Here is a 51,650-nt window from a genome sequence, read left to right on the forward strand (position 1 = left end):
TAGGTGGTGAAGTGCTTAAACGGGCTGGAGGGACACCGGTCAATCTACCTGGTGGTGAGCTTTTTACCTCCCTGCAATCTGGTGCAATCGACGCCACCGAGTGGGTCAATCCATACAATGACCTGGCCTTCGGTCTCTTCAAAGCTGCAAAATATTACTATTTTCCAGGCTTCCATGAACCGGGTACCACCCTTGAAGCGATCATCAATGAGAAGGCGTTTAATGGCTTACCGAAAGATCTTCAAGCGATTGTTTTAAATGCCTGTAAAGTTGCCAATCAGGAGATGCTCGCGGAGTATACAGCGCGTAATCCAGCTGCACTGAAGACACTGGTTGAAAAACACAAGGTGGATATCCGTGCCTATCCTGATGACGTAATGGCTACCCTGCGTAAGTTCTCCAGTGAGGTGGTTGAGGAGCTGGCTGGAAAAGATGCTTTCGCCAAGAAGGTGTATGACTCCTATATGAACTTTCTAAAAGGCTCGCGGGAATGGGGCTCAATCTCAGATTTTGCCTACTTGAAGGCAAGAGACAAAGGTTGATCTCATATCGTAGGAAGGTGTGGCTTGTAATGGGCCATAGAGTCAATTGCATACCACACCTTTGTAATACCGCTTCAAAGTGAATTTGCCACCACTATCGCTCTATATCCACATTCCCTGGTGTGTGCGTAAATGCCCCTATTGTGATTTCAACTCTCATGCCGTGAAGAGTGACCTGCCAGAGCAGGCCTATGTGGCTGCTTTGTTGAGTGATTTGAAGGCTGATTCGAGCTACATTTCAGCGCGAAAACTGAACTCAATCTTTATCGGAGGGGGGACCCCCAGTCTCTTTTCCGCTGATGCGGTAGCAACCCTGTTACAGGGTATAGCGCAGCAGATAGAGCTTACTGAATCGATAGAGATTACCCTTGAAGCAAATCCTGGAGCAGTTGATTCCAGGGCATTTGCAGGATACCGGGAAGCGGGGGTCAATCGCTTGTCGTTGGGTATTCAAAGCCTGCAGGCGAGTGCCCTATCGGCATTGGGAAGAATTCACAGCCCTGAGGAAGCTATCGATGGGGTTTCCCTGGCTCGAAAGGCTGGGTTTGACAACATTAATATCGACATGATGTTTGGCTTGCCTCAACAGACGCCGGAAATGGCCCGTCAGGATCTACTTGCTGCAATAGACCTGAACAGTGAACATCTCTCCTACTATCAATTGACACTGGAGCCAAACACCTCGTTTTATCACAACCCACCCCCGCTACCAGAAGAGGATCATCTGTGGCAGATCCAGCAACAGGGGGAGGAGATCCTGGCCGAAGCCGGTTTTGAGCACTATGAAGTCTCCGCTTTTGCTCGGCCGGATGCTCAATGTTGTCATAACAATAATTATTGGCGCTTTGGAGACTACTTGGGAATCGGTGCAGGCGCCCACGCTAAATTGACCCTGCCAGGAGGGCAAGTTAAGCGGTTTTGGAAGCATCGCCATCCCGAAGCCTATCTGGCAGCAGCGGAAGCAGAGGATTTTACCCAGGGGCAGAGGTACCTCGATCAGGATGATCTGATACTGGAGTTCATGATGAATGCGTTGCGACTCTATCAAGGCGTGGAAGTGGATCTGTTTGAGGCCCATTCAGGTATCGGACTGGCAGAGATTGAAGGTCTGCTTAGCCACGCAGTTGATAAGGGTTTACTACTGCCGGTAGAACAGAGACTCTGTGCCACTGATCTGGGGCGACGGTTTTTAAATGACTTGATAACTCATTTCTCAAATTAAACCTAAAAAACGGTTGAATGCTCCATCCGGTGACTAAATAGAACGCTTGTGGCGGCGCGTGGAGCTCCAGCACGCCCTTGTCATGCGTACGCTCTACACTCTGCAACTGATCTTTTTAGGTTAAAGTGACTTCTTGATATTAATTTGACGTAATTGATCTAAGGTATTAAATTTATAGGCACTATCCTGCGTTTAATTAGGATAGAAGATTTCACCAGGAGTTAGAAAAACCTCTCGTCTGATCTGGATACGCGAGCTGTTAAGCAGGGAGCGAACGGAATCCATCACATTGGGCTTCCATTATAAAGGTCATTAAGTTTTGCACCCGCAAGCCTGTTGACCGGATTCCAGTTACTGTTCTGTGGGGGGGGGCCTCGGCGTGACATGCGCAGTGGCTGAGCAATGCAACTGATCTCAAAATTTGTTGCGGCGATGGCCGTGCTGTTTGCTTGCTTGTTCATTCTGGACAGCTATCTGGATTACCGCCTGATCCATACTGAATCCCAACAAAGCGCTCACTCTTCATCTACATCTCAGGGTCTAGCTGACCTGAAAGACCAAGGGGCAAAATTCGAAGTGCAAACAGTGGATGCTGTTAAGCAAAACGCTTTGGTCTATGGCCTGGCTTTGATTTTTAGCTTTCTACTCCTCTACTGGCTGATCAACCGTGTATTACGCTCACCGCTATCTGAATATAGGAAAATTGCTGATGAGTTGTCGCAGGGTAACTATCTGGCAGCCCATCGGCTACCTGTAGCAGGGGCCTTGGCGCCGCTCTCTGATGTCATTAAGCAGATGGCAAGGGAGAACTTCAAACATCAACAGGTTATAGCGCAACAGAAAAAGGTTTATACCGCGCTATCAGAAATCAGCAAGATGGTATTGCTAAACCCACCACCCAATGTGCTTTTTGAGAAGGCATGCGATATCGCTGTGAACTTCGGTGGTTTTGTAGCAGCTTGGGTTGGTGAGGTAGAGATTGAGGGGAAACTACTCCACCCAATTGCTTGCGCCGGAATCAAAAAAGAGCACCTCAAAGTGTGCAAATTTGACCTCGACCTGACTGACCCTCAGGGGGACAGTCCATTAGCGGCAGCAATCTACGGGAAGTGTTCATCGGTAATTACCAGGATTGACCAGGAAGAGGGTAAAACCACTTGGCATCGGATAGCTCAGATGAGTGGTGGTCAATCTGTTGCAGTGTTTCCAATCCTGGTAAAACAGGAAGTGGTTGCAGCATTTACCGTCTATGCACTTGAACCGAACACTATTTCACAATCGATCCATGATCTTTTGGATGCGATGGTCAGTAGTCTTGCCTTCGCCATAGAGAACTATGAGCGTGACCAGGCTCATAGGATTGCACGGGAGTCATCGGAAGAGTCATCGAGGCAGCTTACTGAGGCGAACAGGCAGCTCTCCCTGCTGCTTGAGTCGACTGGAGAGGGTATATTCGGCGTCGACGAAAAAGATTGCTGCACTTTTATCAACAAGGCTGGGGCAGAGATGTTGGGATACGCCCAGAAAGAGCTACTTGGAAAGCCCATACATACAAAGGTAAGAATGTTTGATGAGGCGGGTCTCTCATTCAACAATACCGTTGTGGTGCAGGGGAATCCTGCCAGGGTGAAGGATGAGTCTTTTTTACGGTTGAATGAAACCCTGTTTCCAGTTGAATATTCCACCTATCCGATAGAGGAAAACAGAGTATTCAAAGGTTCGGTTACTGTCTTTCGTGATGTCACCTCTAGTCGTTCAATGATGCGAGAGATGCGATTTTTAGCCACCCATGATTCTCTCACCCATCTGCTGAACCGGCACGCTTTTGACCAGCGACTTCGTCAGGCTTTTGCTGACTCCCAGGAGCACAGTGCTGAACATGTGCTGCTCTACATGGATCTTGATCAATTCAAGTTGGTGAATGATACCTGTGGCCATGTGGCCGGGGATATGATGCTGAGACAACTCTCCCACCGTCTGCAAAGCACAATCGGCGTAAATGATGTCTTGGCTCGCTTGGGTGGGGATGAGTTCGGCTTGTTGATGGAAAACTGTAAGCTGGATCAGGCCCGGCAAAAGGCAAATGAGATCAGTGCAACAGTAAAAGCATTTCGATTCAGTTGGGAGGGGCGTAGTTTCACTACCGGTGTCAGTATTGGTATTGTGGCGATAGGGCCAAAAACTGAGAGTCCTCACAGCGCTTTGAGTTCAGCGGATGCCGCCTGTTACGTTGCGAAAGATATGGGGCGTAACCGAATTCATATCTATCAAACCTATGACGAAGAGATCAACCGTCAACAGGGGGAGATGCGTCTGGTAACCAAAATAGAGAGCGCTATCGATCAGCAACGCTTTTCATTGCTGCAACAATCGATTATGTCCCTTAAGAGCAATGCCATCGGGGATGAGCATATTGAACTGTTAGTACGCATGGAGGATGAAGATGGTGAGCAGATCATGCCCGGCTCCTTTATTCCAGCAGCGGAACGTTACAATATCATGCACAGCGTTGACCGATGGGTGATTGGTGAGGCATTCCGGTGGCTTTCGGAAAATCCTGAGCGTCTTGAAGAGTTAGGCTTGTGCGCGATCAATCTATCGGGCCAGTCTTTGGGCGAAACAAATTTACATGAATATATTCTTGAGAAACTGCGCCTCTATAATCTGCCTGCCGAAAAGATCTCTTTTGAAATTACAGAAACTGCGGTAGTCAGTCGACTTGATCAGGCTGCACGTTTTATGAGTCTGCTGAAAAGGCGGGGTTTTCGTTTTGCATTGGATGATTTCGGAACTGGAATGTCCTCATTCGCCTACCTCAAACATCTGCCAGTCGACTATCTGAAAATTGATGGTAGTTTCGTACGCAATATGCTGAATGATCCTGTGGACAGAGCGATGGTTGAGTCGATCAACCATATTGGCCACTTGATGGGGTTGCAGACCATCGCGGAATATGTAGAAAACGATCAGATACTAGAACAGCTGATAGATATTGGCGTTGATTATGCCCAAGGCTACGGGATAGTTCAGCCTTCCCCATTGCATGGCATCGGTAGAGAACAGATCTCCTCTCCCGGCCTTCTCCACTAAATCTGCTTTGAGCAGCTAGCTCTGGGATCAATCCTAGTTGATGCGACACTGACTCAGGAAAGCTTCCAGGCCAATCTCTTCTGCGTAAGCCTTTAAAATCTTGGGACGGGGCCCCTTCTCTTTGACATCAAATACCTGCTCTGGTTGAGCGGGCAGTTTGCCATATTGTCCGGCAGGAATTTTTACAGTTATTTTGGCTTTGCTTTTTACGGCCTGGCGTTTTTTGCTGGTGGTGCGTGACTTTACTGGTTTTTTGACAGGTGTGCTGGCTTTAGTGGCTTGTTTTTCCAGAAGTTTATCTACAATCCGGCTGACTTTTTTAAGTTGGTAACCAATATAGGCTTCAAAACTGACATCGTTCTCCTTGAGGATGGCCGTGATCTGTTCACTGGCATTCCGCAGGGCCCTCTTCTCCTGATCAGCCTTCTGTTGTTCCTTTTCCAGGCGGGTAATTTCAGCCTTCAGGGCCTCGATCTGCTTCTCAATATTTGGCATAGTCCTCTGCTCATTATGATTTTAATTCTGGAGAATTGTAAAATCCTTTGAGGCATGATAGCAAATCACACTAGAGTATGATTAATGAATGATAACCCCTACCGCCCTATCGACTGTGGTCTGCATGAATCCTATCAGTATGCGGTTTTAGCCTGTTCTGAGCTGGTTCTACACTGGCGGGATGGGTCAGGTATGCCCCATCAAGCTCAGGTAATGCCACTGGACGTGGTAACCCGGGATAGAGCTGAATATCTGGTTTTCAGAGAGAAAAGTGGACAGACCCTGGAGATACGTCTTGATTGGATTGAACAGGCAGTGGAGGCATCAACTGGCAAAGTCCTCGTATATTAGGTGATTAAAATTCGTCACTAGAGTGTTAATGGAGTTAACTTATTGAAATATAATTAATATCGTAGTTTATGGTGCTGGTTAAGTATCGTACTTTAGGAATTACCATCTGAGACAGTGTTCAGAGAGTATGGTAGCTTTATAAGTGACGACGCCAGAGAATAGCGCCATGAACAAAGATGATCCTAGAGATCTGGATTTCGACCATTTGCTCCAATTGGCCGAGAGGGACCCGGTAAAATTCGAGGATCTGCGTCAGAATGCGATCGACAACTACATTACTACACTGCCCAATGAGCGCCAGGTACTGCTGCGCAGACTTCAATGGCGTATTGACCAGGAGCGGCGGAATCGATCTCCACTAAGTGCTTGTATGCATATATCAGGCTTGATGTGGGAGAATATGGTCGGCCCAAAAGGGATGCTTGGATATTTACAGGGTGTAAATTCCACTGCAACTGGCATGCACGCGGATGGAAACTGCTGCCAGATTCTCGATTTTCCTTTGCGCCCCAGCTGATAATTTCGATTTTCCTGGGTCTGGTACTTGCCTTATGAGCCATCTTGGCCTATTATTTCGCGCCTTGCCTGCCGATGTGGCAGGATCATTACTAATTTCTCACGAGTGAGTCAGTCATGAAAGCGGACATTCATCCTCAATACGAGGACATCAAAGTCGTATGCAGTTGCGGCAACGAAATTGTCACCCGATCCACATTGGGTCAGGAAGAGATGCATGTTGAAGTATGCTCTTCTTGTCATCCTTTCTATACCGGTAAGCAGAAAATGGTTGATACTGCTGGCCGTGTAGACAAGTTCCGCAAAAAATACAGCCGTTAAGCTATCGGCTTATTCATGCGTCGTCATGACGCTTGGTCGATGGTCACGAAAGTGTTTAAAAAGGCTCCGCAACGCGGAGCCTTTTTGCTTTTCGCTCTCCCCTTCCTGATATTCTCCTCTCTCTCTCTTGAAGCCTCTGTTTGTAAGCCCTGCAGTGGTGTTCCCCATAAAGTGGACCGGGTAGTCGATGGGGATACCCTGAGGCTGAAAAGTGGTGAAAAAATTCGTCTGATTGGGATCAATACACCTGAACTTGGGCATTGGGGGAAACCGGAGCAACCTGGCGGCCTCGCAGCGAAGGAGTATCTGCAGAAGCTGATCTCTCAGAACCTAGGACGGGTCGCTGTCTGTCCTGGCGCTGAGAAACAAGATCGCTACGGTCGTCAACTTGCCCATCTCTCCGGTCAGGATGGGCAGAATATAGCTGCACAATTATTGCGTGAAGGGATGGGCTGGGCGATCGCCGTACCACCCAACCTGAGTCGTACGAATTGCTATTTTGCCGCAGAATCTGAAGCCAGGGATAAGCGGTTTGGAATATGGAAAGAGGCTCCGAATCGAGCTACCTCGCTACAGGGGAATGAGACTGGGTTTCACCATCTTGAAGGTCGTATTGTACGGGTTGGTGAGAGCCGCAGTGCCTTGTGGCTAAACCTGGAAGGCCCCCTAGCGTTACGCATTACCTGGAAAGATTGGAAGGCCTTCGGTATTGATGATCCCGAGCAGCTGGTTGGTCACTCCCTAGAGGCCAGAGGATGGCTATACCAGCGTAAAGGTCAGCAACGCCTGAGGATTCGCCATCCCAGTTCGATACGCTGGTTGGACTGACTGATAGGATTTGATCTACGGGTTAATAAAACGCAAGGCCTTCCACAATCCTCCTGACAATGTACACTACGCAAAACTGACCCTCAGCAGTGCAGGAGTTTTCATGACCAAGCATATCGGAATTCTGACCTCCGGTGGTGACAGCCCCGGCTTGAACGCGGCCATCCGTGGTGTCGGCAAAGCAGCATTGGGCCAATATGATATGCAGGTCATAGGGATTCGGGATGGTTTTCGTGGCCTGGTTGAAAATCGTACCATGCAGTTGGACAGGGCAGGACTATCCGGCATCCTCACTCGCGGCGGCACTATTCTGGGAACCAGTCGCGAGAAACCTCATCGGATGTACTTCAATGGAAAACGCCAGGACATGACTGACGTTATCGCACAGAATTATCAGGCACACCATCTCGACGCTCTGGTCTGTATTGGGGGTGGGGGAACACAAAAGAACGCCTTGCAGTTGATGGAAAAGGGGTTGAATGTGATTACCCTGCCGAAAACCATCGACAATGATGTAGCTCATACAGACACCACCTTTGGCTTCGATACCGCATTGGGTATTGCGACAGACGCCATTGATCGATTGCACAGCACCGCGCACAGCCATCACCGCATCATTGTGGTGGAGATCATGGGGCATCGGGCTGGTTGGCTGGCTCTGGGATCGGGATTAGCAGGAGGCGCTGATGTGATTCTGTTACCAGAGATCCCCTATGAGATCGAAAGCGTAGCAGAAGCCATTCGAGCCCGCGCTGCTGGTGGCAAGCCGTTCAGTATCGTTGCCGTGGCAGAAGGTGCGCTGCCCAAAGGGGTGGCGGAAGAGGTGCAGGAGCTACGTGACAAAAAACAGAAAGAGACAGAAAAGAAGGTGCGCAAACAGATTAAAGCTGATCTGGCAGCGATTGAATCTGAGTATGCGAACCACACCGTCACCCTATCCAGACAGCTTGAAGAGCTGACAGGGCTGGAGTCCCGGGTGACAATTCTCGGATATCTGCAAAGGGGTGGAATACCTTCTGCTGCAGACCGGTTACTGGCAACCCGCCTGGGAACCGCATGCACCGATCTGATTTCAGAAGGTGAGTTCGGTGTGATGGTGGCATCCAGGGGTGACCAGGCGGTGCCTGTGCCGTTGGTTGATGTGGCAGGCTACAAAAAACTGGTACCTCCGGATCACCCCTGGGTAATCAGTGCGAAGCGGGTGGGAACCAGTTTTGGGGATGAATAGCAGCTTAGCCAAGCAAGCCTTTTCACCTGGAAGTGCTGTTGATAGTTGATTTTATCCCAGGGGTCGACCCCTTCAGGGTACGATTATCAAAGCGTCACTGGCTGGTTATGTTTATAATCCAGCATCGTATAAGGAAATAGGAGATGCACCCGTGTTAAGGAGATCCAGGATTGCCCTGACCATGCTGATAGCTGGCATCACAACTGTTGGAAATGCCGCTTTCGTCAATAGTGATGGTTTTGGCCAGATCGCGCTGCTGCCTTACTATAATGTAAACAACAACATCATCACCAGCATCAACATCATCAATACCACGGGTCTGTTCAAAGCGGTAAAGGTGCGTTTTCGTGATTCCCTTATCTCTGCAGATGTGTTCGACGTCAACCTCTATCTGTCACCTTATGACGTCTGGAACGGTACTATTCGCCTGAACCCAGCGACAGGTCTCCCCAATTTCATCACAGAGGATGAATCTTGCACCTTTCCTGACAAAGCACTTCTTCAGGCTGGCGTTGACTTCAATAACAACTACGATGCCATCAGTGACGACGATCTGACAGAAGGTTATGTTGAGATTATAGAGATGGGTGTTATCGCTGATGGCCCCGGTAGCTCTAGTGCCACTGATGATAATAAATACGCTGAGATCGACGCCACTGGCATTGCTGACGGAGTGATTACTGATGGTGACCGCTCTATCGCTGCTGGTCTTCTACATGATGCTAACGGGATTCCCGCTGATTGCTCAGTTGTCGAGGATGCATGGAGTGCTGGTCAGGTCGATGCCAACATCAATGGTTTTGAGCCAGGCGGATTGACTGCTGAGGGTATAGCCGCCAGTAGTGCCACCAATGACCCCTACGACAGTACACTCAATGCCGGACTGGTCTATGAGGCGACGGATCGTGGTGGCATCACTGCCTACGCGATAATGATCAACGCTGCCAGCGGCGCCGCTTTCGTTGAGCCTGGTACTCATATTGATGATTACGCCACACTGCCACAGCACTATCGCAGCAACGATTCATCCTACTACCTGCTACCTTCACTGGCTTCTGGTGATGTCACTCAGGCGCACATGTTGAACAACAGTAGAGGTGTTAAATCTACCGGCCCTTTGAGTCTTACTGAGTGGGATACCGGTGCGGTCAACGATATCGCGCCAAATCCTTCGGTCCCGATGGGCTCTAACCCTTTCCCGATTGCTGTGGCTCTGAGTGCTGATGTCATCGCAGCGCCATATTTCACTGAAGCCGGAATCAACGGTGGCACCGAAATCGTGGCCACCTTCCCAATGAGAAAGCACGGTATCTACAATGGCACTGTCTTGACGGACCAGATTGATCGTGAAGTTGTTGCTTGTGACGGAGACATCGATGATGGGATTGACGATGGTGCCGCTGTTACTATTCCCAACACTGGTATCACTGCTCAGGATTACCCAGTTATTGCTGGTGTTTACTGTGAAAATGGTGGTTTAGTAGAAAGTGCACCCGATGTTGAGGTCAGTCTCTATTACTATGACTACGACGAGCGCGCTGCTTCTCTGACCCTAGAAGAAACCTGGGACTGGATACTTCCACCAGTCGATTATCTTGATGTGTACACTTTGGAGCGCGCGGTCAACGTGGTCAAGACTCATCGTAGTGACGGTACAAGTGCCTCAGTGCTGGGAACACCAGTGGCGAATATTTTTTACTGGCAACTTGATGAGGGTTTTGAGGCGGGTTGGGTTCAGATCGATATGTCTCGATACGACTACAACAATGACGTAAGAATCATTAATCTGACTGAAGCAGTTGGCGGAATCAATGGTGATGGTTTCGGGTATTGGACTGGGGTTCCTGTCATCGGCTTCGCTGTTATGGCAGCTGATGTTGGCCCGGCACAGATTGGAGAAACTGTCGACTTGATCCGTTTCGTCAATCGGAAATCTCCGACTCTTTAAGGTAATGAAGTTACTGATCTCTGGGGGCGGAGTCGAATCTAGAACGGACTGAATTGCTAGAGAAATGCAGTTCTGTTTTTTTCGAGGTGATATACAATAAGGAGCACTCGACTCCGACCCCTTCAGTGCCTTAAGAGCTATATTAAACCAGCTTGGTGTAGAAGGTACGTGTAAAACCAGGAAGGTAATCTGCTATCTCAGCATAGATTTTGAAACCGTGCTTTTCATAAAATGATTTCGACCTGGGATTCATGCCTATCCAAGCGAATTTCACTACAACCCTGTTCGATTGCCTGGCTGACTATGCATTCCAGGATACGTCCACCATTCCCCTGGTTTCGTAGTGATGATTCGACCCAAAGCTGATTGAGATGAAAATGACCCAGAATGGTTTGTCCGGTAGCGCCTCCAATTACCACTCCAGAAGCATCATGAAGTAAAGCAGCTATAGATCGGGGGTGCTCTCCCCCGATAGCTTGAATGCCAAACTCGGTGAGTCCATCGAGAATGGGTTTGATCTCATCTCTGCTCGGCTCCAGTATTACTGTGAGTAGATGATCCTTCATCCTGGCTCCTATTATTAGCAATCCATCGTAGATAGTGTATTAGAAGGGCATGAAGGTACGCATACCGTTCATCACTGGGCTGACAGTGTGGGACATATCACCAACATCCCGGGTCATTACTCCAACGTTACGGTTTAGATGCCCCATATTACCATTCATGCCTTTCACTTCACTGGTCATAGACTTCATATTGCCATTCAGGTCAGTTATGTTTTCATTCATGTCTGTCACGCCAACAGACATAGTGGAGGTGTCTTGGCCGATGGCGGCGATAGAGCCTTGGATCTTATGCATATCTGCTGACATACTGGTCATGGAACTCTCCATAACATGCACCACATAGAACAGATAGATCAGTGCTGCTATCGCAATGAGTGTGCCGGGCAGGGAGAAGAGCTTGATTCTCTGGATCTTATAGGTCTGTTCCTTCTCGATCGCCTCAAGTCTCTCCTGCAGCAGTTTCTCCCGCTCTTCTGCCTCTTCATGGGTTTGCTTGAAGGCGTGGGTGAGACGATCACTGAACTCCTCAATGATCTTCTCATGGTGATCTTCACGAATCTGGTTATCTTTGTGGATTTTGTCAAAGACTGACTGTAAGCCCTGCATCAGGCCTGGAAGAATTTTGTTGTCTGAGGAGGGTTTCTTGGCTTGGCTTTTCTGTGCAGTTGATTTTTTCGGGGTGCTCTTCTTGCGGGTATTAGTGCTGCTTGAGGCGGCGTTGGACTTTGCCGGCGCCGCTGTTTTCTTTGTGGTTTTTGTAGCCATGATCAAACTGCTCACTTGAAATGGAGTAAGGTTTTATTAGTTTATTATAAAACACTTATTCAGCGATATGATTTTGATCACATTATGAACGCTGTAGAGTTCCCTCAACCCTGGTGTGCTATCTGCTGCTGGGTTTTGCTGTAGGAGCCTGTTCTGTAAGCAGATTGTTCAAGGTGTTGACCACTTCGGCACTATCCCAACTGATCGCCCGGTTAGCGGAGTAACGAATCTGACCTTGCCGGTCGATGATGAAAGAGCTGGGAAAACTGAAGACCTGCCAGTCCATTGAAACCAACCCGTCCCTGTCCATCAGTACTGGAAAATCGACAGGGATTTGCTTAAGAAAAGTGGACATCTCCTCAGGGGTTTCACGAAAATCGATTGAAACAATACGCAGCTCATTATCCTTGAAGAGCTGATTCAAGCGATTCAGAGAGGGGATCTCCTCGACACAGGGTGGACACCAGGTCGCCCAGAAATTGAGTAAAACCACCTTGCCATCCAGGATGTGACTATCGAACCTCTGGTCATGAATGTCAGATAGAGTGAAACTGCTGCCTGGTTTTGGCTGTTTGAGCTGTTCCAGTGATCGGATTACTCTGGGGGTGTCGTGATGAGCATCCATTGGAAGGGCGGTGCTGGGTTTGGGGTGGCTCTCGAACAATTTGGCGAACTGTTTAATCTGTTCTGGTATCAGATCTGTTGCGTGCTGCTCCTCTTCGGTGGGAGGGTCGTCACCCTCACCCATAAAGAACCAGTCTCTAACCCCAGGTACCAGATAGAGATAGCTTGCAGAGCCAGTTTGCCAGAGGGCTGAAAGAATCTCATCCATTCGCCATCGGTGGCTGCCCAGGGCTGGCTGAAAGATGGCCAGGGGGATATTAGTCGCATAGAGAATGGGATCGGCTACAGGGGCTTCCCCGGCAATGGGGGGTGGGCCAAAGAGGTTGGGATAGAACAGCAGGGCGCCACTCAGACGCGAGTCGGAAGTCTGCGCCTGCCACTGGCGCACGCCGCGAAGCAGAGGTAGTGGCATACGATCATAGGAGGCAAGCAGGATGCGTTTATTACTGTGCTTATGGGCCGCAGTCAGTACTGCTTCGACGCCGTTGCCATCAAGGGTCCGAATGTTCTCGCTCGACCTGGGCATGAAATAGGCTTGCAGCAGATCCACACGCCAGACTTCAATACCGGCTTTTACGATATTTTGCAGCAGGGTATCAAACAGGGGGCGCTGTTGATCGTGATCAAGCAACCAAATCATCAGCAGGTCACCCTCTGCCGGGCTGACCTGGATGGCAATATCATTCTCCTCAGAGTCTATCAGGTTGATTTCATCAGCAGTGGCGGTAAAACTGCATAGGGTGAGGAGTATTGAAAAAAAGTGTCGCATGGGCGGAATGGTACAACTTTTGCCACTCTGCTTTCACGATAAATTAAAATTAAACCTGAACCCACGGATTCAGGTTAAATCTAAGAGGATGGAGTCATGAAAAGAAGCTTGATTGGAACTCTTTTATACTGTTTTTCCATAGCGGTCTCCGCTGCAGTTGTGGGCGAACCTGTTGAATATCGTGACGGCGATACCCTGATGAAGGGTTTTTTAGCCTATGACGATGCGATTCAGGGTAAACGCCCTGGCATACTGGTGGTTCATGAATGGTGGGGACACAATGAGTACGCCCGTAACCGGGCCAAGCAGTTAGCTGGTATGGGATATACTGCGCTCGCCGTTGATATGTATGGTGAAGGCAAACAGGCCAGCCATCCAAAGGATGCAGGTAAATTTGCTGGTGAAGTCAAAAAGAATATGTCGGTTGCTACGGCTCGCTTCAAGGCGGCGCTGGCAAGTCTGCAAGGTCATGAGACAGTCGAAAAAGAGGATATCTCTGCCATCGGCTACTGCTTTGGTGGTGGGATTGTGCTGGAGATGGCCCGTAGAGGTTTAGACCTAGATCTGGTGGGTAGTTTTCACGGTAGTCTGCCCGCCACGAAGCCAGCGGAAAAAGGGGGCGTACAGGCCGAAGTACTGGTGTATAACGGGGCTGATGATCCTTTCGTTAAACAGGAGCATATCGATGCATTCATGGCAGAGATGGCCCATGCGAACGTGAAACACACTTTCACCAATTATCCTGGTGCAAAACACTCATTTACCAATCCTGACGCTGATAAATTCGGTAAGCAGTTTGAGCTGCCATTGGCCTATCAGAAAGAGGCAGATGAAAAATCGTGGGCGTCACTATCAAAGGCGCTTAAGGCTACCTATAAGCAATAGTTTTAGAGTAATCACTCATCATCCCGTTTAACGCTCAGTTTGATTTCGGGACCACAGTTGATTTGAACCTAAAAAAATCAGTTGACCGCTCCATTCTAATAGCAGGTTACTGATTTTGTTGAAAATAGCTTCGATGCAGATGGTCACCTGTTGGGTGAATCACGCTACAGCATGAATTGCACGCTTGTGGCGGCGCATAGCGGCGTTGCAACTCCTTGGAATAGCGGGCTATTCCGCGTCGTTGCGCCTTGCCCTGCACCACCACAAACGCACACTTCACGCTGCCCAACTGATCTTTTTAGGTTGAAGCGCCATAGGACGACAACAGACAGAGCAATCCTCAATGTAGGATTGCTCTGTCTCGCTGCGGTCAACCAAAATCTCATTCATCTCACCGCAATAGGGACAGTAGAGGGTTGTGGCTTCAAGCAGATTCATTTAAGGGTCAATAGCTTGTGACGCCAATGCATGTCACTCTTTGGAGCAGTGAATACGGCGGCAAACACTTTCAGTGCGATTCTGTGCATGTCGCTCTATGTAGTTCTCGTAGTGAATATTCGAGGCGTCGAATGGGGTGCCTTGCTCCAGACTGTTGATGACCTCATCGGGTAGGTTATCTAGCCAGTTTGTTATAAATCTCTCCCTTCCACCTTGAATATCACAGCGCTCAGCGTGGGCTACCTGATGTAACAGGCTGGATGCAATCTGCCCCCTGTTTGGCTTGATCCAATTTTCGACCGGTTCCTTGAGCGAGCAGTAGATCCTCTGACAGTCGTTGAAGCAGCCTGTCTCTATCGCCTTGCTCTGGTGGATAGTGATCCTATCGAGACTGATCTGAGAGAAATAGGTGGTCAGTATTTTTTGGGTCGATTTAGGCAGGTGGTAAGTCTTCCCAACCTGACTATTTTGGGCCAGGCGTACCAGTCGGTTGAACTGCTGCGACAATAGGCGTTTGCTGCTGCTGACAGTTGTAGCTCTGTTAACGGTGGCTGGACGTTCATGTCTTAAGTCTCGGCAGGCAACAAATTCTGTACCAGGCCCACTGTCAAAGCGCTCTAATACCTCAAAGCCGTTAGGGCATCGGTTGCGGGAAACAAAGCAGGGTAATCGATTATTAACCCGATAGTCGTTGCAGGTGGTAGCCGCATTCTGGCGGTTGCTTCGGGTTTCGGAGAATCGATCGGCGCTAACTGGGAGAGATATGATCAGGCCGATGGTGGTGAGTAGGGGAATCCAACGGGTCATGGTTTTTCCAGATGGCTGTCAGTTTATCGACATTGGTTTAAAAAAATCTCTTCCTTGCATCTTGCTTCATCAATTACCGTCCTCTTCGTGAGGCTGCTGAAGAGGAGAGTGGGCAACCACCCTATTATGCGCCCACACTGGTAGATCCGCTATAGTGGCGCCTGATCAGCGCCTGATAACTTGATTGGGTTGCCTTATGAGTCTTCCTGGCTGAGCAGTTGGCGCATCTCTTCGAATCGCCCCGACTCCTGTTGATCTACTTCAGGGTATTGAGGGGCCATAGACTCCAGGGTTTTGCGGATAATTCGTGCTACCTGCCAGCGCATATAGGGTTTGTTATCAGCCGGGATGGCATACCAGGGCGCTCCGGGTTTTGATGTGGCAGTCAGGGTCTCATGATATGCCTTCATATAGGTTTTCCAGTGTTGCCGCTCTTCAACGTCCTTGACTGAAAATTTCCAATGTTTGTGTGGTTCGTTAAGACGTGAGAGAAAGCGCCTGCGCTGTTCGTCTTTACTGACATTGAGCCAGAATTTGATGACCACGGTGCCATTCAGGGCTAAATGTTTTTCAAATTGGCGAATCGAGTCAAAACGCTGTTGCCAAAGATCATCCAGATTTGACGGAATTGGTATGCGCTGGGAGTCTAAATAGTCAGGATGAACCCGCACTACCAGGGTCTCTTCATAATAGCTTCTGTTGAAAATGCCAATACGACCACGCTCTGGCAGGCAGCGTGTGGTGCGCCATAAAAAATCATGATCCAACTCGAGTTTGGAGGGCTGCTTGAATGAAAATACCTGACAGCCGCTGGGATCGATGCCTGTCATCACTGCCCGGATTGTGCTGTCTTTTCCTGCGGCATCCATCGCCTGGAATAGAATCAGCAGCGAACGCCGATCCTCGGCATAGAGTTGTCGCTGCAGTTCATTGAGTGCCTCGACCTCATTCGCTAGATTTTTTTTACAGTCCTTTTTTCCTGGGGCGTCATCGGGAGGTTGGGTGGAGAGATCTTTTAACTTTAAAGACCCGTCGAGGGGTATCAGATAAGGGCTCTTGATTGGTTTGGTCAGATTGGCTTTTTTCATCATGGATCCTGTAACGTTCAATCGAGCAGTTCCGCCATGCGCCTACCCATCTCGGCGGGGGAGCGAACCACATGTGCCCCTGCAGATTCCAGAGCCTGAAACTTGGCCTCAGCTGTACCCTTTCCGCCGCTGATGATTGCGCCAGCGTGTCCCATGCGTTTACCCGGAGGTGCCGTGACTCCAGCGATATAGGCGACTACCGGCTTTTTCACATGCTGTTTGATGTACTCGGCTGCCTCCTCTTCGGCAGAGCCGCCGATCTCGCCAACCATAATAATGCCATCAGTCTGCTCATCATCTTCAAAGAGTTTGAGGCAATCGATGAAACTGGTGCCATTGATCGGATCGCCTCCGAGTCCGACGCAGGTGCTTTGACCCAGTCCGGCCTGGGTGGTCTGATGAACCGCTTCATAGGTCAAGGTGCCGGAGCGTGACATAACCCCGACTCTGCCTGGTAGATGAATCGAGCCAGGCATAATGCCGATTTTGCATGCGCCTGGTGTAATGATGCCGGGACAGTTGGGTCCTATGAGTCGGGATGGGTAGGTTTTCAACGCCTCTTTGACCTTCAGCATATCAAGGATGGGTATGCCTTCAGTGATGCAGGCGATAACCTTGATACCTGCGTCCGCTGCTTCGATGATTGCGTCGGCAGCAAATGGCGGAGGAACATAGATCATGCTGGCATCAGCCCCCGTATTTGCCACAGCATCATGGACTGTATCGAAAACAGGGCGGTCGAGATGGGACTGCCCTCCTTTTCCCGGGGTGACACCACCAGTCAGATTGGTGCCGTAGGCGATTGCCTGTTCAGAGTGGAAGGTACCCTGCTTGCCGGTAAAGCCTTGGCAGATGACGCGGGTGTTATTGTCTACGAGAATGCTCATGTCTCTTTTTTCCTGTCAGCTGGTGGTTTCAAGCGGCGGCCGAGACGGCCTTTTTAGCGGCCTCGGTGAAGTCATTGGCGGTAATGAAGTCCAGACCGCTCGAAGAGAGCATTTCGAGGCCCTCTGTTGCATTGGTTCCCTCAAGCCTGACAACCACTGGAACCGGTACGCCGATGCTACGTGCTGCGGTGATAATGCCTTCAGCGATGAGGTCGCAACGAACAATGCCACCAAAGATGTTCACCAATACTGTTTTGACTTTGTCGTCAGAGAGAATGAGTTTAAATGCTTCAGTGACTCTTTCGGCCGTAGTGCCACCACCCACATCGAGGAAGTTTGCCGGTTCCCCACCGTGAAGCTTAACCATATCCATAGTAGCCATTGCCAGGCCGGCTCCATTGACCATACAGCCGATACTGCCGTCCAGGGTTATATAGTTGAGGTCATGCTTCGCGGCTGCGGCCTCTTTTTCGTCCTCCTGAGATATATCTCGCAGGGCAACCAGATCCTGGTGACGATAGAGGGCGTTACTGTCCAGATTGATTTTTGCATCCAAAGCAATGAGTTTTCCGTCAGTGGTGATTATCAGTGGGTTGATTTCGATCAGGCTGATATCTTTGTCGATATAGAGTCGATAAAGCGCCATCATAATTTTCGAAAACTGTTTAATCTGATCCCCGGTAAGGCCTAAGCCAAAAGCCAGTTTGCGGCATTGATAGGGGAGCATGCCGGTGGCTGGGTTAATCACTGTGGTGAGGATCTTCTCCGGGGTATTGGCGGCGACTTCTTCAATGTTCATGCCGCCGGCGGCAGAGGCCATGAATGCGATACGGGAACGTGACCGGTCAAGCAGAGCGCCGAGATAGAGCTCTCTGTCGATGTTACTCCCCTCCTCCACCAGAACACTGTTGACTGGCAATCCCTCTGGACCGGTCTGATTGGTGACCAGTGTCATGCCGAGAATCTCTCCAGCCATCTGCTCTACTTCATCAAGGGTGCGGGCCAGTTGTACGCCGCCTGCCTTACCACGTCCGCCGGTATGGGCCTGGGCTTTGATTACCCAAAGGTCGCCTCCAAGTTCCTGTGCGGCGGCACGGGCTTCACTCGGGCTTGAAACCGCCTGCCCCTGAGGAACGGGTATGCCGTAGTTGGCAAATAGTGATTTAGCTTGGTATTCGTGTAGGTTCATATCGTTGCCTTGGTGGATGGTCTGTCGGCTATCTGTTTTTAATTATGAGTCCATAAGCTGAATTATGGATGGTAGCGAAAAAAATTTATAGTGCTTTGCACAATAAGTGTCCATATTCGTTATTTGGTGTCTAAACAGGTTGCTGGCAATTATTTGTCTAACATAGCAGTCAAGACAATATATATAGTTTTTAATGCTTATGTAATCAAGTATTGTTTAACGTAATGTATATCTATGTTTTATGATATAGAGGCTAATTGCTTTAAAATGACGCTAATTTCGGTGAGATGGGTTTTTTTATGCCGGAGGCTGTGCGCTACTGTTTTGCTCCGATGACTATTGTTTGTTAGGGTATGCGCCCTCCTTCCTACATGAAAGGGATTTGCTGAGGGGTGGAAAATTTCTTCGATTTAGGGACATAGCTACTGTTTCACCGAAAACATTTCTCAAGGTGAATGCAGCTCAAAACAGTAGTGTTAATCATAAAAAAGAGCCTGTTAATCGCTAACTTTATCTTTCGCTGAGACTTTAGGCGATGAATTTGTCATCTGCCACAGCTACTTAACTTGATCTATCGGGTGCAACTCAGCTGGCTGTTAAGTCATCTGAGACCTTTGCGTAGGTTAGGCGGAAGACCTGGAGCCGAATATGTCACAACAATCGTCAATGACTCGAACTTTGCTACACAAAGTTGAGTTTGAAGACGCACCACAGCAATTCAAGGTATTTACTGCTCGAGATTTCGATAAAATCGAACAATTGAAGCAGCTTCCAAGTGAGTTGCTTTTTGAGATGAAGGTCGTCTCGTCGGTATTACCCTTCAGGATTAATGCCTATGTGATCGAAGAGCTTATAGACTGGAGCTGTGTGCCTGAGGATCCAATTTTTCAGCTCATATTTCCGCAGAAAGGTATGCTTTCAGAGGCACACTTCAATCGCATGGCTTTGGCAATACGCTCTGGCGTGGATAAGAAGGCCCTGCGAGTATTAGCTGATTCGATTCGAGCAGAACTTAATCCTCATCCTGCGGGTCAGCTGGGTGAGAACATACCCCGCGATGAGTCAGGTGAACCTGTTCCGGGCTTGCAGCACAAGTATCGCGAGACTGTGCTGTTTTTCCCCAGCCAGGGTCAAACTTGCCACAGTTACTGCAGCTTCTGTTTTCGTTGGGCTCAGTTTGTCGGTGATAAATCTTTGCGGATGGCCACCACTGAGTCTGAGCGTCTATACAGCTATCTTCGGGAACACACCGAAGTAACCGATTTGCTGGTGACTGGTGGCGATCCAATGGTGATGAAGAGTCGTCAGTTGAAGAGCTATCTTGAGCCCTTACTGCACCCACAGTTCAGTCATATTCAATCGCTGAGGATTGGTACCAAGGCGCTTAGCTTCTGGCCTCAACGCTTTATTACCGATAGTGATGCAGATGAGTTGATCGAGCTGATACATCATCTGGTTCTGGCGGGGAAACATGTCGCCATCATGGCGCACTATAACCACTGGCGTGAGTTGGATACGGACATCGCAAGAGCCGCGATTCGTCGCTTGAGGGCGACGGGTGCTGAAATAAGGAGTCAGGGTCCCCTGCTGGCGCATATCAATGATCAGGCTGATGACTGGGTGAGAATGTGGAATGAACAGGTTAAGCTGGGGGTTATTCCCTACTACCAGTTCGTTGAGCGAGATACTGGCGCAAGACGCTATTTTGAAGTGCCGCTGTATAAGGCCTGGGAAATCTACAGAGAAGCGATGCAGAAGGTCTCAGGTCTTGGTCGCACCGCTCGTGGTCCCAGTATGAGTGCAGCCCCAGGCAAGGTTGAGATTCAGGGTGTTGCTGAGGTCGATGGCGAAAAGGTATTCGTGCTGCGATTCATTCAGGCGAGAGACCCCTCTTGGGTTCAGCAGCCTTTTTTCGCAAAATATGATGAAAGGGCGACTTGGTTCGATCAATTGAGGCCTGCCAATGAAGCTTCGGCCCGCTTTTTTAGTGATCCGGTCACTTTGTAGGTGCCAGGGCGAGAGCGATTCTGGATTAACAGCTTGCCACAAAGATAGAACCTTTTTGGGCCGGATCGGAGATGTTCTGCTGTTTTCTGGTGACTATTCAGGGGTGATGGTGTTGCCTGCAGACTATTTGCTGTAAAACCCAATAGTTATCATTTACATAAACTTGTTGATGTTTCAGCATGGCTTTAAGTTATAATTTGGGGCCTTATAAAAATATTATATGAGGAGTATGGAGATTATACCTGTAGCGGTTTTCTGCTCGCATTAAGGTGATTTTACTAAGTGACAGGAGCCCCCGCGTCACTTGCAAAGCTTGAATCTCTGAATGTGTTCAGTCAACATTATAGCTCCTACCCCTACCATGGGCAGTAAAAATAAATAATCAATTCACAGGGTTATGCCTGTTTTCACTGTGACTGGCCTTTTTAGCTAAATCGGCATATCGTGTCGTGCAGCGGGTTGGTTTGCGGTAATTTACGGAGTTCACCATGGCGGATAATCAAAAAACTTATACCTTGACCAATGATGAGACCGGTGTGTCAATCAAGCTACCGGTTCGGGAGTCGGTACAGGGTCCACCGGCAATTGACGTCTCTTCGCTCTATAGTGATGCAGGTGTTTTTACCTACGATCCGGGCTTTATGTCCACGGCAAGCTGTAACAGTAAAATCACTTTTATCCAGGGTGAGGTGGGTATCCTTGAATATCGAGGTTATCCCATTGAGCAGCTCGCTGATGGCGGAGATTTCCTGGAGACAGCATATCTGCTCTTGAATGGTGAGCTTCCCACGAAAAGCGAATTGGTTGATTTCAACAGTTTGATCAGTCGTCATACAATGCTGAACGAGACTTTGAAGCACTTTTTTGGCGGTTTCCACTATGACGCTCACCCTATGGCGATCATGGTTGGGGTTGTTGGCTCCTTGTCTGCTTTCTACCACGATTCACTGGATATCAATGATCCTGAGCAGAGACAAGTGGCTGCCCATCGTCTGATCGCAAAGATGCCCACCATTGCTGCCGCCAGCTTCAAACACAATATTGGCGAGCCGATCATGTATCCACGCAATGACCTCTCCTATTGTGCGAACTTGCTGCACATGATGTATGCCACCCCTTGTGAACCGTATGAATTGGATCCAGTTGCTGAGAAGGCGCTCAATCTGCTTTTCATTCTGCATGCGGACCATGAGCAGAATGCCAGTACTTCAACAGTCAGGCTTGCTGGTAGCTCGCTGGCTAACCCCTTTGCCTGTATTGCTGCAGGTATTGCCTCTTTGTGGGGGCCTGCCCATGGTGGTGCCAACGAAGCGGTTCTGGATATGTTGAATGAGATTGGCGATGTATCACAAATCGATAAATATCTGGCCAAAGCGAAAGACAAGGATGATGGTTTCCGCTTGATGGGATTCGGTCATCGCGTCTATAAAAAATATGATCCACGTGCCGGCATCATAAGAGAAGTCTGTCATCAGGTACTTGAGCGTCTTGCTGACGACAGCAATCCGATGTTCGAGTTAGCCCAGCGTCTGGAGGAGATCGCGCTTAATGATGAGTATTTCATCGAACGCAAACTCTATCCGAATGTGGATTTCTACTCCGGCATCATCTACCGGGCACTCGGTATACCTAACAATATGTTCACAGTTATGTTCGCAATTGCCAGAACGGTTGGCTGGGTTGCGCACTGGTTGGAGATGATGGATGACCCAAGGCAGAAGATCGGCCGTCCCCGTCAAATCTACAAAGGCTATCCGCGGCGAGACTATGTGCCGATGGATAAGCGATAGGCAACTATGGCTCAGATCAAGGCACGGTTCTCAGGCAATGGCTCATCCATTGCCTGTTCCTTCGCCAGCAAATCTCTCAGCTGCTTAAGGTTAATCCCCTCGTAGGGGCGGTTGTCAAAAGAGTCCAATGGGCGTTTATGACGGCTGTCGTTAGGAAATACAACCAATAAAAACTGTATCTCGTCGGCTGAGAAGGTAAAGCAGGGTATTGTCTCATGGCTGCCATCGCTGAAATGCAGGTTTCGCTGTTTCTCTTGCCATGGAATATGCAGGTCGCTAAGGGTGAAGAGTACCTCTTCTGGCGTCTCGGCATGGAGATGTAATTCTATCCGGCTGTTACTGTCTGCAGTGCCGCGAAGTACCGGTCCAACCAAATGTGGATGAAAGGTCTTCAACGCCTGCATCGCCTCAAGTGCGTTTTCACGCAACAGCTGTAAAGCATCAGGTTGCTGATGACCCAGAATCAGACGTTGCTGTTCCTGAAGGGCAAATTCCACCTCCTCCCTGTTCGGCATCATCTGCTGCCGGGTAACGCCAAGTTTAGCTGCAGCTTTTCGACATGCGTAGGCAATATTATCGGAACGTAATTCAGTCAGTATGCGTGCGGCCTCGTAGGCAATGCGTTTTTGTAGAAGTCGTTTGCCGTTGGTCATAGGAGTATTTACCGAAGTGTGTTGTCTGCCGGACTGGATAGCCTATTTACATCGATTAATTTTTTGGATTTGAGATATCCTCACTCGCCGACTATTCGTAGCATGTTTCTATAGCATTGGCCATTTCTTTGATTGAAAGTTCATCGCGATTCGCCCGAGGTCATCGATATCAGAACGGATCCTCAATGGCTTTTACGCTTCCTCTCCTCTGCTCCTGTTGCGTATTGCTGTTGGAGTTTTGCTTCGTTTGAGCAGGTGCTTTGCCAACTTCGAAAACTTCAAACATTGCTCTGGGGTGACCAACTCCGACTGGTTGGCCGGTTTCAGAATCGATGCGCATGGTGATCATATCTGAAGGCATGTCAGGGATACGCTCCTCTATGCCATTGAGTGCTACCTTCATATAGTCGATCCAGGCGGGTAGTGCGGCACGACCACCCACTTCACCTCTGCCAAGTGGGGAAACATCGTCAAACCCAATCCAGGCAGTGGTCACCAGATAGTGATTAAAGCCGTTGAACCAGGCATCTTTCTGGTCATTGGTGGTGCCTGTTTTACCTGCGATATCTTTTCTTCCAAGTGCACGGGCCTTCCGGGCTGTGCCAAGTTGAATCACATCACGCAGCATGGAGTGCATCAGATAATGGTTCTGTTGGGATATGGCTTGCGCGGCGCAGCGGGGAGTTATCGGCTCGGCTTGCTCTGTGATTTCCGACTCTGGATCGTTTATTGATATCTGATCAGCCGCTTCAGCTGCGGCCTGTTCCATAGCTTCGTCGCATATCTGCAGAGGGTTGGCTTGATATAGGAGCTCACTCTGATCATCTCGTATAGATTCTATAATATGCGATGAGACATAAAAGCCGCCATTTGCAAGCACGCTATACCCTTCGCTCATAGCCAGAGGGGTGACTGCACCACTCCCCAATGCAAGAGATAGATCATGCGGTAACTGTTTTTTATCGAATCCGAAGCGGCTTGCGTAGTTGATAGCCTGCTTGATACCTATCTTTCTCAGTAGTCGTATAGAGACCAGGTTTCGCGAATGAGTCAAGGCGTATCTGAGACGTGTCGGGCCAAAGAATTTTCCGCTGTAGTTCTCAGGTCGCCATGCAGCCTCCAGGCCTTCGTCGTCAAAGACCACAGGGGCATCGTTAATAATACTGGCAGGGTTGAAGCCAGCTTCCAGTGCAGATGAGTAGATAAAGGGTTTGAAACCAGAGCCTGGCTGGCGTTTTGCCTGCGTGACCCTGTTGAATTTGCTGAGGTAGAAGTCATAGCCGCCAACTAAGGCCTTAACTGCACCGTTATTTGGAAATAGTGAAACCATGGCGCCAGATACTTTAGGTATCTGGGCAAGCCGCCAGTAGGGTAATCCATCCTCATTCAGTTCGCTATAGAGATAGACCATGTCACCAGGCTTAACTATCTCAGCTGCCTGTTTGGGTTCTGTCTGTTTACGCTCAGTGTCGATATAGGCACTAGCCCATGATAAACCGGCCCAATCTATGGTGAGGTGCTCTCCCTGCGCTGACAGAACTGTGATCTCCTTCTCAGTTACAGCGATCACTATGCCCTTTTTTAAGTCGGCTGCATCGGCCAGATCAGCGAGTTTTTCGATCAATGTCGCCTCTTCGGTCTCCTCGCTGATTTCGTAATATCCAGCACTACCCCGGTAACCATGGCGCTTATCATAGCTTTGAATTGCATCACGCAATGCCCTGTTAGCAGCCTCCTGAAGATGGCTTTCGATAGTGGTTGTGATGGTGTAGCCTCTGGTATAGGCTTCTTGTCCAAAGCGCGTAACTGCTTCTGCCCGCGCCATTTCTGCCACATAAGGTGCCTCAATTTCACTTGGTGCATTATGTGGTTCAGCGCTGATTGGACTTGTCTTTGCAGCTTCGTATTCAGCTTGACTGATGTAGTCCAGATCCAGCATCCGGCGTAGAACATAATTACGGCGAATCAATGCGCGTTGAGGATTTGAAAGGGGGTTAAGTCGCGATGGTGCTTTAGGCAGGCCGGCAATCATAGCGATTTCAGAAAGCTCAAGTTTTTCAACCGGCCGGCCGTAATAGACTAAAGCAGCGGCACCCACGCCATATGAACGGTGACCGAGATAGATTTTGTTGAGATAGAGTTCGAGTATCTCCTCTTTGGAGAGCAAACGCTCTATCTTGAAGGAGAGAAATATCTCATTCAATTTACGAGTGTAGGTCTTCTCACTGCTAAGGAAGAAATTCCTTGCGACCTGCATCGTAATGGTGCTGCCACCTTGCCGGCGTTCACCGGTTAGGAGAAGTTGAACGGCTGCTCGTATTATGCCGTGATAGTCCACGCCAGGGTGCTGGAAAAAGCGGTCATCTTCAGCAGCCAGGAAGGCTTGGATCATGAGTGGGGGAACTTCGTCAAAGTCGAGAGGCTCGCGACGTTTTTCTCCAAACTCTGCGATCAACAGGTGGTCGCTGCTGTAGATACGAAGGGGGACCTGTAGATGCACATCTTTGAGTGTTTCGATGGATGGCAACTTGGGTTCAAGGTAGAGGTAGGTACCATATAGACCGATGGCACCTATCGCCGAAAGGCCGAATAAGAAGTAAACGAGGTATCTTGAGAGTTTGTAGAACGACTTCATGCGCTGGTTCACAGAATTGGTTGATCCGGAGGGAACAGAATGGTTTCCATGCAAAGTCAGATAGTCTAGCAAATAAAATGCGAGCTTTTTCAGCTCATTTGTGAAAAAATGTCTTCACAAAAAAATCATTTGCTGCTATATAGTTACTTACTCTAGTTAAAGAGAATCCTAGTTAAGTTCTGCGGCATAAGGATCGTTTGGGTAAACCGCATGTCACTATTCGGAAGAAAAAAGCCGCCTTTAATAGGCATCGACATCAGTTCTACGGCAGTTAAGCTGCTGGAGTTGTCGCAAGCTACTGGGCGCACCGGTTCGACCTATCGTGTCGAAGCTTATGGCGTGGAGCCACTCCCTGGCAATGCTGTCGTTGAAAAGAACATCGCTGAAGTTGATGCTGTTGGCGAAGCGATACGTGCTGCGGTCCGGCGTTCCGGCTCGAAGGCAAAGCATGCTGCTGTAGCCGTTTCAGGGTCGGCAGTCATTACGAAAGTAATTTCCATGCCTGCCTCCCTGTCTGATCAAGAGCTGGAGAGCCAAATCCAGTTAGAAGCGGATCAGTACATCCCCTACCCATTGGAAGAGGTCAATCTCGATTTCGAGGTGATCGGGCCTTCGGAGAAAAATCCGGAGTTGGTGGATGTGTTACTGGCTGCTTCCCGTAGCGAAAACGTGGATGATCGGGTTGAAGCTTTGGATATCGCAGGTCTTACTGGCAATATTGTGGATGTTGAAGCTTACGCGATGGAGAATGCCTGCTCCCAGTTACTGGATCAGCTTCCCGAGCATGGTGAGGATCAGACCATCGCCATTGCTGACATCGGTGCTACGACAACGACACTGAATGTACTCCACAACAATAAGATCATCTACACACGTGAACAGAATTTTGGTGGCCGTCAGCTGACTGAAGAGATTCAGAGACGCTACGGACTCTCAATTGAAGAGGCTGGTATGGCTAAACGTCAGGGTGGTCTTCCTGATAACTACATCCCTGAAGTGTTGGAGCCTTTCAAAGAGGCGATGGCACAGCAGGTTAGCCGATCACTTCAGTTTTTCTTCTCCTCCAGTGCCTACAACAGCGTGGATCATATTATCCTGGCTGGCGGCAGTTCATCCATACCGGGTATTGATGATTTAGTGGAAGAGAAGTTGGGAACCCCGGCATCGGTGGCGAATCCGTTCGCTAACATGTCGGTTTCATCCAGGGTAAAACCACAGGCGTTGAGTGCTGATGCTCCCGCATTAATGATTGCCTGTGGTCTCGCACTGAGGAGTTTCGACTGATGGCGCGCATTAACTTACTCCCATGGCGGGAAGCTGAACGTAAAGAGCGCCAGAAAGAGTTTGGGATGATGGTCCTGGCAGGGGCGCTCCTATCCGCTTTTGCTGTATATGGTGTTCACAGCATCATCCAGTCTCAAATAGAGGCGCAAGATCAGCGAAACAACTACCTGAAGCAAGAGATCAAGGCGGTTGAAAAGCAGATTAGCGAAATTCGTGATCTGGATAAGACCAAACAAAATCTACTGGCCAGAATGAACATCATTCAAGAGTTGCAGAGTAGTCGGCCACAGATCGTACATCTGTTTGATGAGGTTGTGTCAACTCTGCCCGATGGGGTCTATCTCGATGAGATTGAGCAGTCAGGTAATAAAGTTGCTTTTAAAGGGCAGGCTCAATCCAATGCCCGGGTCTCTTCCTTGATGCGAAATATCGATAGCTCTGAGTGGCTGGATAATCCAACACTGGATTTTATCGAGAGCAAAGAGAAGACCGGAACGGGTTACAGCCACTTCAAGCTCACGGTTAAGCAAGCCTCCCAGAATGTGGAGGTGGAAGAATGAATTTTGAAGATCTCAATGAACTAGACCTGAATAACATAGGTATTTGGCCAACACCGGTTAAGGCTGTTGTTGTGGTGCTTGTTGCAGTGATTGTGATTGCAGCAGGTTACTACCTGATTATCGAAGATCAGCTCATTGGTCTCGAAGCTGTACAGAGTAAAGAGCAGACCTTACGCAAGGAGTTTGAGACCAAACAGGCGAAAGCTTCAAATCTGGATGCCTACCGCCAGCAGCTGGAAGAGATGAAGCAGTCTTTTGGTACCATGTTGAGGCAGCTGCCGGATAAGACAGAAGTCGCCGAATTATTGGTGGATGTGTCACAGACCGGTTTGGCATCGGGACTTGAGTTTGAACTCTTCAAGCCGCTAGAAGAAGTACCAAAAGAGTTTTACGCTGAGTTGCCGATACAGATCATTGTAAATGGTAAATACCACGAGTTCGGTAATTTTATCAGTGGACTGGCCGCGCTGCCGCGCATCGTCACCATTCATGACATCAAGATTAAGCGGGGCGATCCAAAATCGGCTAGTTCCGAACTGATGCTGGAAGCAACGGCCAAGACCTACCGCTATCTTGATGAAGAGGAGGGAGAGTGAGCATGAGTATTATGCTGCAAAAATGCAGATTGCTGATCCCTTTGTTGCCCATGCTAATGATCTTTGGCTGCGCAAACCCTAATCTGGATGAGTTGAGAAATTATGTAGCTGATCAGAAATCGGCGCCTCCTGCACGGATTGAACCCCTGCCTGAGATCAGGCAGATTGAAACCTTTCTCTACACTGAAGCGGGTCGCCGCAACCCATTCGTTGATATGTCGGGTGAACAGGCGGAGGCAACCAGTGTTACTGGTAACGGACTGCGGCCCGATATCAATCGTCGCAAGGAAGAGTTGGAAGGTTTTCCGCTAGATTCGATCCGTATGGTTGGAACCTTGGAGCAGACCGGAGTTGCTTGGGGTCTTGTGAAGACCAAAGAGGGTACGGTGCATAAGGTAAAGAATGGCAACTATATGGGCCAGAACCATGGCCGTATCATGCTGATTACTGAAGACAGAATCGAATTGAACGAAATCGTCCAGGATGGTTCTGGTGGTTACATTGAGCGTCAGGCTTCGCTAGCGTTGGCGGAATAGTCAAGAGGATTTCGAGATGAGGGGTTTGCCAATGGCACTCAGACACTGTGGGATGGAACAATCTGGACTGGTTCGTGGCTTAACGCACCGAGTTAACGGGTTGATGTTTCTGTTGATTTTGTGGGGCTTGCCCCTCGCGGCAATGGCCGGGCCTTCCCTGCAGGCGATAGATTTTTCCGCGCTACCTGGAGACAGGGTTCAGATTACTTTGGGGATGTCAGGGGCTGTCGATGAGCCGGCGAGTTTCGTCACTGAAAACCCTGCTCGAATATCTTTCGACTTTTCCGATGTTAGTAGCTCCCTGGGTTACAAAACCAAGCTGATTGGTGTTGGCCCGGCACACAGCATCACTGCACTGGAGGCTGGTAACAGAACTCGAATAGTGATCAACCTTTCTGCGATGGTGGGTTATAAAACAGAAGTCATTGATTCCAATGTATTGATCACCCTTGATGTGAGCAATCAGGGTATTGGTTCAAGTGCCAGTTTAATGGAGGAGCCAGTTCAGGCGGCCTCCAGTATGACTTCTTATGATGAGACACAAGACTCAGCGACTTCTGCGCAGTCATTCGATATCGCTAATGTCGATTTTCGTCGTGGTGAGGCAGGTGAGGGACGTGTTCTGGTAACTTTGGGCAATCCATCAATTCCGATTGATGTGCGCGAAGTTGGCGGAAAAATCATCATGGAGGTTTTCAAAGCTTCTATAGATAGTTCCCTTTTACAATCTTTAGATGTGATGGATTTTGCTACTTCGGTAAGCAAGATCGAAACCAAACCTGTTGGTGAAAATGTTGTCATCGAAATTACCCCTACCGGTGAATATGACTATCTTGCCTATCAGGCAAACGAAGTCTTTGCAGTAGAGGTTCGTTCACTCTCCAAGCAGGAGAAAGATGACCTACTTAAAGAGAGACTGGTTTTTACCGGAGACAGGTTGTCACTGAACTTTCAGGATATCGAGGTACGTGCTGTGCTTCAATTGCTGGCAGATTTTACCGGCTTGAACCTGGTGACCAGTGACACTGTGGATGGCCGGATCACACTGAGGCTGAAAAATGTACCCTGGGACCAGGCCCTCGATATCATCCTCAAATCAAAGGGCTTGACCAAACGTCAGATCGATAATGTGATTATGGTGGCGCCGACTGAAGAGGTGGCGGCACGGGAACAGCTCGAGCTGGAGTCTCAACAGAAAATTGAAGAGCTGGCGCCGCTTCGCTCCGATTTCATTCAGGTTAACTACGCCAAGGCTGAGGATTTAGCTGAATTGCTGAAATCGGAAGAGAACAGACTTCTCTCTGAAAGGGGCAATGTAACCGTTGATGTTCGAACTAATACACTCTTGATTCAGGATACAGCTGCGAAACTGGAAGATATCCGCCGCCTGCTGCAGAAGCTGGATATCCCTGTCAGGCAGGTGCTCATTGAGTCACGAATTGTGATTGCCAACAACGATTTTGCCAAGGACTTAGGTGTACGTTTCGGTGCAAATTTCGATGGCTCTTTCGACGATAATTTCACTCTGACCGCAGGCGCTTTGCCAGGCCATCTGGATAACTCAGCCGGTATTGCCCCTGGTATCGAGAATAATGGTGAAGACACTAATGATCACGACCGGGAAGCCCTGATGGTGAATTTACCGGTCAACTCAGCTTCCGGCGGATTGAACTTTTTGGTGGGCAAGGTTGGGAGCTATCTGCTGCAGTTGGAGCTGACGGCAATGCAGACAGAAGGTCGGGGCGAATTGATTTCAAGCCCTCGAGTGATTACCTCTGATCAGACCCAAGCCTCTATTAAGCAGGGTGTTGAAATACCATACCAGCAAGCAACCTCAAGTGGAGCGACGATAATTGCCTTTAAAGAGGCGCTGTTGAAGCTTGATGTGACGCCTCATATCACCCCTGACGACAGAATCAGAATGGACCTTGTCATCAACAAGGACAATCCTGATTACACACGTTCAATTTTAGGCGTTCCTCCTATCGATACACGTAAGATCGAGACTACAGTACTTGTGGATAACGGGGAGACTGTTGTATTGGGTGGTGTTTTTGAGAGAAACAAAACCAAGAGCACGGAGAAAGTACCTTTCTTCGGCGACATCCCATACGCAGGTGTGCTGTTCAGACGTAACGAGCAGGTTGACGACAATAACGAACTGCTGATTTTCGTAACACCGAAAATCCTCAAGGAGACCCTTACAGTTCGTTAGCTCGTTCTCAGATATCATGAGTAAGGCGCGCCTGAAAGGCGCGCCTTTTTTTTTGTAGAATATACCTGTTCAGCACTGATTCTTTGCCAGCTTGTCTCAGGAATCTTGCTAACTAAGCGAATAATCCTTTTCTGTGCGGCCTAATGTGCTGTATAAGTTGATCATTACTCTTCTGTCACTTCGGTTTATCAATGATTGTATGCATGTTCAAAACCTATTTCTAATCGGCCCCATGGGAGCTGGAAAGACCACTGTCGGACGACAGCTGGCCGAATATTTCCGAAAGGAGTTTATCGACTCCGATCAGGAAATACAGCGCCGAACGGGTGTTGATATTCCAACCATATTTGAGTTTGAAGGAGAAAAGGGCTTTCGCTTACGTGAACAAGAGGTGATCAACGAATTAACGGCAAGAGACGGGATTGTTCTGGCGACTGGTGGTGGGGCAGTGACCAACGAGGAGAATCGTAAAGTCTTGTCATCAAGGGGTTTAGTGATCTATCTGCACTGTACTGTAGAGCAGCAGTATGAGAGAACCCACAGAGATAAGAATCGTCCGCTGCTTCAGACTGATGACCCCAAGTCGAAATTGAAATCACTGATGGAGGAACGGGATCCTCTCTATCGACAGACCTCTGATATATTGGTCAGTACTGAGGGCAGGAACACCCAGGCCGTGGTTCAGGATATACGTAAACAGATCATTTCACTTAATTCGTAGGATTTAAGCCTTGAGTAACTATGAAAAACGATTGGATGTCGATTTAGGCGACAGAAGTTATCCAATTTTCATTGGCGAAGGTCTCTATGCCGACAGAGACCACTACCGAGAAGCGATTCCAGGGCGTCAGGTTATGGTGGTGAGCAATGAAACAGTAGCACCGCTCTATCTGCAGAAAACCATTGATGCACTGGCTGACTATGAGGTGGCGACCTCTATTCTGCCTGATGGTGAACAGTATAAAACCCTGGATATGGTGAATCGTATTTATACTGCTTTGCTTGAGCATCGCTTCACCCGTCAATCCACGCTCATCGCTTTGGGTGGCGGCGTGATTGGCGATATGACCGGTTTCGCTGCGGCAACCTATCAACGTGGTATTCATTTTATTCAGGTGCCAACGACGCTGTTAGCCCAGGTCGACTCTTCTGTCGGGGGTAAGACGGGTGTAAATCATAAGCTGGGAAAAAATATGGTTGGCGCCTTCTATCAGCCTCGGTTGGTGCTGGCAGACACCGCGACATTGAAAACCCTTGATGACAGGCAGTTTTCATCGGGTTTGGCTGAGATAATCAAGTATGGACTGATCGTCGATGAGCCGTTTTTCAGTTGGCTTGAAGAGAACATGGATGGCCTGCTGGCACGAGATCCAGCTTTATTGGCCCATGCCATTCAGGTCTCATGCCGATGTAAGGCTGATGTTGTTGAGGCTGACGAAAAAGAGGCCGGTCAGCGTGCATTGCTTAATCTGGGTCATACCTTTGGGCATGCTATAGAAACTGGAATGGGCTATGGAGAGTGGCTGCATGGTGAAGCTGTAGGAACAGGGATGTGTATGGCCGCCGATCTATCCCTTAGACTCGGCTGGTTTTCACAGCAGTCGTTTGATCGTACGATTCGTCTCATAGAGCGGGCTAAGTTGCCTGTGAATCCACCTAGAGAACTGACACCAGCACGCTTTCTTGAATTGATGGCAGTTGATAAAAAAGTTGTGGATGGACAGTTGAGGCTTGTTCTTCTTAAAGAAATCGGCCAATCTTTGGTCACTGATGATTTCGATAGAGAGTTGTTAGAGCAAACCTTAGTGCATTATTCTAATTGATCTCATTTTTTTGCGGGGACAATAGTGTCTGATTCCAATGAGTTCTTTTCTACACCAGAAGTTAGCGCTCACCTCGATCTCGTTCGTCATCTAATCGAGAACAGTGAGCTGGTGCCGTTGGTCAGAGGGCCGGCGGGTATTGGCAAATCTCTTTTAGCATCCAGACTCCAGCAGTCAGCGCCGGAGAATTGGGTTGTATGCCATTTTTCTGCTGAACCAACCTTGCAGCCTGAGCGTCTACTTGCATTTATTGCGCGTTGTAGTGGCTTGCCTGATATTGCAGGAGACCTGATGCAGCGTCTCGCTGATCGCTTTGAGGTTTTGAGGAAAAGAGGTCGGGTTCCCGTCTTACTGATTGACGATGCGCAAATGCTTCCGCCAACCAGCCTGATGACCCTGCTGCGTCTGTTTGAGCGTCAGGTGGAAGGTGCAAGATTGGTCAGTATCGTCCTGTTCGCTGATGAGCAGATTGATCTGCTGCTTTCAACACCTCAGCTGCAGGTGATGACGCCACAAGCGATACAGGCCATCGACATGCCTGCACTGACTCTGCAGGAGGCAACTGGCTTCATGCACTTTGTATTGAAGAGTGAGGGGTTGTCTGAGCAATTTTACCTGGATGAGACAAAATTAAGCCGGTTACATCGGGAGACAGGAGGGGTTCCGGGGCGGTTAGCAAATGAAATCCTGAATGAGATTGGACAACTAGGCAGCGCAAGTCAGCCTTTTCTCAGTGTTTACAGAAAGCAGCTTGTCACGATTGGCGTACCCATTCTCTCCATTATTCTGATACTGCTACTGTTTCAGGGTCCGATCAACTCACTGTTTGACCCGTCTGAGGTAGAGCAGAACCCAACCGCAGCTGTCACAGGGCAGGAAAGCAGTCAGATTGTCCTGCCATCACCAGAGGAAGCCGTTAGCAGTAATGATGCGCAACAGCCAGATGAAGTAGACACAACTGCACAAGCTGAGCTTGTCGATACCCAAGCTGAGAGCGACTCTGGCGCTGATTTGCTACCCTCACTACCTGAAACTCCGGTTGGAGATGTGGATCTCGCAAGTAATAAGGCAGTTGAAACTCTGGTAGAGGAGCCGGTAATCGATCCGGTACCGATAGAGTCGCCCCTGGCTGAGGATCTGCCACCGCAAACCATCGATATCCCTGAGGCGGAAGAAGAGTCGCTGCAAGTGGCGGCAGAAGAGATACGTCTAGCAGAGCAGGTGACTCCTGTCGAAGAGCCAGATGCAGGTGCTGTGAGTGGCGCTCAGTCCCCAGAATCTACAGAAGTTGTTGGCCTGGCTGCTGAAGCGGTGGAGCCAGAAATAGCAGATGAAATTCCATCCCAGATAGAGAGTAAAGCGACTGAAAATTTGGCCGAGGTGACTCTACCGCCTATAGAGACACCGACAAAACCGGTACAAAAAGATCAGCTTACCCTGTCCATGGAGTGGGCGCATGAACAGCCACCTCAAAACTATACGCTTCAATTAATAGCTGTTGAAAATATCGCCTCGCTTTCACGGTTCATTAAGTTAAATAACCTCGTCAATCAAGTGTTTACAGTGAAAACGCAAAGAAAAGGCTTGCCTTGGTATGCACTTGTCTGGGGCAGCTTTGAAAGTCGGGAGCAGGCATTGAAGGCACAAACACAACTTCCGCTGGCGGTACAAAAAAGTGGCGTTTGGGCGAGAACTTTCTCATCTCTGACCGGCCCGCCGGGTGGCTGATAGTGCTGAACTCAACAATTCACTGCTTTGCGGGTTTGGATTCCAGATTGCCATGGTATGCGGCAGGGTATTTCAGCGCCATGAAGGTGTAATCTAAGAGTCCGAATAGCGGTTTTTTTAGGATAGTGAATCTGTTGGATTAATGAAAAAAGCCTCAGGCTCTAGATTGAGAGGCATTTCTCAAGTATCCTGCAAGGTTCTGTGACACTTGGCGGCTTAATTCGCCGTTGTGACTTCCTTATTTTAGGTTATATGCATGACCTTTGGCGTGATTGGTATCCGCCAAGGGCGGGCAAAATGAGGTTTGTGAAATGAGCCATGGTGCTTTACCACCAAAACAGGGACTCTATGATCCCGCAAATGAACACGATGCCTGTGGTGTCGGCTTTGTTGCCAATATCAAAGGGGTTAAAAGCTATGAAACAGTCCGACAGGGGTTGGAAATACTGGAGCGGCTTACCCATCGTGGTGCTGTAGGCGCGGATCCCAAAGCTGGGGATGGTGCTGGAATTCTGCTTCAGATTCCGGATGCCTTTTTTCGTGCTGAGATAGATTTCGATCTGCCGGAGAGTGGTGATTACGCCATTGGTATGGCCTTTTTGCCGCAAAACAGCGGCAGCCGCACAGCGGCTGAAGAGATCATCGAATCTTTTATAGCATCGGAAGGACAAAAGCTACTTGGCTGGCGTGATGTGCCTGTGAGTAACACCGATCTTGGCTACAGTGTCATTCCCACGGAACCTGTGATTAAACAGATTTTTGTTGGGCGTGGAGAGGAGTGTGCAGATCAGGATGCCTTCGAGCGTAAGCTGTTTGTTATTCGCAAACAGATAGAAAACAAGATCGAACAGTCTGAAATGGAGGGTAGCAGTGACTTCTACTTCACCTCTTTTTCATCCAGAACAGTGGTCTACAAGGGTATGTTGCTGGCTGATCAGGTGGGCGATTACTACCTGGATCTTAAGGATGAGCGGATGGTTTCAGCCTTGGCTCTGGTGCATCAACGCTTCTCCACCAATACCTTTCCGACCTGGGATCTTGCCCACCCGTTCCGCATGATTGCCCATAACGGCGAGATCAACACACTGCGCGGCAATGTCAACTGGATGCGGGCACGCAAAAACTCCATGGCTTCCGATGTGCTGGGAGATGATCTTGAGAAGATCTGGCCATTGATTCCAGAGGGTCAGTCCGACTCAGCTTGCTTCGACAATGCTTTGGAGCTCTTGGTGGCGGGCGGTTATAGCCTTGCTCAGGCGATGATGATGCTGATTCCAGAAGCCTGGGGTGGCAACAAACAGATGGATGAGCAGCGGCGCGCTTTTTATGAATATCATGCCGCGCTGATGGAGCCTTGGGATGGCCCGGCAGCTGTTGCCTTTACCGATGGTCGTCAAATTGGTGCGACCCTGGATCGCAATGGTCTGCGCCCTGCCCGCTATCTGATCACCGAAGATGACTTGGTGGTGATGGGTTCGGAAATGGGTGTATTGGACATACCGGAAGAGAAGATTGTTAAAAAGTGGCGTCTGCAACCCGGAAAGATGTTTCTTATCGATCTGGATCAGGGGCGGATCATTGACGACGCCGAGATAAAATCTGAACTCTCCAAGGCACAACCCTATCAGGACTGGCTTGATCAGACCCAGATCCACATGGATTCACTCCCTTCAGATGTAGCGCCAATGGCACCTAACGATGAAGATCTGCTGGATGCCCAACAGGCTTTCGGATACAGCCAGGAGGATATCAAGTTCCTGCTGACACCGATGGTACTGACAGGACAGGAGGCAACCGGTTCGATGGGCGCGGACAATCCGCCCTCTGTGTTGTCACTGAGAGCGAAGCATCTCTCAACTTACTTCAAACAGAATTTTGCCCAGGTGACCAACCCACCGATCGATCCGATTCGTGAGGAGCTGGTGATGTCTCTGGTAAGCCTGATCGGGCCCAGGCCCAATCTGCTGAATCTGGCTGATGCAGGCGAACATATGCGCCTCGAGGTCAGTCAGCCCGTGCTTACCAACGAGGATCTGGAACGCATACGCCACATTGAGGACAATACCGGTGGTGCCTTCCGTACCAAAACCCTGGATATCATCTATCCGATAAAAAATGGCGCCAAAGGCATGAAGCCTGCGTTGAAGGTTCTCTGTGAGCTGGCGGAAAATAAAGTCAGAGAGGGCTACAACATCCTCATCCTCTCCGATCGTAAAGTGGATGCAGACAACGTAGGCATTCCTGCTCTATTAGCCACTTCAGCGATACACCACCATCTGATCCGAAAAGGGTTGCGCACCGAATCCGGTCTGGTACTGGAAACAGGTGGCGCATTGGAAATACACCACTTTGCCACATTGGCTGGCTATGGTGCCGAGGCCGTCAACCCATACCTGGCCTTCGATACGATTCAGGCGTTGTTGCCCAATCTGCCAGAGTCACTGTCCTTCCCGGATGCTCAACATCGCTATATCAAAGCCATTGGCAAGGGTCTGAAGAAGGTGATGTCGAAGATGGGCATCTCAACCTATCAATCCTACTGTGGCGCGCAGATTTTTGACGCCATAGGGCTTTCCAGTCAGTTTGTGGATGACTTCTTCACCGGTACCACAACGACCATTGAAGGCGCTGGAATGAGTGAGGTCGCAGCTGAAGCCGTGAAGTGGCATGACAAGGCCTATGGCGATCAGCAGATCTATAAAAAGCATCTCGATGTGGGTGGGGATTATGCCTATCGACTGCGGGGTGAAGACCATAACTGGACACCTCAGACCATTGCCAATCTGCAGCATGCTGTGCGCAGTAATGATTGGAATACCTACCAGACTTTTGCCGATGCGGTTAACACTCAGAATGAGATCCTGCTGACACTGCGTGGGCTTTTTGAGTTCAAACGGGCTGATCAGCCATTGTCATTGGATGAAGTGGAGCCTGCGAGTGAGATCGTTAAGCGTTTCGCAACTGGGGCGATGTCCTTTGGTTCAATCTCTTACGAAGCCCATTCAACGCTGGCCAAAGCGATGAATCAGATCGGTGGCAAGTCCAACACCGGTGAAGGTGGTGAGGAGCCTGAAAGGTTCAACCCGCTCCCGGACGGATCAAGAAATCCCGAGCGATCTGCGATCAAGCAGGTCGCCTCAGGACGTTTCGGCGTCACCACTGAATATCTGGTCAACGCCGATGATATTCAGATCAAGATGGCACAGGGTGCAAAGCCAGGGGAAGGTGGACAACTGCCTGGCCATAAAGTCAATCAGCAGATTGCCCGGGTGCGACACTCCACACCAGGCGTGGGTCTGATTTCGCCACCGCCCCATCATGATATCTACTCAATCGAGGATCTGGCTCAGTTGATCCACGATCTGAAAAACGTCAATCCAAAAGCGCGTATATCAGTCAAGCTTGTCTCTGAGGTGGGTGTGGGTACCGTGGCAGCTGGGGTATCAAAGGCCCATGCAGATCACGTCACCATCTCTGGGTATGATGGTGGCACCGGGGCGAGTCCTCTCACATCGATCAAACATGCTGGCTCACCCTGGGAGATCGGTCTGGCAGAGACACATCAGACCCTGGTGTTGAACAGACTGCGTGGACGTATTGCAGTTCAGGCTGACGGCGGAATGAGAACAGGCCGGGATGTGGTGATTGCAGCGCTGTTAGGTGCTGATGAGATCGGATTTGCAACCGCACCACTGATCGCAGAAGGGTGTTTGATGATGCGCAAATGCCATCTCAATACCTGTCCTGTTGGTATTGCCACCCAAGACCCCGAATTGCGTAAACGTTTTACCGGTACGCCTGATCATGTGATCAACTACTTCTTCTTTGTAGCAGAAGAAGCTCGACGCCTGATGGCAGAGCTCGGCTTTAAGAGCTGGAATGAGATGGTCGGGCAGAGTGATCGCCTGGATATGCGCAAAGCGATCAACCACTGGAAGGCCAAAGGTCTCGATTACAGCCGTCTGCTGCAAAAACCTGAGGCAGCTGATGGAGTGGCTATTTTCAACAGCGAAACCCAGGATCATGGACTCGACAAAGCCATGGATCTGAAACTCATAGAGCTGGCCAAGCCGGCTCTGGAGTCAGCTGAGGCGGTGAAGATCGATATCGACATTCACAACTACAACCGTACATTCGGCGCCATGCTCTCTGGCCGGGTTGCTGAGAAATATGGTCTCGCCGGTTTGACTGACGACACTATCTATATCAAGGTCAAAGGGACCGCAGGCCAATCCTTCGGCGCCTGGCTGGCAAAAGGTATCACTGTCGAATTGGCCGGTGAAGGTAATGACTATGTCGGCAAGGGTCTCTCCGGGGGACGTTTGGTTATCTATCCACCAGAAGAGTCTGCTATCGGCAAAGCGGAAGAGAACATCATTGTGGGTAACACCGTGTTGTACGGTGCCATCAAAGGCGAGTGCTATTTCCGCGGTGTCGGTGGTGAACGTTTTGGTGTGCGTAACTCTGGCGCCACTGCGGTTATCGAAGGCGTGGGAGACCACGGCTGTGAATATATGACAGGTGGTGTCGTGGTTTGTCTGGGTTCAACCGGTCGAAACTTCGCAGCAGGTATGTCCGGGGGTATTGCCTATGTTCTCGACGAGGAGGGGGACTTCGGCGATCGTTGTAACCTTGCTCAGGTTGAACTGGAGCCGATAGAGGCAGAGGATCAGGCCCTGGAAGACCTGGATCACCAGGGTGGGGATCTGGAGACGCACGGCATGGTGGATCTGAGCCATGACATGACCCGTTACGATGATTTGCGTTTAAAACAGCTGGTTGAACGCCACTTGCACTACACCAACTCCGCAGTAGCGAAAAGGGTTCTGGATAACTGGGAAACCATGCTACCGAAGTTTGTGAAGGTCATGCCGGTTGAATATCGACGTGCATTGAAAGAGATGCAGGCAAAAAAGAGTGATGGCTCAGCAGCAAGCCATGGGGGTCGCTAATCATGGGTAAGCCAACAGGATTTAAAGAGATCGATCGTCAGGACCGGACCTATGCTCCGGTGGCAGACAGAGTCACACACTACAGTGAATTCGTTATTCCCTTGAGTGATGATAATGTCAGTCAACAGGGTGCGCGCTGCATGGATTGCGGAATCCCTTTCTGCCATCAGGGTTGCCCTGTCAACAACATCATCCCGGACTGGAACGATCTGGTCTATCGGGGTGATTGGCGAGCTGCAATCGACGTGCTGCACAGCACCAACAACTTTCCTGAATTCACCGGTCGCATCTGTCCCGCACCCTGCGAGGCATCCTGCACCCTGAATCTAGATGACAGCCCGGTAACGATCAAAACCATCGAGTTCAGCATTATCGAGAAGGCCTGGAATGAAGGATGGGTCAAGCCCCAGATTGCCGATCACAAGAGTGGCAAAAGGGTTGCTGTGGTCGGATCAGGCCCGGCGGGCATGGCAGCAGCTCAGCAACTTGCCAGAGCGGGTCATGCGGTCGTGCTCTATGAAAAGCAGAATCGAATCGGTGGTTTACTGCGTTACGGCATTCCCGATTTCAAGCTCGACAAAAAGATCATCGACCGCCGCATGGCTCAGATGCGAACAGAAGGTGTGGAATTCAAGACCAGCATCAACATTGGTGTCGATCTTCCAGGCAAGCAGTTGATCGATGATTTTGACGCCGTTGTGCTGACTGGCGGTTCCGAAAAGCCCCGCGATCTTTCGATTCCAGGCCGCGAGTTAAATGGTGTGCACTTCGCAATGGATTTCCTGCGCAGTAACAGCCATAAAGTACAGGGCGACCAGGTAGATGACTTTATCTCCGCTAACGGAAAACATGTCGTAGTAATCGGTGGTGGTGATACCGGATCAGATTGTATCGGTACATCACATCGACACGGCGCTGCGTCAGTAACCCAGTTAGAGATACTGCCCCAACCTCCTGAAAAAGAGGAAAAGGGCACCACATGGCCTAACTGGCCCAATAAAATGCGCACCTCCAGCTCCCAGGAAGAGGGGTGTGATCGCATGTGGCAGGTGGCGACCAAGAACTTCATCGATGATGGCAACGGAAATCTGGCCGGAGTTCTCTGCGTAAAGGTTGAGTGGGAGAAGGATTCCGCCGGCAACTGGAAAATGACAGAAGTCGCCGGTTCCGAATTTGAACTCAAAGCCGACCTGGTCACCCTGGCAATGGGATTTGTTCATCCCGTACATGAAGGCCTGCTGGAAGAGCTGGGCGTTGATCTGGATAACCGGGGTAACGTCAAGGCGGCCACCGAGGGAGGATCAGCCTACAAAACTTCCATCGATGGCGTTTACGCTGCAGGTGACATGCGTCGGGGTCAATCCCTGGTCGTATGGGCCATCCGTGAGGGCCGTCAATGCGCCCGCGCAGTGGACGAGTACCTGATGGGAACCACCGACCTGCCTTTGTGGTAATGCATAGTCTGCCCGGGTTCTCTACCCGGGCATGCCGTCACTGATTTAACATCCCTGGGTTTTGATTGATGCGCTCATTTAAGGTGCGTTAGATCGCCCGTTGTTCTGTTATTTCCTTCAATATCTCCTAGGGGCTGTCCAGTACATTAGATTCCAGAAACCTTGCGTTGAAGCGTTAAATGTTCTAGAAAGGAACAACATCAGTTTCAGCACAATCGCAGGGATACTTCTCTTTATGGAAATAGAGAAACCGGTTGATCCATCCGAGATAGCAGCGCTCGGTGTTGCTCGAATAGTCGGGGAGTCTGGTTACAACAAGAAATTTCCGATTCTAATCAGGGAAGTTCTTCCCCAAATGGTTTTTTGGATCTTCCACCGTCTTAAGAATCATCTCATAAGTGCGGGTAATCGTAGGGTGGCTCTTTTCAAGAGCCTGCTACCCGGTAGACCAGTTTGCCCAGTCAAAGTAACTTCTCCAGGGCAGCTTCAAGATGTGGCAGATCAACAATCGAAGGGCATCGACCTTTTGACGGAATTGCCAGCTATTATTATTGGTATCTTTCCAGTGCGTTCAAGCCAGTCAGTAACACTCTTATCGAAATGAGATCTGAGTCCTACATTGGGATGATCAGCCAGAAAAGCTTCAATATGGCGTCGATACCAGGGGATAGACTTTGGGGGAATACGGAAATATTAAAGTATCTTTGCACAATTTCGCCAAAATTAGCGATCTTCGGAAGATTCCATGCGTATTATAACTCTAAAGTCTGTCCTTCTATGCTTGAGAACATTTATAGTACATATGGCGTCATAAGACAATATATGTGCCGGCGTCATAAGTCGTTTTATGAGCCGTCCACATAATCCACTGTTAGGGCCTCAAGGAGTCCAATATGGAAGCGAAATTAAAGCACCTCGAGATGACGCAAGGGATAATAAATAGAATGGCTGGAAACTCCTTCCTTCTAAAAGGTTGGAGTGTGACTTTAATCTCCGCTCTATTTGCGCTAGCCGCCAAAGACTCAAATCAGCTCTTTCTATATTTAGCATATTTTCCTTGCGTAGCATTTTGGAGTTTAGATGGCTACTTTCTTTGGCAGGAGAGAATGTACAGAAAGCTATATCAGGACATTGCAAAGAAAAGCGAAGAATCAATTGATTTCGACATGAACGCAACCAAATTTAAAGATGAAGTAGATTCATGGTTTTCGATTTGCTTCTCAACAACTCTAAAATTGTTTCATGGTGTCATATTTGGAGTAATAGTTTTAATAATGCTAATAATCATTTTTAAAGGGAGTGTGTAAGATGGCCAGAAGAACTTTTTTTAGTTTTCATTACAAACACATATGGAAAGTAAACCAAATCAGAAGTATGCCAAATATAACAGGTACTGCTGCTGCTGGTTTTCAAGATGCCTCTCTTTGGGAGGAATCCAAGAAAAAAGGAAGAAAGCATATAGAAAGCATGATAGATAAAGGTTTAGAAAATACGACAGTAACCGTTGTGCTAATAACTGAAGGCGCAGCGAACAGAGAATATATAAATTACGAGATAGATCAATCTCTCGCGCGGGGAAATGGCTTGGTAGCCGTTCAGATTCACCACTTAAACGACCCTAACGTATCTGGTAATTCTCCTGGAGCCATTCCCTCAAAAATAAAATCAAATGGGTTTAAAGCTTACAAGTACACAAACAAAGAAGCATTGGCTAAGTGGATTGAAGAGGCAGCTAAAATTGCTGGAAAGTAAAAGCCCTAACAAAGCCATCAATTTGACCGCCTTACGCTACGCTTCAGGCGGCAAATTATGGCGGCGTTAGGTGAATATAATGGATGATATAACTGCAATTGAAGAAGATATTACGCACATTGAAGTTGCATCAGTAAATTTCGATCAATGGATACTTACTATTGCTCTCAGGGCTTACGCTAAAGATCAATCGGTAAAAGGCATGGTTCACGTTATATTTAAAGGTGTCCGTGGTTTTCGATACCTCGACGAAGGAGATATGCTCAATTACCCCTTCCCGGAAAATTGTACAAGGAATTATGTTCAGGGAGTTAACCAAGAGGGGTGGTCACAGCAAGAAGCTGAGTTCGGAAATATAGTCACGTCAGGTCACACCGAGTATCTTGTTGCTACTAACAATGAGTGTTTGTCCGTTATGGCATATAAAGAACCTGTGGTTATCAAAGAACTATGAATAAATCACCTAACCAGGCGCTCAAATGGAAGCTCCGCCACTACGCGCCTCCGCTCCATTTAGCGCAGCGTTATGCGTAAAAAAGAGAAGGGAAAGTGTATTCGTTATTGATGAGAGTAAGTACTTTCTTTACTGGCCTTATTATTGCCGGCTTGGCTTTAATAGTCTGGGCTCAATCTGAGTTGGAAATATGGAATATCTTATTTATCGTGGTTTTTCTGCCTATTGGAATATGGTTTGTCGTTGCATCTATATTGCCGCATAAACCAACACATGATGTTATCTGTGATACTGCATTAAGCGCAGGGTTGCTTGAGTTACCCATTAAATTAGTCGCTGCAATATGGGTGAGCGCAAACTAATGAATGCAAGTAAATTCTTGATGCATAGAACACATAACCATCGGCACCAGTGGATGCTCGCTATCGCTCGCCCCACTGAGCCGGGCCGTTAGAGAAGAATAATGGAAATCCATGAAGAAAGGCCAAGAGGAATATCTATCATAGCTGCTCTTTTCTTGCTGACAGCATGCTGGAATGTATATAGAGGTATTATTGGTGACTTTAAGCTTTGGTATGTATTAATTGGTGTTGGTGTTTTGCAATTAATATTAGGAGCAATGTTCTATGGTTTACAGAAAAAAGCATATTACATTGTCTCTGCGATAAATATTGGTGCGCTATTTACATCTGCATTATTTATAGTGAAAGGGACTGTGCAATATTTTCAGTCGGATGTTGCTGTATTAGAGATAATTCTGTTTATCCCTCCGCTTATTATTTCTTGGTGGATACTTACATATTTAAAGCAAGCTAACGTTAAAGCTTTATTCCAATGAATGTACCAACAATCTCTAAAAATGAATAACTAGACACGGGGTCTAGTTAATAAAGCTGTTATGCATGAAATCATGGATATAGAGAAAGAAAAAGATTTGGTAGATGCTTGGTTAACTGCTAATAGGGCTGGTGGTTCCTCTCCAATCTATGAAGCAAATTGGTGGGCCATAGAAGCATTTATGGAGTTGCCCAAAGAAGATCCGGAGCTTTTATGGAAATTGATACTTATTGCTCTTGAAAAAGAGGAAGATTTAAAAGTTATGGATTTGTTAGCGGCAGGGCCATTTGAAGATCTTATGTGTCAATATGGAGAGAAGCTAATAGATCGAGTGGAAGAGGAAGCAGAAAACAACCCCAAGTTTATCCCTTTTATGCAGGGTGTATTGCTATCTTCCGAAGATACAACTGTATGGAAAAGGTTCTATGAGCTGGCTGGTATTGAACCACCTTTTCCTGAAGACTTCCGGCCAATCGAAGAATACGAAAGGTCAAAGAAATCATGATCGAGTGCGAGGTTGTGCATAACCAGGCCATCAAATCCGACGCTCGTTCCTCGCGCGGTTTATGGCAACGTTATAAGCAAGAAGGTGAATTTTATGACAGACGAAGAAGAAACTTCATTAGTTGAGTTAATAAAAGATCGAAATACTAAAACACCTGTCGAGCACATTTTAAATGTATTAAAAGCTGGATTAGCTACAGCCCCATTTCTTGGCGGTATTGCATCCTTGATGACTGATTACATACCCAATTCAAAGCAAGCTAGACTCGAAGAATTTGCGACAAAAGTAGCCGGAGACCTTAGCAATTTACAAGATCAAATCGATGACAGTTTGATACTTACAGATGAGTTCGCTTATGTTTTTGAAAAGTGTTTTCGGGGTGCGGCAGAACATTATCAATCCGAAAAATTAGATTCATTTAGGGGAATATTAATCAACTCTGCGTTAGGTGTTGCACCTCCAGAGTCAGAAAAAGAGTATTTTTTAAATCTAGTGAATACTCTATCTGCTTTACACATAAAGATTTTAAAGTTCGTAGCTAGGCCAGATGAATATCTCGAGCAAAATGGAATACCGCAAGAGAGAATAACTGGAGGATTCTCTAGGATTTTCCCAATAGCAATTCCAGATGTAACTATTGAGGTAATAAAATCTGCATTTGGTGAATTGTATCAATATGGTTTAATTAATACTGATAAATCAGTATTTACCCTAATGACAACAGGGCAAGGTTTAGATTTATTAGGTCACGGAGGCCGTGTAACTGATTTTGGGCATCAATTTATAGATTTTTGTAGTTCACCATGTGGTTAGCTTATAACCAGCAGCTCCAGCGGACGCTGGCGCTATCGCGCCACCCCCCGCTGAGCTTGATCGTTATGGCAGGTAATAAAAACAAGGGTGGATCATTTTGAAAAGGAAATTTAATTTTGACCTTTATAGACTGAATGTCGTGGATGTTGAGGATTTGTTTGTTGATACAGATATTCTTCGTATCAGGGGAGACGACGATTTATTTGAAATAATAGAGAAGGCTTGCATTCCTGAATTCGATGAAGAACAAGAAACACGAAATGCAAGGTATAAATGGAGTCTTCGGTATTTTGAGAATTACTCAAGCATCTTGCCAGGAAGAAATGTACTGTCTGTAGTACTAGCCAGGTCTATCCTTGAGAAGGATGGCCTAATTGTTACAGATGATGGAATATCCTCAGGGTCTTCCATGTCCAATCCTCCCTTGGCATCAACAATGATATTGTTTTTCGATATGCAACGCCATCTTGTGGCCGTAGAGCATTCTGGAGAAATATCTCAAGTTGCGTGGAAAGACTTCGTTGAAAAAATAATGGCCAATGTTGCACTATCTTTGGATAAAGCATCAGAAATCAAGCTCGAGCCAGTTCCTGAGAAGCATAAAATTCTTTCTTTGTTCAGAAGTTTCGACCGCCTTACTCGTATTAAAGCAACCTTGAGGATACCAAACCCTGAACTATCTCGTTATACACAAGATCTTTTTAATGATCTCAAACAAAGTGATATCAGGGAGTATAGTCAGGATATGAAAAATCCAAACGGACTTTCTAAAAGTGAAAGTGCCAGGCCATTTGCAACTGCAGCGCTTGCCCAGCAAGGTTATAAAGATGGTGACGTTCAAATGGAGGGGTATAGAGATGATAGTTTTGAGAAAGTTATTTCTAGCTCAACGGCAACTAGAGGATCAATTGATAGCTTGAAAGATTTTGTGCGCGGTCTAAAGGCAAATGCAAAAGCCAAAGAAACACATACTGTACTCTCGGAAATAACAAAAGAAATAGATAGAATTCATCCCATCGAGTTAAATGCTAGTGATGAAGCTTAAACTAACTATTTTGTGGGCATATATTTCTGAGATTGCTTTAAGCACTTTAATCGTTGGCGCTCTTTTTGTGTTTTATGATGTAAAATTAATAGCAGAGTTTATTCGTTCGTCCGCTTCTGATTTTGCCTCTTATTTCTCAGTAATTATGTTAGCTGGTTCAATTGGTTTTTTCTGGACATTCTATTCAAGATCAGATACGGCGTTTTCGCAGTGGCTTTATGAGAAAAATGCATATAACGTATACTTGTCAGCGTACATAGCAGCAATCATAATCTATACTGTACTGTCTATAATGCTACTCCTGACAAATAAGATAGATAATGTATATTTATCCATCATAACTTTATGGTGTCTAGTCCTCGGAATCATAAACGCATACACGTTTATCAAAAATATTGTCGATCAGTTGAGGTTGAATATGGAGTTTAATCATAGGCATATCAAAAAGCCATAACAATCACATGCACTCGGACAGCAAAAAGCGCCGCGCCTCGTTCCTCGTCGCTCTGCTTTTTACTGCCGGTGATGTGGGGCGTTAGGTTGATGAATAAATGACCGGGATTAGCTATTTTAGGTACGCATTAAAGGATGGATTTCTCATTGTACTTGCTGTGCTGCAATTAATTACTTTTATAACCATGATGTTCCTTTTTGTTAAATACATTCCTTGGCTAACATCACATGAGATGGGTAAATTAAGTATGTACGAGTCATATACTGAGCAGCCGCCGGAGTGGGCTAATTCATTTAGTGTTAATCATGGTGATTTTTATTTCTATAAAGAGAGCCCTAAAAATAATAGATCTAAATTCTTTCTAATTATTGCTAGTCTCTTAGTCGGTTGGTTATTTTTGCTAGGTAGTGGTGTATATGCAAAAAAACGCATTAAATATAATGCGCAGTCAAGGCAACCTAACCAGCCCATCAAGCCGACGCGATAAACCTGCGCGGCTTATGGGTAACGTGTGTGCCGGGCATGGCACGAAACTAGAGAGGTGAAAGTCCTCTCACCAGGTATTCGCAGAGCCGAAGGTTAGAAGAAGGGCAAGGGCGTCATCGCGAGGTGGGGTCTGGAGGAAGCCCAATTCAAAACTGCGGGGCGACGTACAGGAACCGGATCTGAGGTGTGGTACACCTGGGACGAGCTGGCACGTGACAGCGAAGTCCTCCCTCTGCGCATGGGGTGTGCTTTATAAATCCGGCGTCTACGCAGGGAAAGTTTCGTGTCTTACCCCGGGAGGTCTGCATGTTGTACAAGGAAGCACTGATGGCGAAGCAATTCGGCATGACCGACATGCAGAAGTCAGCAGAGGGCATAGTAGTGAGGGAACAGGCAGAGCTATTTAGGCACTCCAGGCGAAAGCGGGAGCAACAGACAAGCCGAGCCGCAACGTGAACCCATGAAGGCCCGAACGGTTCCCGAAAGGGATTAAATGAAGCGAGTAGTTATTCGAATGACGAGACAGGATATTGCATCAGAAAAGCAGCCCCGGCTGTCCCTCGAAAGAGGGGATGAAATCCTGCCTGGGGAAAAGAAAGAAGACGCTCCGGTCATCCGCGATCCATTGATGGAACGCGTACTCGACAGGGCCAACCTGTTTGCGGCCCTAAAACGGGTAACCCAAAACAAAGGCAGTGCGGGCATCGACGGCATGCGCCTCGATGAACTACCGATGTACCTCAAGGCACATTGGCCACGCATACGGCAGGAACTCCTCAATGGCAACTACAAACCGCAACCGGTCAAGCGGGTAAAGATCCCCAAGCCCGGTGGCGGCGAACGCCATCTTGGCATACCTACCGTACTCGACAGGCTGATTCAGCAAGCCTTGCTGCAAGTCATCCAACCGGAGTGGGACGGAAGCTTCTCCCATTCCAGCTACGGTTTCAGACCGGGCCGATCGGCCCATCAAGCCATTGCCCAAGCGCAAAGCCATATCAAGGACGGCTATCGCTGGGTAGTGGACATGGATCTGGAGAAATTCTTCGACCGGGTAAACCACGACAAGTTAATGTGTCGTGTGAAGCACCGCATCGAAGACCGGCGCGTACTGAAACTGATCAACGGATACCTCAAGGCAGGGGTAATGACGGGCGTCCAGGTGGAGCCTTCGCAAGAAGGTACGCCGCAGGGCGGACCGCTGTCCCCGCTGTTGGCGAATCTGTTGCTGGACGACCTGGACAAGGAACTGGAGTGCCGAGGCCACCGCTTTGTTCGCTACGCCGATGACTGTAATATCTACGTCAGAAGCCGGCGCGCGGGTGAGCGCGTACTGGAAAGCCTAACCCGCTTTCTGGAACGCAAACTCAAGCTAAGCGTCAACCAGAGCAAAAGCGCGGTAGACCGGCCCTGGCGCCGAAGCTTTCTCGGAATCACCTTCAGCTACCGGGGTGGAATACGCACCAAGGTCAGCGTCAAGGCCGAGAAAGCGCTCAAGGAGAAGGTACGCCACCTGACCCGTCGCACCCGAGGCCACAGTTTGCGACAAGTTATCGCCGAACTGCGCAAATACCTGCTCGACTGGAAAGCCTACTATGGTATCTGTGAGGTGAAGCGGCCTTTCGCAGAGCTGGACAAATGGATACGCAGGCGACTGCGCAGCTATGCTTGGAAGCAATGGGGACGATCAGGATACCGGCAGCTCAGGAAGCTGGGGATAGATGTGCGTTTGGCTTGGAATACAGCCAAATCGGCTCATGGACCCTGGCGGCTGAGCAAGAGTCCTGCACTGAACTACGGAATGCCCACGTCGTACTTTCTGGGCTTGGGGTTGCCTCTCCTGTGGGAAGGCAATAGATGACTCAATCAACCGAACCGCCGTGGTACGTGATCCGTATGCCCGGTGGTGTGGGAGGAGAGGGGCTGTAAGGCTCCTCCCTATCCCGATTAGGGCAACACCATGATCAAGAAATTATTTTTTTCGATATTGTTTACAGTTGCTACTATACAAGCGCAAGGGGGAGAGAATATGTTTATGGAGGCGGTGCCAAGTGATTTTTCCGTTCCGGTACCAGAAGGCGAGTACGATAAAAAATTATTGGCTCAAATTGATAAAGTTGGGTGGCATAACATACACGTTGCAGAGGAGAATGGAGCGCCCGCCTTCGCGTTCTCATTAGGCCATTTTCATAAGCATAATCATCCAGAAATTATTGTCATAGGTTTACCCGCTGAAACGGCTCATCAACTGCTCAATATTGCCGTTGTAAAAATTGTTGGAGCTAAAGAGGAAATTGAGCCTTTCAAAAAATATGATGATTTTACCGAGGGGTTGTCTATAGCTTTTATTCCGGTTGACCTTGAGCATTACGGCGAATATATGGGCTATGCAAATTGGTATTATGGGTCAATGCCTAAACCTTACCCAGTGGTACAAATGGTTTGGCCTGATAAGGAAGGTAAATACCCTTGGGAGGCAGGCTATGATAAAAGGTTTTTACAGTTACAACCAATATTGGGGCCCATGCCCTAACAAAGTTGTCAAATTGACAATTTTTCCGTCGCTCCTTTTTGTGCTTAGTAGCACAAACGGGCTCCTCCAAAACTGCAATTTACAACGGCGTTACTCAATCTCAATGAAATAGTGGCACCAGCAGTTAAACCAAATGCATTATGAATTTATTTTAAGTAAGTGCACGACTTTAGAGGCCATGGTTTTATGGCTGAATCTAGGAATCATGGTTGTTGCAATGATAGGCTTTGGCATGATGGTCGTTAATATTAATAATAGAAATCTTAACTTCTTATATATGCTTAGCATTGGTGCTTTGTTAATGTTTTTTCCTGCTCGTCAAGAAAGGTTAGGAATCTTAGGAAGAAGAATATTCTTTATTAGTGTTTTTACATTTATGTTTCTTTCTTACATTATTTCTAAATCAAATATGTGCTCAGGTACTTAATCAACATCGAAGTTATGCATAACCATCGCATCAAATTCGCTCCCTTCGGTCGCCGGACGCTCATACCTCGCGCTGTTTATGTGGGCCGTTATAAATTCTCCTAGCCCTTTCTCTCTCACTGTACTAATATGTAATACAAATCACTACACCCAGGGTGGTCTCATGAGTATTACAAGTATCCGGCTTACTGACGATGTTGATAAGCCTCTAGAATCTTTGGCTAAAAAGCTCGATAGGAGCAAAAACTATCTAATAAATCAAGCAATTAAGGAGTTTTTAGTAAAGCAGTCTCTTGAGGACTCTAGGTGGCAAGATACCCTTGAGGCACTTGAATCCATTAAAGCGGGTAAGTCCCTTGACGAAGCAGATGTTAATGCCTGGCTCAATAGTTGGGGTACAGGCGCCAGAAAATCCCCGCCTCAAGTATGAAGGTTAAATATTCACCGGAATCAATCGAAGACCTTCAACGAGTTGTCGAATTCATAGAGAATAAGAATCCTTATGCTGCTCGTAGAGTTGCTATCGACATTCAAGAGGGTGTCCAAAAGCTAAAAGGTTTTCCTCTAATTGGTTTGCCAGTGCTTAAAGCCTCTGATCCAGAGAAAATTAGAGATCTCTACATAGGCCAATATACTATTCGCTATTTAGTCGCTAGTGAGATCATTTTTATATTAAGAATTTGGCATGCCAAAGAGAATGAAAAATAATTATAACAAACCGTTCAAACTTGACGCCAAAAAATGGCGCAATTTAGCGGGGCGTTAGTTTCTAGGGAGAATGGACATCGACTTTTCAAATATACCTCTAGCTCCAATCGCAACTGTAGTGGCAGCGTTAATTACAGCGCTTATCGCCTTTGTTAATTTAACGCTAAGTAAGGAACAAAAAACGTCCGAATTTAGGCAAGCGTGGATAGACGGATTACGAAATGATCTGGCAATATTTTTTTCATCAGCTCGAGCGCTTTGTAGAGTAATGCAAGAAGCCCGAAGTCATAATGCAACAGATGAAGACGTTATGGGTTTTCGATTTAGTAAAGAGCAAGTGGGAAAAATGCGTTTTGAAGGTGCTGAAGCTTTGTACCGTATAAAGCTCAGGCTAAATCAAAATGAAGCGGAGCATACAGAATTAAATAGATTGTTAGATGTGGCAACAAACACCCAGAATCAAGTAAATATAGAAAAAGGTACAGATTACACCGAGGCAATTAATGCTATTGAACGCGCATCTTCTTATTCACAAGGTATTTTGAAGGGGGAATGGGAACGAGTTAAGCGTGGAGAACAGTCGTTTCGAGTTACGAAGAATTGGGTAATGCCCATAATCATGGTAATTTCCTTAGCGTTTATATCAATATTGTTGTTCAATTCGGGCGAAACTAACAAGTCAATGCAGCCGACCGCTAAAGCGTCGGCTGATTGAAGCGTTAGGCACAAAATGGAAACGATCTCTGAAAGTGAAGTGTTTTTCCTTGTGGCATTGAGCGCATCAGAAGAATCATCGCTCAAAGAGCTCAGGTGGGACCTCGAAAAATGGAACTGTGACGACATTG

At 48.1% G+C, this 51,650-nt stretch carries 51 protein-coding genes (1 of these 51 only partly in view); 38 read left to right on the top strand and 13 right to left on the bottom strand.

Annotated features, from left to right (window positions below):
* The 3 genes from AC4IFB_RS05205 to AC4IFB_RS05215 form a co-directional block, all read left to right on the top strand.
* Nucleotides 1-542: the final stretch of a TRAP transporter substrate-binding protein gene (locus AC4IFB_RS05205; RefSeq protein ID WP_490777725.1), read on the top strand. It extends 544 nt beyond the left edge of the window; the window shows 542 of its 1,086 coding nt (coding positions 545-1,086); its start codon lies beyond the left edge, outside the window; its stop codon occupies nt 540-542.
* Nucleotides 543-621: 79 nt separating this feature from the next.
* Entirely contained in the window at nt 622-1,764 is a 1,143-nt protein-coding gene (gene hemW, locus AC4IFB_RS05210; protein ID WP_490779568.1) for a radical SAM family heme chaperone HemW, read from the top strand.
* Nucleotides 1,765-2,166: 402 nt separating this feature from the next.
* Nucleotides 2,167-4,854 carry an EAL domain-containing protein gene (locus AC4IFB_RS05215; protein ID WP_490779569.1) on the top strand — a complete coding sequence of 896 codons (2,688 nt, stop codon included), beginning with the start codon at nt 2,167-2,169 and terminating at the stop codon, nt 4,852-4,854.
* Nucleotides 4,855-4,887: 33 nt separating this feature from the next.
* On the opposite strand, the gene AC4IFB_RS05220 is transcribed toward AC4IFB_RS05215, so the two are convergent.
* Nucleotides 4,888-5,349: a hypothetical protein gene (locus AC4IFB_RS05220; RefSeq protein ID WP_490779570.1), complete on the bottom strand. Its 462-nt coding sequence runs from the start codon at nt 5,347-5,349 to the stop codon at nt 4,888-4,890.
* A gap of 84 nt (nt 5,350-5,433) precedes the next feature.
* On the opposite strand from AC4IFB_RS05220, the gene AC4IFB_RS05225 reads away from it, so the two are divergent.
* The 6 genes from AC4IFB_RS05225 (at nt 5,434) to AC4IFB_RS05250 (ending at nt 10,541) form a co-directional block, all read left to right on the top strand.
* Nucleotides 5,434-5,700 (top strand): transcriptional antiterminator, Rof, encoded by a 267-nt coding sequence (locus tag AC4IFB_RS05225; RefSeq protein ID WP_490779571.1) that lies wholly within the window; start codon nt 5,434-5,436, stop codon nt 5,698-5,700.
* 166 nt (nt 5,701-5,866) lie between these two features.
* Nucleotides 5,867-6,217 carry a DUF3135 domain-containing protein gene (locus AC4IFB_RS05230; RefSeq protein WP_490779572.1) on the top strand — a complete coding sequence of 117 codons (351 nt, stop codon included), beginning with the start codon at nt 5,867-5,869 and terminating at the stop codon, nt 6,215-6,217.
* A gap of 116 nt (nt 6,218-6,333) precedes the next feature.
* Entirely contained in the window at nt 6,334-6,537 is a 204-nt protein-coding gene (gene rpmE, locus AC4IFB_RS05235) for a 50S ribosomal protein L31 (RefSeq protein ID WP_490777731.1), read from the top strand.
* 15 nt (nt 6,538-6,552) lie between these two features.
* Entirely contained in the window at nt 6,553-7,365 is an 813-nt protein-coding gene (locus tag AC4IFB_RS05240; protein ID WP_490777732.1) for a thermonuclease family protein, read from the top strand.
* Between the two features lie 103 nt (nt 7,366-7,468).
* Nucleotides 7,469-8,593 carry a 6-phosphofructokinase gene (locus AC4IFB_RS05245; protein WP_490779573.1) on the top strand — a complete coding sequence of 375 codons (1,125 nt, stop codon included), beginning with the start codon at nt 7,469-7,471 and terminating at the stop codon, nt 8,591-8,593.
* 151 nt (nt 8,594-8,744) lie between these two features.
* On the top strand, nt 8,745-10,541 hold the full coding sequence (locus tag AC4IFB_RS05250; RefSeq protein ID WP_490779574.1) for a hypothetical protein: 1,797 nt from the start codon (nt 8,745-8,747) through the stop codon (nt 10,539-10,541).
* Between the two features lie 224 nt (nt 10,542-10,765).
* On the opposite strand, the gene AC4IFB_RS05255 is transcribed toward AC4IFB_RS05250, so the two are convergent.
* The 3 genes from AC4IFB_RS05255 to AC4IFB_RS05265 form a co-directional block, all read right to left on the bottom strand.
* Nucleotides 10,766-11,107 carry a GNAT family N-acetyltransferase gene (locus AC4IFB_RS05255; RefSeq protein ID WP_490779575.1) on the bottom strand — a complete coding sequence of 114 codons (342 nt, stop codon included), beginning with the start codon at nt 11,105-11,107 and terminating at the stop codon, nt 10,766-10,768.
* Between the two features lie 39 nt (nt 11,108-11,146).
* On the bottom strand, nt 11,147-11,872 hold the full coding sequence (locus tag AC4IFB_RS05260; protein ID WP_490777736.1) for a hypothetical protein: 726 nt from the start codon (nt 11,870-11,872) through the stop codon (nt 11,147-11,149).
* 118 nt (nt 11,873-11,990) lie between these two features.
* Nucleotides 11,991-13,265, bottom strand: a complete 1,275-nt coding sequence (locus tag AC4IFB_RS05265) for a TlpA disulfide reductase family protein (protein WP_490777737.1) — start codon at nt 13,263-13,265, stop codon at nt 11,991-11,993.
* A 96-nt stretch (nt 13,266-13,361) separates the two neighbouring features.
* Between AC4IFB_RS05265 and AC4IFB_RS05270 the strand changes: the two genes are divergently transcribed.
* Entirely contained in the window at nt 13,362-14,150 is a 789-nt protein-coding gene (locus tag AC4IFB_RS05270; protein WP_490779576.1) for a dienelactone hydrolase family protein, read from the top strand.
* 106 nt (nt 14,151-14,256) lie between these two features.
* Here AC4IFB_RS05270 and AC4IFB_RS05275 read toward each other — a convergent pair whose 3' ends face one another.
* The 6 genes from AC4IFB_RS05275 to sucC all read right to left on the bottom strand — a co-directional run bounded on the left by AC4IFB_RS05275 (nt 14,257) and on the right by sucC (nt 18,559).
* The gene (locus AC4IFB_RS05275; protein ID WP_490779577.1) at nt 14,257-14,430 is read right to left on the bottom strand and encodes a hypothetical protein; all 174 of its coding nucleotides are present in this window, start codon (nt 14,428-14,430) and stop codon (nt 14,257-14,259) included.
* Nucleotides 14,427-14,588 carry a CPXCG motif-containing cysteine-rich protein gene (locus AC4IFB_RS05280; protein WP_490777739.1) on the bottom strand — a complete coding sequence of 54 codons (162 nt, stop codon included), beginning with the start codon at nt 14,586-14,588 and terminating at the stop codon, nt 14,427-14,429. Before AC4IFB_RS05280 ends, AC4IFB_RS05275 begins: the two co-directional genes overlap by 4 nt.
* Before the next feature lie 33 nt (nt 14,589-14,621).
* Nucleotides 14,622-15,395, bottom strand: a complete 774-nt coding sequence (locus AC4IFB_RS05285) for a hypothetical protein (RefSeq protein ID WP_490777740.1) — start codon at nt 15,393-15,395, stop codon at nt 14,622-14,624.
* Nucleotides 15,396-15,589: 194 nt separating this feature from the next.
* Nucleotides 15,590-16,483, bottom strand: a complete 894-nt coding sequence (locus AC4IFB_RS05290; RefSeq protein ID WP_490779578.1) for a PPK2 family polyphosphate kinase — start codon at nt 16,481-16,483, stop codon at nt 15,590-15,592.
* A 17-nt stretch (nt 16,484-16,500) separates the two neighbouring features.
* Entirely contained in the window at nt 16,501-17,370 is an 870-nt protein-coding gene (sucD, locus tag AC4IFB_RS05295) for a succinate--CoA ligase subunit alpha (RefSeq protein WP_490777743.1), read from the bottom strand.
* A gap of 28 nt (nt 17,371-17,398) precedes the next feature.
* Nucleotides 17,399-18,559: an ADP-forming succinate--CoA ligase subunit beta gene (sucC, locus tag AC4IFB_RS05300; RefSeq protein WP_490779579.1), complete on the bottom strand. Its 1,161-nt coding sequence runs from the start codon at nt 18,557-18,559 to the stop codon at nt 17,399-17,401.
* Nucleotides 18,560-19,225: 666 nt separating this feature from the next.
* Here sucC and AC4IFB_RS05305 point away from each other — a divergent pair.
* On the top strand, nt 19,226-20,566 hold the full coding sequence (locus tag AC4IFB_RS05305) for a KamA family radical SAM protein (RefSeq protein ID WP_490779603.1): 1,341 nt from the start codon (nt 19,226-19,228) through the stop codon (nt 20,564-20,566).
* A gap of 488 nt (nt 20,567-21,054) precedes the next feature.
* Nucleotides 21,055-22,356: a citrate synthase gene (locus AC4IFB_RS05310; protein ID WP_490777745.1), complete on the top strand. Its 1,302-nt coding sequence runs from the start codon at nt 21,055-21,057 to the stop codon at nt 22,354-22,356.
* Between the two features lie 11 nt (nt 22,357-22,367).
* Here AC4IFB_RS05310 and AC4IFB_RS05315 read toward each other — a convergent pair whose 3' ends face one another.
* Together AC4IFB_RS05315 and AC4IFB_RS05320 are read right to left on the bottom strand one after the other, a co-directional pair.
* Complete coding sequence (locus tag AC4IFB_RS05315; protein ID WP_490777746.1) at nt 22,368-23,009, bottom strand: hypothetical protein; 642 nt, start codon at nt 23,007-23,009, stop codon at nt 22,368-22,370.
* Nucleotides 23,010-23,178: 169 nt separating this feature from the next.
* A complete protein-coding gene (locus AC4IFB_RS05320) occupies nt 23,179-25,644 on the bottom strand; it encodes a penicillin-binding protein 1A (RefSeq protein WP_490779580.1) in 2,466 nt (821 codons plus the stop codon).
* Between the two features lie 210 nt (nt 25,645-25,854).
* Here AC4IFB_RS05320 and AC4IFB_RS05325 point away from each other — a divergent pair, with 210 nt between their 5' ends.
* From AC4IFB_RS05325 to AC4IFB_RS05370, 10 genes are all read left to right on the top strand, one after another.
* Nucleotides 25,855-26,928 (top strand): pilus assembly protein PilM, encoded by a 1,074-nt coding sequence (locus AC4IFB_RS05325; RefSeq protein WP_490777748.1) that lies wholly within the window; start codon nt 25,855-25,857, stop codon nt 26,926-26,928.
* Nucleotides 26,928-27,488 (top strand): PilN domain-containing protein, encoded by a 561-nt coding sequence (locus tag AC4IFB_RS05330; protein ID WP_490779581.1) that lies wholly within the window; start codon nt 26,928-26,930, stop codon nt 27,486-27,488. The genes AC4IFB_RS05325 and AC4IFB_RS05330 overlap by 1 nt, the downstream gene beginning before the upstream one ends.
* Nucleotides 27,485-28,084, top strand: a complete 600-nt coding sequence (locus AC4IFB_RS05335) for a type IV pilus inner membrane component PilO (RefSeq protein WP_490779582.1) — start codon at nt 27,485-27,487, stop codon at nt 28,082-28,084. The genes AC4IFB_RS05330 and AC4IFB_RS05335 overlap by 4 nt, the downstream gene beginning before the upstream one ends.
* Nucleotides 28,085-28,086: 2 nt before the next feature.
* A complete protein-coding gene (locus AC4IFB_RS05340; protein ID WP_490779583.1) occupies nt 28,087-28,620 on the top strand; it encodes a pilus assembly protein PilP in 534 nt (177 codons plus the stop codon).
* Between the two features lie 31 nt (nt 28,621-28,651).
* Complete coding sequence (locus AC4IFB_RS05345) at nt 28,652-30,835, top strand: type IV pilus secretin PilQ (protein ID WP_490779584.1); 2,184 nt, start codon at nt 28,652-28,654, stop codon at nt 30,833-30,835.
* Between the two features lie 199 nt (nt 30,836-31,034).
* Nucleotides 31,035-31,556 carry a shikimate kinase AroK gene (gene aroK, locus AC4IFB_RS05350; protein ID WP_490777752.1) on the top strand — a complete coding sequence of 174 codons (522 nt, stop codon included), beginning with the start codon at nt 31,035-31,037 and terminating at the stop codon, nt 31,554-31,556.
* A gap of 10 nt (nt 31,557-31,566) precedes the next feature.
* Nucleotides 31,567-32,658, top strand: coding sequence for a 3-dehydroquinate synthase (aroB, locus tag AC4IFB_RS05355; protein ID WP_490777753.1), 1,092 nt, complete (start codon nt 31,567-31,569; stop codon nt 32,656-32,658).
* A gap of 24 nt (nt 32,659-32,682) precedes the next feature.
* Nucleotides 32,683-34,386 (top strand): AAA family ATPase, encoded by a 1,704-nt coding sequence (locus AC4IFB_RS05360; RefSeq protein ID WP_490779585.1) that lies wholly within the window; start codon nt 32,683-32,685, stop codon nt 34,384-34,386.
* 311 nt (nt 34,387-34,697) lie between these two features.
* Nucleotides 34,698-39,338: a glutamate synthase large subunit gene (gene gltB / locus AC4IFB_RS05365; protein WP_490779586.1), complete on the top strand. Its 4,641-nt coding sequence runs from the start codon at nt 34,698-34,700 to the stop codon at nt 39,336-39,338.
* Between the two features lie 2 nt (nt 39,339-39,340).
* Nucleotides 39,341-40,792, top strand: coding sequence for a glutamate synthase subunit beta (locus tag AC4IFB_RS05370; RefSeq protein ID WP_490777756.1), 1,452 nt, complete (start codon nt 39,341-39,343; stop codon nt 40,790-40,792).
* A gap of 184 nt (nt 40,793-40,976) precedes the next feature.
* Here the strand turns inward: AC4IFB_RS05370 and AC4IFB_RS05375 are convergent, their stop codons facing one another.
* A complete protein-coding gene (locus AC4IFB_RS05375) occupies nt 40,977-41,051 on the bottom strand; it encodes a hypothetical protein (RefSeq protein ID WP_490779604.1) in 75 nt (24 codons plus the stop codon).
* Between AC4IFB_RS05375 and AC4IFB_RS05380 the strand changes: the two genes are divergently transcribed.
* The 16 genes from AC4IFB_RS05380 (at nt 41,028) to AC4IFB_RS05455 (ending at nt 51,520) form a co-directional block, all read left to right on the top strand.
* A complete protein-coding gene (locus tag AC4IFB_RS05380) occupies nt 41,028-41,396 on the top strand; it encodes a hypothetical protein (RefSeq protein ID WP_490779587.1) in 369 nt (122 codons plus the stop codon). The genes AC4IFB_RS05375 and AC4IFB_RS05380 overlap by 24 nt on opposite strands.
* Before the next feature lie 289 nt (nt 41,397-41,685).
* Nucleotides 41,686-42,099 (top strand): hypothetical protein, encoded by a 414-nt coding sequence (locus AC4IFB_RS05385; protein ID WP_490779588.1) that lies wholly within the window; start codon nt 41,686-41,688, stop codon nt 42,097-42,099.
* Between the two features lies 1 nt (nt 42,100).
* Nucleotides 42,101-42,544, top strand: coding sequence for a TIR domain-containing protein (locus AC4IFB_RS05390; protein ID WP_490779589.1), 444 nt, complete (start codon nt 42,101-42,103; stop codon nt 42,542-42,544).
* 79 nt (nt 42,545-42,623) lie between these two features.
* A complete protein-coding gene (locus AC4IFB_RS05395; RefSeq protein WP_490779590.1) occupies nt 42,624-42,998 on the top strand; it encodes a hypothetical protein in 375 nt (124 codons plus the stop codon).
* Nucleotides 42,999-43,093: 95 nt separating this feature from the next.
* Nucleotides 43,094-43,360 (top strand): hypothetical protein, encoded by a 267-nt coding sequence (locus AC4IFB_RS05400; RefSeq protein ID WP_490779591.1) that lies wholly within the window; start codon nt 43,094-43,096, stop codon nt 43,358-43,360.
* A gap of 101 nt (nt 43,361-43,461) precedes the next feature.
* Nucleotides 43,462-43,836, top strand: a complete 375-nt coding sequence (locus AC4IFB_RS05405; protein WP_490779592.1) for a hypothetical protein — start codon at nt 43,462-43,464, stop codon at nt 43,834-43,836.
* Between the two features lie 72 nt (nt 43,837-43,908).
* The gene (locus tag AC4IFB_RS05410) at nt 43,909-44,340 is read left to right on the top strand and encodes a DUF6869 domain-containing protein (RefSeq protein ID WP_490779593.1); all 432 of its coding nucleotides are present in this window, start codon (nt 43,909-43,911) and stop codon (nt 44,338-44,340) included.
* Nucleotides 44,341-44,433: 93 nt separating this feature from the next.
* Nucleotides 44,434-45,153, top strand: a complete 720-nt coding sequence (locus tag AC4IFB_RS05415) for a hypothetical protein (RefSeq protein ID WP_490779594.1) — start codon at nt 44,434-44,436, stop codon at nt 45,151-45,153.
* 97 nt (nt 45,154-45,250) lie between these two features.
* Nucleotides 45,251-46,198 carry a DUF4747 family protein gene (locus AC4IFB_RS05420; RefSeq protein ID WP_490779595.1) on the top strand — a complete coding sequence of 316 codons (948 nt, stop codon included), beginning with the start codon at nt 45,251-45,253 and terminating at the stop codon, nt 46,196-46,198.
* Between the two features lie 1,246 nt (nt 46,199-47,444).
* Entirely contained in the window at nt 47,445-47,594 is a 150-nt protein-coding gene (locus tag AC4IFB_RS05425) for a hypothetical protein (protein WP_490779596.1), read from the top strand.
* Nucleotides 47,595-47,652: 58 nt separating this feature from the next.
* A complete protein-coding gene (gene ltrA, locus AC4IFB_RS05430; RefSeq protein WP_490779597.1) occupies nt 47,653-48,999 on the top strand; it encodes a group II intron reverse transcriptase/maturase in 1,347 nt (448 codons plus the stop codon).
* Between the two features lie 99 nt (nt 49,000-49,098).
* Nucleotides 49,099-49,671, top strand: a complete 573-nt coding sequence (locus tag AC4IFB_RS05435) for a DUF4262 domain-containing protein (protein ID WP_490779598.1) — start codon at nt 49,099-49,101, stop codon at nt 49,669-49,671.
* A gap of 133 nt (nt 49,672-49,804) precedes the next feature.
* Nucleotides 49,805-50,098, top strand: coding sequence for a hypothetical protein (locus AC4IFB_RS05440; protein ID WP_490779599.1), 294 nt, complete (start codon nt 49,805-49,807; stop codon nt 50,096-50,098).
* A 162-nt stretch (nt 50,099-50,260) separates the two neighbouring features.
* Entirely contained in the window at nt 50,261-50,527 is a 267-nt protein-coding gene (locus AC4IFB_RS05445; RefSeq protein WP_490779600.1) for a ribbon-helix-helix protein, CopG family, read from the top strand.
* The gene (locus AC4IFB_RS05450; RefSeq protein ID WP_490779601.1) at nt 50,524-50,805 is read left to right on the top strand and encodes a type II toxin-antitoxin system RelE/ParE family toxin; all 282 of its coding nucleotides are present in this window, start codon (nt 50,524-50,526) and stop codon (nt 50,803-50,805) included. Before AC4IFB_RS05445 ends, AC4IFB_RS05450 begins: the two co-directional genes overlap by 4 nt.
* Before the next feature lie 70 nt (nt 50,806-50,875).
* On the top strand, nt 50,876-51,520 hold the full coding sequence (locus tag AC4IFB_RS05455; protein ID WP_490779602.1) for a hypothetical protein: 645 nt from the start codon (nt 50,876-50,878) through the stop codon (nt 51,518-51,520).
* The last annotated feature ends 130 nt before the right edge of the window (nt 51,521-51,650 follow it).

This window comes from Candidatus Thiodiazotropha sp. AKIB8, assembly GCF_058244675.1.

Excerpts from the sequence above, each read along its gene's own strand:
- AC4IFB_RS05215 (WP_490779569.1), top strand. The coding sequence starts at position 2,167 with ATGCAACTGATCTCAAAATTTGTTGCGGCGATGGCCGTGCTGTTTGCT.
- AC4IFB_RS05220 (WP_490779570.1), bottom strand. The coding sequence starts at position 5,349 with ATGCCAAATATTGAGAAGCAGATCGAGGCCCTGAAGGCTGAAATTACC.
- AC4IFB_RS05225 (WP_490779571.1), top strand. The coding sequence starts at position 5,434 with ATGAATGATAACCCCTACCGCCCTATCGACTGTGGTCTGCATGAATCC.
- AC4IFB_RS05230 (WP_490779572.1), top strand. The coding sequence starts at position 5,867 with ATGAACAAAGATGATCCTAGAGATCTGGATTTCGACCATTTGCTCCAA.
- rpmE (WP_490777731.1), top strand. The coding sequence starts at position 6,334 with ATGAAAGCGGACATTCATCCTCAATACGAGGACATCAAAGTCGTATGC.
- AC4IFB_RS05240 (WP_490777732.1), top strand. The coding sequence starts at position 6,553 with ATGCGTCGTCATGACGCTTGGTCGATGGTCACGAAAGTGTTTAAAAAG.
- AC4IFB_RS05245 (WP_490779573.1), top strand. The coding sequence starts at position 7,469 with ATGACCAAGCATATCGGAATTCTGACCTCCGGTGGTGACAGCCCCGGC.
- AC4IFB_RS05255 (WP_490779575.1), bottom strand. The coding sequence starts at position 11,107 with ATGAAGGATCATCTACTCACAGTAATACTGGAGCCGAGCAGAGATGAG.
- AC4IFB_RS05260 (WP_490777736.1), bottom strand. The coding sequence starts at position 11,872 with ATGGCTACAAAAACCACAAAGAAAACAGCGGCGCCGGCAAAGTCCAAC.
- AC4IFB_RS05265 (WP_490777737.1), bottom strand. The coding sequence starts at position 13,265 with ATGCGACACTTTTTTTCAATACTCCTCACCCTATGCAGTTTTACCGCC.
- AC4IFB_RS05270 (WP_490779576.1), top strand. The coding sequence starts at position 13,362 with ATGAAAAGAAGCTTGATTGGAACTCTTTTATACTGTTTTTCCATAGCG.
- AC4IFB_RS05280 (WP_490777739.1), bottom strand. The coding sequence starts at position 14,588 with ATGAATCTGCTTGAAGCCACAACCCTCTACTGTCCCTATTGCGGTGAG.
- AC4IFB_RS05285 (WP_490777740.1), bottom strand. The coding sequence starts at position 15,395 with ATGACCCGTTGGATTCCCCTACTCACCACCATCGGCCTGATCATATCT.
- AC4IFB_RS05290 (WP_490779578.1), bottom strand. The coding sequence starts at position 16,483 with ATGAAAAAAGCCAATCTGACCAAACCAATCAAGAGCCCTTATCTGATA.
- sucD (WP_490777743.1), bottom strand. The coding sequence starts at position 17,370 with ATGAGCATTCTCGTAGACAATAACACCCGCGTCATCTGCCAAGGCTTT.
- sucC (WP_490779579.1), bottom strand. The coding sequence starts at position 18,559 with ATGAACCTACACGAATACCAAGCTAAATCACTATTTGCCAACTACGGC.
- AC4IFB_RS05305 (WP_490779603.1), top strand. The coding sequence starts at position 19,226 with ATGACTCGAACTTTGCTACACAAAGTTGAGTTTGAAGACGCACCACAG.
- AC4IFB_RS05310 (WP_490777745.1), top strand. The coding sequence starts at position 21,055 with ATGGCGGATAATCAAAAAACTTATACCTTGACCAATGATGAGACCGGT.
- AC4IFB_RS05315 (WP_490777746.1), bottom strand. The coding sequence starts at position 23,009 with ATGACCAACGGCAAACGACTTCTACAAAAACGCATTGCCTACGAGGCC.
- AC4IFB_RS05320 (WP_490779580.1), bottom strand. The coding sequence starts at position 25,644 with ATGAAGTCGTTCTACAAACTCTCAAGATACCTCGTTTACTTCTTATTC.
- AC4IFB_RS05325 (WP_490777748.1), top strand. The coding sequence starts at position 25,855 with ATGTCACTATTCGGAAGAAAAAAGCCGCCTTTAATAGGCATCGACATC.
- AC4IFB_RS05330 (WP_490779581.1), top strand. The coding sequence starts at position 26,928 with ATGGCGCGCATTAACTTACTCCCATGGCGGGAAGCTGAACGTAAAGAG.
- AC4IFB_RS05335 (WP_490779582.1), top strand. The coding sequence starts at position 27,485 with ATGAATTTTGAAGATCTCAATGAACTAGACCTGAATAACATAGGTATT.
- AC4IFB_RS05340 (WP_490779583.1), top strand. The coding sequence starts at position 28,087 with ATGAGTATTATGCTGCAAAAATGCAGATTGCTGATCCCTTTGTTGCCC.
- AC4IFB_RS05345 (WP_490779584.1), top strand. The coding sequence starts at position 28,652 with ATGGCACTCAGACACTGTGGGATGGAACAATCTGGACTGGTTCGTGGC.
- aroK (WP_490777752.1), top strand. The coding sequence starts at position 31,035 with ATGCATGTTCAAAACCTATTTCTAATCGGCCCCATGGGAGCTGGAAAG.
- gltB (WP_490779586.1), top strand. The coding sequence starts at position 34,698 with ATGAGCCATGGTGCTTTACCACCAAAACAGGGACTCTATGATCCCGCA.
- AC4IFB_RS05370 (WP_490777756.1), top strand. The coding sequence starts at position 39,341 with ATGGGTAAGCCAACAGGATTTAAAGAGATCGATCGTCAGGACCGGACC.
- AC4IFB_RS05380 (WP_490779587.1), top strand. The coding sequence starts at position 41,028 with ATGGAAATAGAGAAACCGGTTGATCCATCCGAGATAGCAGCGCTCGGT.
- AC4IFB_RS05385 (WP_490779588.1), top strand. The coding sequence starts at position 41,686 with ATGGAAGCGAAATTAAAGCACCTCGAGATGACGCAAGGGATAATAAAT.
- AC4IFB_RS05390 (WP_490779589.1), top strand. The coding sequence starts at position 42,101 with ATGGCCAGAAGAACTTTTTTTAGTTTTCATTACAAACACATATGGAAA.
- AC4IFB_RS05395 (WP_490779590.1), top strand. The coding sequence starts at position 42,624 with ATGGATGATATAACTGCAATTGAAGAAGATATTACGCACATTGAAGTT.
- AC4IFB_RS05405 (WP_490779592.1), top strand. The coding sequence starts at position 43,462 with ATGGAAATCCATGAAGAAAGGCCAAGAGGAATATCTATCATAGCTGCT.
- AC4IFB_RS05410 (WP_490779593.1), top strand. The coding sequence starts at position 43,909 with ATGGATATAGAGAAAGAAAAAGATTTGGTAGATGCTTGGTTAACTGCT.
- AC4IFB_RS05415 (WP_490779594.1), top strand. The coding sequence starts at position 44,434 with ATGACAGACGAAGAAGAAACTTCATTAGTTGAGTTAATAAAAGATCGA.
- AC4IFB_RS05425 (WP_490779596.1), top strand. The coding sequence starts at position 47,445 with ATGTTGTACAAGGAAGCACTGATGGCGAAGCAATTCGGCATGACCGAC.
- ltrA (WP_490779597.1), top strand. The coding sequence starts at position 47,653 with ATGACGAGACAGGATATTGCATCAGAAAAGCAGCCCCGGCTGTCCCTC.
- AC4IFB_RS05435 (WP_490779598.1), top strand. The coding sequence starts at position 49,099 with ATGATCAAGAAATTATTTTTTTCGATATTGTTTACAGTTGCTACTATA.
- AC4IFB_RS05440 (WP_490779599.1), top strand. The coding sequence starts at position 49,805 with ATGCATTATGAATTTATTTTAAGTAAGTGCACGACTTTAGAGGCCATG.
- AC4IFB_RS05445 (WP_490779600.1), top strand. The coding sequence starts at position 50,261 with ATGAGTATTACAAGTATCCGGCTTACTGACGATGTTGATAAGCCTCTA.
- AC4IFB_RS05450 (WP_490779601.1), top strand. The coding sequence starts at position 50,524 with ATGAAGGTTAAATATTCACCGGAATCAATCGAAGACCTTCAACGAGTT.
- AC4IFB_RS05455 (WP_490779602.1), top strand. The coding sequence starts at position 50,876 with ATGGACATCGACTTTTCAAATATACCTCTAGCTCCAATCGCAACTGTA.